The organism is Bacteroides togonis (assembly GCF_900130135.1).
GTDB lineage: Bacteria > Bacteroidota > Bacteroidia > Bacteroidales > Bacteroidaceae > Bacteroides > Bacteroides pullorum.
Genome location: NZ_LT670820.1, coordinates 3,753,508 through 3,811,178 on the forward strand (window position 1 = coordinate 3,753,508; position 57,671 = coordinate 3,811,178).

General features: G+C 49.0%; 46 protein-coding genes, 1 tRNA gene, 1 other RNA gene and 1 pseudogene (2 of these 49 only partly in view). 24 read left to right on the plus strand and 25 right to left on the minus strand.

Translation table 11 applies throughout. From position 1 onward, the window contains the following. The 4 genes and pseudogenes from BQ8005_RS15860 to BQ8005_RS15875 all read left to right on the plus strand — a co-directional run. Nucleotides 1–405, plus strand: the final stretch of a protein-coding gene (locus tag BQ8005_RS15860; RefSeq protein WP_075318705.1) for a prenyltransferase. The gene continues 489 nt to the left of window position 1, outside the view; the window shows 405 of its 894 coding nt (coding positions 490–894); its start codon lies beyond the left edge, outside the window; it ends in the stop codon at nt 403–405. Continuing rightward, the gene (locus tag BQ8005_RS15865) at nt 402–1,016 is read left to right on the plus strand and encodes a CPBP family intramembrane glutamic endopeptidase (protein WP_075318706.1); all 615 of its coding nucleotides are present in this window, start codon (nt 402–404) and stop codon (nt 1,014–1,016) included. The genes BQ8005_RS15860 and BQ8005_RS15865 overlap by 4 nt, the downstream gene beginning before the upstream one ends. A 156-nt stretch (nt 1,017–1,172) precedes the next feature. Continuing rightward, the gene (locus BQ8005_RS15870; protein ID WP_075318707.1) at nt 1,173–2,342 is read left to right on the plus strand and encodes a MalY/PatB family protein; all 1,170 of its coding nucleotides are present in this window, start codon (nt 1,173–1,175) and stop codon (nt 2,340–2,342) included. Nucleotides 2,343–2,360: 18 nt separating this feature from the next. Next, a pseudogene (locus BQ8005_RS15875) lies at nt 2,361–2,993 on the plus strand (HAD-IA family hydrolase); the annotation flags it as partial. Between the two features lie 44 nt (nt 2,994–3,037). On the opposite strand, the gene BQ8005_RS15880 reads toward BQ8005_RS15875, so the two are convergent. From BQ8005_RS15880 to sppA, 5 genes are all read right to left on the minus strand, one after another. Beyond that, nucleotides 3,038–3,110 (minus strand) — tRNA-Phe (locus BQ8005_RS15880). A 148-nt stretch (nt 3,111–3,258) separates the two neighbouring features. After that, nucleotides 3,259–4,317: a thiamine-phosphate kinase gene (thiL, locus tag BQ8005_RS15885; protein WP_075318709.1), complete on the minus strand. Its 1,059-nt coding sequence runs from the start codon at nt 4,315–4,317 to the stop codon at nt 3,259–3,261. Nucleotides 4,318–4,351: 34 nt separating this feature from the next. Next, nucleotides 4,352–5,161 carry a purine-nucleoside phosphorylase gene (locus BQ8005_RS15890; RefSeq protein ID WP_075318710.1) on the minus strand — a complete coding sequence of 270 codons (810 nt, stop codon included), beginning with the start codon at nt 5,159–5,161 and terminating at the stop codon, nt 4,352–4,354. Beyond that, nucleotides 5,118–6,230, minus strand: a complete 1,113-nt coding sequence (gene lpxK / locus BQ8005_RS15895; RefSeq protein ID WP_075318711.1) for a tetraacyldisaccharide 4'-kinase — start codon at nt 6,228–6,230, stop codon at nt 5,118–5,120. The genes BQ8005_RS15890 and lpxK overlap by 44 nt, the downstream gene beginning before the upstream one ends. 16 nt (nt 6,231–6,246) lie before the next feature. Next, a complete protein-coding gene (gene sppA / locus BQ8005_RS15900; RefSeq protein ID WP_075318712.1) occupies nt 6,247–8,019 on the minus strand; it encodes a signal peptide peptidase SppA in 1,773 nt (590 codons plus the stop codon). A 301-nt stretch (nt 8,020–8,320) separates the two neighbouring features. Between sppA and BQ8005_RS15905 the strand changes: the two genes are divergently transcribed. The 15 genes from BQ8005_RS15905 (at nt 8,321) to BQ8005_RS15975 (ending at nt 24,367) form a co-directional block, all read left to right on the plus strand. Beyond that, nucleotides 8,321–9,052, plus strand: coding sequence for a type III pantothenate kinase (locus BQ8005_RS15905; protein WP_075318713.1), 732 nt, complete (start codon nt 8,321–8,323; stop codon nt 9,050–9,052). Then, nucleotides 9,039–10,301, plus strand: a complete 1,263-nt coding sequence (locus tag BQ8005_RS15910; protein ID WP_075318714.1) for a BamG family beta-barrel-assembly machinery protein — start codon at nt 9,039–9,041, stop codon at nt 10,299–10,301. Before BQ8005_RS15905 ends, BQ8005_RS15910 begins: the two co-directional genes overlap by 14 nt. A 43-nt stretch (nt 10,302–10,344) precedes the next feature. Continuing rightward, nucleotides 10,345–11,667 (plus strand): hypothetical protein, encoded by a 1,323-nt coding sequence (locus tag BQ8005_RS15915; protein ID WP_075318715.1) that lies wholly within the window; start codon nt 10,345–10,347, stop codon nt 11,665–11,667. 6 nt (nt 11,668–11,673) lie between these two features. After that, a complete protein-coding gene (gene lptC, locus BQ8005_RS15920; RefSeq protein WP_075318716.1) occupies nt 11,674–12,306 on the plus strand; it encodes an LPS export ABC transporter periplasmic protein LptC in 633 nt (210 codons plus the stop codon). Nucleotides 12,307–12,316: 10 nt separating this feature from the next. Then, nucleotides 12,317–13,579: a hemolysin family protein gene (locus BQ8005_RS15925; protein WP_075318717.1), complete on the plus strand. Its 1,263-nt coding sequence runs from the start codon at nt 12,317–12,319 to the stop codon at nt 13,577–13,579. A 125-nt stretch (nt 13,580–13,704) separates the two neighbouring features. Then, nucleotides 13,705–15,843, plus strand: a complete 2,139-nt coding sequence (locus BQ8005_RS15930) for a SurA N-terminal domain-containing protein (RefSeq protein WP_021846636.1) — start codon at nt 13,705–13,707, stop codon at nt 15,841–15,843. 118 nt (nt 15,844–15,961) lie between these two features. Beyond that, a complete protein-coding gene (gene rlmN / locus BQ8005_RS15935) occupies nt 15,962–16,996 on the plus strand; it encodes a dual-specificity RNA methyltransferase RlmN (protein WP_075318718.1) in 1,035 nt (344 codons plus the stop codon). A 73-nt stretch (nt 16,997–17,069) separates the two neighbouring features. Then, on the plus strand, nt 17,070–18,143 hold the full coding sequence (locus tag BQ8005_RS15940) for a DUF4837 family protein (protein WP_021846634.1): 1,074 nt from the start codon (nt 17,070–17,072) through the stop codon (nt 18,141–18,143). A gap of 2 nt (nt 18,144–18,145) precedes the next feature. Beyond that, a complete protein-coding gene (gene pdxA, locus BQ8005_RS15945) occupies nt 18,146–19,246 on the plus strand; it encodes a 4-hydroxythreonine-4-phosphate dehydrogenase PdxA (protein WP_075318719.1) in 1,101 nt (366 codons plus the stop codon). Between the two features lies 1 nt (nt 19,247). Continuing rightward, a complete protein-coding gene (locus BQ8005_RS15950) occupies nt 19,248–20,519 on the plus strand; it encodes a sigma-54 interaction domain-containing protein (protein ID WP_075318720.1) in 1,272 nt (423 codons plus the stop codon). After that, entirely contained in the window at nt 20,506–21,030 is a 525-nt protein-coding gene (locus BQ8005_RS15955; protein ID WP_021846631.1) for an LptE family protein, read from the plus strand. Before BQ8005_RS15950 ends, BQ8005_RS15955 begins: the two co-directional genes overlap by 14 nt. A 3-nt stretch (nt 21,031–21,033) precedes the next feature. Further along, entirely contained in the window at nt 21,034–21,885 is an 852-nt protein-coding gene (locus tag BQ8005_RS15960) for a hypothetical protein (protein ID WP_075318721.1), read from the plus strand. A gap of 6 nt (nt 21,886–21,891) precedes the next feature. Further along, nucleotides 21,892–22,254, plus strand: a complete 363-nt coding sequence (secG, locus tag BQ8005_RS15965) for a preprotein translocase subunit SecG (protein ID WP_021846629.1) — start codon at nt 21,892–21,894, stop codon at nt 22,252–22,254. A gap of 88 nt (nt 22,255–22,342) precedes the next feature. Continuing rightward, the gene (locus tag BQ8005_RS15970) at nt 22,343–24,007 is read left to right on the plus strand and encodes an MFS transporter (RefSeq protein ID WP_075318722.1); all 1,665 of its coding nucleotides are present in this window, start codon (nt 22,343–22,345) and stop codon (nt 24,005–24,007) included. 9 nt (nt 24,008–24,016) lie between these two features. Next, nucleotides 24,017–24,367, plus strand: a complete 351-nt coding sequence (locus BQ8005_RS15975) for a PqqD family protein (RefSeq protein ID WP_075318723.1) — start codon at nt 24,017–24,019, stop codon at nt 24,365–24,367. 8 nt (nt 24,368–24,375) lie between these two features. Here BQ8005_RS15975 and BQ8005_RS15980 read toward each other — a convergent pair whose 3' ends face one another. Both BQ8005_RS15980 and BQ8005_RS15985 read right to left on the minus strand, forming a co-directional pair. Continuing rightward, entirely contained in the window at nt 24,376–25,437 is a 1,062-nt protein-coding gene (locus BQ8005_RS15980; protein ID WP_075319306.1) for a DUF4831 family protein, read from the minus strand. Nucleotides 25,438–25,618: 181 nt separating this feature from the next. Next, nucleotides 25,619–28,459 carry a beta-glucosidase gene (locus tag BQ8005_RS15985; RefSeq protein ID WP_075318724.1) on the minus strand — a complete coding sequence of 947 codons (2,841 nt, stop codon included), beginning with the start codon at nt 28,457–28,459 and terminating at the stop codon, nt 25,619–25,621. A 237-nt stretch (nt 28,460–28,696) separates the two neighbouring features. Here BQ8005_RS15985 and ssrA point away from each other — a divergent pair. Further along, nucleotides 28,697–29,094, plus strand: a transfer-messenger RNA (tmRNA) gene (ssrA, locus tag BQ8005_RS15990). Nucleotides 29,095–29,135: 41 nt separating this feature from the next. Here ssrA and BQ8005_RS15995 read toward each other — a convergent pair. Further along, the gene (locus tag BQ8005_RS15995) at nt 29,136–29,573 is read right to left on the minus strand and encodes a Fur family transcriptional regulator (protein ID WP_021846624.1); all 438 of its coding nucleotides are present in this window, start codon (nt 29,571–29,573) and stop codon (nt 29,136–29,138) included. A gap of 8 nt (nt 29,574–29,581) precedes the next feature. Further along, a complete protein-coding gene (locus tag BQ8005_RS16000; protein WP_075318725.1) occupies nt 29,582–31,522 on the minus strand; it encodes a heavy metal translocating P-type ATPase in 1,941 nt (646 codons plus the stop codon). 202 nt (nt 31,523–31,724) lie between these two features. On the opposite strand from BQ8005_RS16000, the gene BQ8005_RS16005 reads away from it, so the two are divergent. The 3 genes from BQ8005_RS16005 to BQ8005_RS16015 all read left to right on the plus strand — a co-directional run bounded on the left by BQ8005_RS16005 (nt 31,725) and on the right by BQ8005_RS16015 (nt 34,995). Then, nucleotides 31,725–32,765, plus strand: coding sequence for a L,D-transpeptidase (locus BQ8005_RS16005; protein ID WP_021846734.1), 1,041 nt, complete (start codon nt 31,725–31,727; stop codon nt 32,763–32,765). 145 nt (nt 32,766–32,910) lie between these two features. Continuing rightward, on the plus strand, nt 32,911–33,573 hold the full coding sequence (locus BQ8005_RS16010) for a murein L,D-transpeptidase catalytic domain family protein (RefSeq protein WP_234984070.1): 663 nt from the start codon (nt 32,911–32,913) through the stop codon (nt 33,571–33,573). 66 nt (nt 33,574–33,639) lie between these two features. Then, entirely contained in the window at nt 33,640–34,995 is a 1,356-nt protein-coding gene (locus tag BQ8005_RS16015; RefSeq protein WP_075318727.1) for an MATE family efflux transporter, read from the plus strand. A gap of 379 nt (nt 34,996–35,374) precedes the next feature. Here BQ8005_RS16015 and BQ8005_RS16020 read toward each other — a convergent pair whose 3' ends face one another. From BQ8005_RS16020 to dxs, 14 genes are all read right to left on the minus strand, one after another. After that, nucleotides 35,375–36,529 carry a hypothetical protein gene (locus BQ8005_RS16020; protein WP_075318728.1) on the minus strand — a complete coding sequence of 385 codons (1,155 nt, stop codon included), beginning with the start codon at nt 36,527–36,529 and terminating at the stop codon, nt 35,375–35,377. 51 nt (nt 36,530–36,580) lie between these two features. Then, a complete protein-coding gene (locus BQ8005_RS16025) occupies nt 36,581–39,280 on the minus strand; it encodes a TonB-dependent receptor (RefSeq protein WP_234984071.1) in 2,700 nt (899 codons plus the stop codon). 367 nt (nt 39,281–39,647) lie between these two features. Then, nucleotides 39,648–41,087 (minus strand): NADH-quinone oxidoreductase subunit N, encoded by a 1,440-nt coding sequence (locus tag BQ8005_RS16030; protein WP_075318729.1) that lies wholly within the window; start codon nt 41,085–41,087, stop codon nt 39,648–39,650. Between the two features lie 43 nt (nt 41,088–41,130). Then, entirely contained in the window at nt 41,131–42,615 is a 1,485-nt protein-coding gene (locus tag BQ8005_RS16035) for a complex I subunit 4 family protein (protein WP_075318730.1), read from the minus strand. Nucleotides 42,616–42,685: 70 nt separating this feature from the next. After that, on the minus strand, nt 42,686–44,572 hold the full coding sequence (nuoL, locus tag BQ8005_RS16040; RefSeq protein WP_075318731.1) for an NADH-quinone oxidoreductase subunit L: 1,887 nt from the start codon (nt 44,570–44,572) through the stop codon (nt 42,686–42,688). 62 nt (nt 44,573–44,634) lie between these two features. Further along, entirely contained in the window at nt 44,635–44,943 is a 309-nt protein-coding gene (nuoK, locus tag BQ8005_RS16045; protein WP_075318732.1) for an NADH-quinone oxidoreductase subunit NuoK, read from the minus strand. Nucleotides 44,944–44,965: 22 nt separating this feature from the next. Beyond that, nucleotides 44,966–45,478 (minus strand): NADH-quinone oxidoreductase subunit J family protein, encoded by a 513-nt coding sequence (locus tag BQ8005_RS16050; protein WP_075318733.1) that lies wholly within the window; start codon nt 45,476–45,478, stop codon nt 44,966–44,968. A gap of 6 nt (nt 45,479–45,484) precedes the next feature. Further along, entirely contained in the window at nt 45,485–45,973 is a 489-nt protein-coding gene (locus BQ8005_RS16055; protein WP_075318734.1) for a 4Fe-4S binding protein, read from the minus strand. 45 nt (nt 45,974–46,018) lie between these two features. Beyond that, nucleotides 46,019–47,095 carry an NADH-quinone oxidoreductase subunit NuoH gene (gene nuoH / locus BQ8005_RS16060; protein WP_075318735.1) on the minus strand — a complete coding sequence of 359 codons (1,077 nt, stop codon included), beginning with the start codon at nt 47,093–47,095 and terminating at the stop codon, nt 46,019–46,021. Nucleotides 47,096–47,181: 86 nt separating this feature from the next. Further along, on the minus strand, nt 47,182–48,777 hold the full coding sequence (locus BQ8005_RS16065; protein WP_075318736.1) for an NADH-quinone oxidoreductase subunit D: 1,596 nt from the start codon (nt 48,775–48,777) through the stop codon (nt 47,182–47,184). Nucleotide 48,778: 1 nt separating this feature from the next. Beyond that, complete coding sequence (locus BQ8005_RS16070) at nt 48,779–49,378, minus strand: NADH-quinone oxidoreductase subunit B (protein ID WP_075318737.1); 600 nt, start codon at nt 49,376–49,378, stop codon at nt 48,779–48,781. After that, entirely contained in the window at nt 49,369–49,719 is a 351-nt protein-coding gene (locus BQ8005_RS16075; protein ID WP_021848588.1) for an NADH-quinone oxidoreductase subunit A, read from the minus strand. The genes BQ8005_RS16070 and BQ8005_RS16075 overlap by 10 nt, the downstream gene beginning before the upstream one ends. A gap of 149 nt (nt 49,720–49,868) precedes the next feature. Then, nucleotides 49,869–51,209 carry a Trk system potassium transporter TrkA gene (gene trkA / locus BQ8005_RS16080; RefSeq protein WP_075318738.1) on the minus strand — a complete coding sequence of 447 codons (1,341 nt, stop codon included), beginning with the start codon at nt 51,207–51,209 and terminating at the stop codon, nt 49,869–49,871. A gap of 30 nt (nt 51,210–51,239) precedes the next feature. Continuing rightward, the gene (gene dxs, locus BQ8005_RS16085) at nt 51,240–53,150 is read right to left on the minus strand and encodes a 1-deoxy-D-xylulose-5-phosphate synthase (protein WP_075318739.1); all 1,911 of its coding nucleotides are present in this window, start codon (nt 53,148–53,150) and stop codon (nt 51,240–51,242) included. 389 nt (nt 53,151–53,539) lie between these two features. Here dxs and BQ8005_RS16090 point away from each other — a divergent pair, with 389 nt between their 5' ends. Then, nucleotides 53,540–54,997, plus strand: a complete 1,458-nt coding sequence (locus BQ8005_RS16090; protein WP_075318740.1) for an aminoacyl-histidine dipeptidase — start codon at nt 53,540–53,542, stop codon at nt 54,995–54,997. A 622-nt stretch (nt 54,998–55,619) separates the two neighbouring features. Here the strand turns inward: BQ8005_RS16090 and BQ8005_RS16095 are convergent. Then, the gene (locus BQ8005_RS16095) at nt 55,620–57,035 is read right to left on the minus strand and encodes a sulfatase-like hydrolase/transferase (RefSeq protein ID WP_075318741.1); all 1,416 of its coding nucleotides are present in this window, start codon (nt 57,033–57,035) and stop codon (nt 55,620–55,622) included. A 419-nt stretch (nt 57,036–57,454) separates the two neighbouring features. After that, nucleotides 57,455–57,671, minus strand: partial view of a response regulator transcription factor gene (locus tag BQ8005_RS16100; RefSeq protein WP_075318742.1) — the final stretch only. It continues 410 nt past the right edge of the window; only the last 217 of its 627 coding nucleotides appear in the window; the start codon falls outside the window, past its right edge — the gene reads right to left on this strand; the stop codon is at nt 57,455–57,457.

Consider the following 57,671-nt stretch of genomic DNA (forward strand, 5'->3'; position numbering starts at 1 on the left):
ACGATGGATTGGTCGACGATGTGGGCAGGTGTCCCTGTGGGGCTCATCACCGTAGCTATCCTGCACGCCAACAACACGCGCGACATTGAAACCGACGTGCGGGCCGATATCCGTACCCTGGCCATGACGGTGGGTGCACGGACGTCCATGCTAGTTTATTATCTGGAAGTGTTGCTCCCCTTCGTGTGGATCATCGGCTGTGCCGCCACAGGAGTCTTTCCTTGGTGGAGCCTGTTGGTGCTTCCTGCGCTGATACCTGCCGTGGGCAATGTGCGTCTGATGGCTTCTTACTCGATGTGTGGCATGGAGGGCATCTCTCGCCTCGACGAGCTGACGGCCAAGCTCCAGTTATTGTTTAGTCTGCTTTTTGCCTTGTCGTTCGTTTTAGCCCGTGTATTCTCATGAAAAGATTGGTCCTGTCCATCGTGTTGGCCGCCGTGTTGTGGTCGGTCATGTTTTCGCCTCTGACGGCGCCGCATGTCAACTTTTGGCTGATGATGTCTCTTTCGGCTCTGACGCTCTCTGTCTTGTCCCTTCGTTTCGATGCAGGTTGGCGGCGTGAGGCCGATAGTAGCTGGACGAATCTGTTGCTGGGCATAGTCATTGCCGCGGCTTTGTGGGGCATCTTCTGGACGGGCGACAAAGTGTCGACGTGGCTTTTCGACTTCGCCCGCCCGCAGGTCAATCTGATTTATGGCATGAAGGAGGGAGCATCGCCTTGGTTGCTCTCCGTCTTGATGCTGGTATTGATAGGCCCTGCCGAAGAAATCTTTTGGCGTGGATATGTGCAACGCACGCTTTCGCGGCGTTGGACTCCTAATGCCGGCTTTGTGGTGACGACGTTGGTTTACGCGTTGGTGCATGCTGCTTCGTGCAACTTCATGCTCGTGATGGCGGCACTGGTGGCAGGCGTGGTGTGGGGCGGACTTTACCGCTTGTATCCGCGACGTATGTGGGCCATCATCGTGTCGCATGCAGTGTGGGATGTGGCGGTGTTCGTCTGGTTCCCCATCTAACGGAAGATTGGCTTCGGTCAGGGCACGCTTTGGCGGGCAGAGTGGAAAGCACTGTTTTCTTCTCGATAAAACGATGCTTTCCCATCAAGAAAACATAGTTTTACGGATAAGTGATAGATGGAATAAAGAAGTGAAACCTTATAAATCAAAAAGGAAATGCAATATAATTTCGATGAAGTAATAGATCGTCGCGGCACCGATTCGGTGAAGTGGGACGGTATGAAGAACGTTTGGGGGCGCAACGACCTGACGGCTATGTGGGTGGCCGATATGGATTTTCGTACGCCGCCTTTTGTGATGGATGCCTTGCGCCATAGGCTGGAGCACGAAGTGTTGGGATATACCTCGGCTTGTGAAGGTTGGGACACCACCATTTGCCGCTGGTTGCAGAAGCGCCATCAGTGGGAAGTACGCCCCGATTGGCTGACGTTTGTGCCGGGTATCGTGCGTGCCCAGGCTTTTGCCCTGCTCTGCTTTACGCAGCCGGGCGACCGTGTGCTGGTAATGACGCCCGTCTATCATCCCTTCTTCCTTGTTACCGAACGGCTGAAGCGCGAGGTCGTGCGTTCGCCGCTCGACTTGCGCGACGGGCACTATCACATCGACTTCGACCGCCTGCGTCGCGACGTGCAGGGATGCAAGGCACTCATTCTCTGCAATCCTCACAACCCTGGCGGGCGTGTGTGGACGGTGGACGAGCTTCGCCAGATAGCCGACATTTGCAAGGAAAGCGGTACGTTGGTCATCTCCGACGAAATTCATGCTGACCTCACCTTGCCGCCCTATAAGCACCATCCTTTTGCTTCGGTAAGCGAGGCGGCTGCTTCCAATTGCGTCACCTTCATGGCGCCCAGCAAAACGTTCAACATGCCTGGCATTCAGAGTTCCTTTGCTATCGTGCCCGACGATACTTTGCGCGGACGCTTCCAAACCTTTATGGAGGCAGGCGAATTTTGTGAAGGGCACCTTTTTGCTTACATTGGTTGCAAGGCTGCTTTCGAACACGGCGAGGAATGGCTGGGGCAGATGCTTGCCTATATTCAGGGCAATATAGACTTCACCGAAGCCTATCTGAAGGAGCATATCCCCTCCATCGGCATGATACGCCCACAGGCTTCCTATCTCGTGTTTCTCGATTGTCGTGCTTTGGGGCTTAGCCAAGAGGAGCTGGAGCATTTGTTTGCCGACAAGGCCCGTCTGGCACTGAATTCGGGCACTATGTTTGGCGAGCCCGGCCGTGGTTTCATGAGGCTCAATGTCGGTTGTCCGCGCCAACAGCTTCGTAAAGCTCTCCAACAATTGGAAATGGCTGTTAATATGCAATAATCAAGCTGTTAAAACACTATGGAATACAAGGTTTATCTTTTCGACTTCGATTACACACTGGCCGACTCGTCGCGAGGCATCGTCACTTGTTTCCGCCATGTGCTCGACCGTCATGGCTACACTTCGCCTACGGATGATGACATCAAGCGCACCATTGGCAAGACGTTGGAAGAGTCTTTTTCTCTATTGACTGGCGTGACGGATGTTGCCTGCCTGGCCGAATTTCGTCGTGAGTACGTGAAGGAAGCTGATGTTTATATGACGTCCAATACAGTACTTTTCCCCGAAGTGGAAGGCGTGCTTCGTCGGCTGAAGGCGGGTGGTGTACAATTGGGTATCATCTCTACGAAGTTTCGCTATCGCATCCGTGAGTTGCTCGTGGTCAAAGGATTGGACGATGTGTTCGACCTTATTGTCGGTGGTGAAGATGTCTCGGCTGCCAAACCTTCGCCTGAAGGCGTATTGATAGCTTTGGATCGCTTGCATGTCCGTAAGGAAGATGTGCTTTATGTGGGCGATAGTGTGGTCGATGCCGAGACGGCTCAGGCGGCCGATGTTAGCTTTGGAGGTGTCACCCATGGTGTTACGACGTATGCAGAGCTTTCCGCTTATCCTCATCGGCTTATTATGGCGAGTCTTGAGGAATTGGTTTAAACCAAAAAGAAGCGGCCAATTATTTGGTCGCTTCTTTTATGTGGTGTCACCAGGAATCGAACCGGGGACACAAGGATTTTCAGTCCTTTGCTCTACCAACTGAGCTATGACACCATTGCTTTTGATTTGCGGTTGCAAAGGTAGTGAAAAAATTGGATTCTGCAAGCGGTGAGCGAATAAAAAACACTGGTTTAGGAGTAACTTCCTTATAACCAGTGCTTAATGAATGAATCTTTTTTTAATTATCTTCTTGTTGTTTCCCTTATTCGGCAGGTTCAGTCGTGTTTCCACCATTTTTTAGAGGATTCCATCCTTGGGCTTTCAATTCGAACTCCTGACCGTCACGGGTAATGAGGGCACAACCCAGCTCGGGTTTGGTGATGTGTCCTATCAGCTTGACGCCTTCCATGTCAGCCACTTTTTCGTGGTCGGCGATGGGCACAGTAAACAACAATTCGTAGTCTTCGCCTCCGTTCAGTGCACAGGTAGTTAGGTTCATATTGAACTCTTCGGCCATGACTGCCGTTTGGTAGTCGATGGGGATGTGTTCTTCGTAAACGCGGCAACCTACCTTGCTTTGCGAGCAGATGTGCATTAGTTCGGACGAGAGGCCGTCGGAGATGTCCATCATGGCTGTGGGTTGTATGCCTGCCTTGCGCAACCGCTCGATGATGTCTTTGCGGGCTTCGGGCTTGAGTTGGCGCTCCAGCAGGTATTCCTTGCCGGCGAAGTCGGGCTGTACGTCCTTGTCGGTACCTTTCAGTACGGCCTTCTCGCGCTCCAACAGCTGGAGACCCATATAGGCCGCACCCAAATCTCCGCTGACGCATATCAAGTCGGTTTCCTTGGCGCCGTTGCGATAGACGGTTTTGCCTTTTTCACCTTCGCCGATACAGGTAATACTGATGGTGAGGCCTGTGTAGGACGAGCAGGTGTCACCACCCACGATGTCCACATTGTAGGCCTCGCAAGCCAGACGGATGCCGGCATACAGTTCCTCCATATCTTCCACACAGAAACGTTTGGATAATCCCAACGAAACGGTAATCTGTTTGGGAGTGCCGTTCATGGCATAAATGTCGGAGAAGTTGACCACGGCGGCCTTGTAGCCCAGGTGCTTCAGAGGCACATAGGTCAGGTCGAAGTGTACGCCTTCGAGCAGGAGGTCGGTCGTGATCAGCACTTCCTTGTCGGCAGGATAGGAGAGTACGGCGGCATCGTCGCCGATGCCGTAGCGGGTCGATTCGTTTTTAGGTTGGATACCTTCGGTCAGATGGTCTATGAGGCCAAACTCGCCGAGGGTAGCTATTTCTGTTCTCATCTTTACTTGTTTATAATATCAAATATCGTTTGTCTCAAGCACGGTTGATGAGTTCGCGCATGATTTCGGTCATGCGGGGTTGGGCGGCGTCGGCTGCCTTCTGAACCTCTTCGTGCGACACTTCTACAATCTTGCCCTCTACACCCAGGTCGGTGATGACTGATACGCCGAAGACCTTGATGCCGCAATGGTTGGCCACGATGACTTCGGGTACGGTGGACATGCCAACGGCGTCGGCGCCCAGGATGTGGAAGAGTTTGTATTCGGCAGACGTTTCGAACGTCGGACCCTGTGTGCCCAGGTAAACGCCGTGTTGCACCTTGATGCCTTTTTCGGCGGCAATGGCGTCGGCCTTGCGGATGAGTTCCTTGTCGTAGGCTTCGCTCATGTCTGGGAAGCGGGGACCGTAGGGGATGTTCTTGCCGCGCAGAGGATGTTCGGGGAAATAGTTGATGTGGTCGGTGATAATCATCAGGTCGCCGATTTCGAAGGTTGGGTTGGTGCCACCGCTGGCATTGGATACGAACAATGTCTTGATACCCAGTTCGCGCATGACACGGACGGGGAAGGTCACTTCCTTCATCGAATAGCCTTCATAGTAGTGGAAGCGGCCCTGCATGGCCATGATGTCCTTGTTGCCCAGCTTGCCGAAGATGAGCTTTCCGCTATGCCCTTCGACGGTCGAGACGGGAAAGTTGGGGATATCCTCGTACTTTATTTCATACTTCTCGGTGATTTCGCCGGCCAGGCTTCCCAAACCGGTGCCAAGGATAATAGCTGTTTCGGGTTGCGTGTGCATCTTACTTTTGAGGTAAGCTGCTGTTTCTTGAATTTTTTCTAACATAGCCAATAATGTTTTGGTTAAAGGATTCTTGTTGGTTCAATAGGATTTCCACTTCGATGGGGATGGCGTAAATGTAAGGCTTCAGGTCTTCGCTCAATGCTGGTTGGGCCTTGAGCCGTGCCGCGTCTTTCTCGGTTGTGATGATGAGACGCTGGCATCCCTCCATTTGTGAAAATTCTTTTTCGATGAGCCTCAGGTCTTTCTCGTTGAAGTCGTGATGGTCGGAGAAGGAGAACTGTCTGAGGCTTTTGGCGTAGAGTTTTACTTCTTCGACGAGCGGTTGTGGTGATGCGATGCCGGTGACGAGGAGTACATGCTCTTCACCGCTCAGTACTTTGGACAAGGGACGGTCGGCCATGGCTTGTGGAAATACGGCTACAGGCATGCCATAACGTATGCGTGTGAAGTAAAGTTGTTGGAAGGGATACAGGCTGAGCTGCTTCCCTGTGATATTGAAGTCAATCGGCTTGATGTCTTGCGGACACTTGGTGACGATGATTATCTGTGCACGGGTCTTGCCCGAGGCGGGTTCGCGCAACCGTCCTGCGGGCAGCAGGCTGTCTTCGGTGAACAGGCGGTTGTAGTCGGTCAGCAGAATGTTCAGGCCTGCCTGCACGTAGCGGTGCTGGAAGGCATCGTCCAGCAGAATGACGTCGGGGTGGGGATTGTCCAGCTCCAGCAGTTGGCTGATGCCATGGCGGCGGTCGGCATCGACCGCTATGTGTGCCTGAGGGAATTTTTCTTTCATCTGATAGGGTTCGTCGCCTATCTGGGTGGCATTGCTATGGGTGTCTGCCAGTATATAGCCTTTACTTTTACGCTTGTAGCCGCGGCTCAGTACGGCGACGTTCAGTCCTGCCTGTTGCAACAACCGTATCAGATACTCCGTGTGGGGCGTCTTGCCCGTACCGCCTACGGTCAGGTTCCCGATGCAGATGACAGGGATGTCAAAGCTCTTCGACTGGAGAATTTTCCAGTCGAAGAGCTTGTTGCGGAGCCACACTCCCCCTCCATAGATCCATGAGAGGGGGAGAAGCCAGCGGTGTATGGGGACGGTACGTTCTGTCATCTGTACAGGAGCGGTATTATTCTACATTCAGTTCGAAGGGCAGGCGTGCCTGGATGCGGTCGCGCTTGTCGAAGTTCTCCAGAATGCTGAACTGGCGGTAAAGTTCGCCAGCCTTGCCACTGAGGAAGCGCGACTTGAGGTAAGTGCCCGGATTGGTGTTCATCAGCATCTCGAGGAACGTCTGCTTGGCCGGATAGGATACGACGGTATAGGCATCGATGCCGGCTTTCTGGCAGGCAATCTCCAGGGCACGGTCCAATCCGCCCAGCTCGTCGACGAGGCCCAGTTCCTTGGCGGTGCTGCCCGTCCATACGCGGCCTTGGGCAATCTTGTCCAGCTCCTCCTTGGCAATACCGCGCCCTTCGGAGCAGCGGGTCAGGAAGAGGTCGTAACCTTGGTTCACCATCTTCTGCATCAGGGCCTTCTCACCCTCGTTCATGGGGCGGCCGGTAGCGCCGAAGTCGGCGTATGCGTTGGTCTTCACTACATCGAAGTCAAGACCTATCTTATCGGTCAGTCCCTTCACGTTGGGGTACATGCCGAAGATGCCGATGGAGCCTGTCAGGGTAGTGGGCTCGGCCACGATGGTGTCGGCATTGCACGACATATAGTATCCGCCCGAGGCGGCATATTCGCCCATGGAGACGATGACGGGCTTCTCTTTCTTCAGTTGGCTGACGGCATACCACAGCTGCTCGGAGCCGTAGGCACTTCCGCCGGGTGAGTTTACGCGGAGCACGACGGCCTTTACATCGTCATTCTCCTGCAGGCGGCGCAGGTCGCGGATGACCTTGGAAGGGATGATGGTAGGTTGGTCGCTGAACGATGAACTTTCGTAGTCGACGATTTCGCCGCTGGCGTAGTATACGGCCACGATGTTGCCGCTCTTGTCCTTCGGCTGGTTCTTGCGCACGTTCACCATGTCCTGCAATCCCAATACGGGCAGGTCGTCGTCCTTGTCGAGGCCGGCCAGGGGCTTCAGGTAGTCGCGTACGTCGTTCTTATATATTAAGGTGTCCACCAAGCCGCATTTCACGGCTTCTTCCGAAGGCTCGAACATGATCATGTTGTCGGCATACTGGTTGAGCTTGTCTACGCTGACGTTGCGTGACTCGGATACGGCCTTGGTCACAGCGCCCCATACGGAGTTGATGTAGGCCGTCACCTGTTCGCGGTTGGCAGGGCTCATTTCGGTGGCGATGAAGGGCTCTACGGCCGACTTGTAGGTACCCACCTTGAAAATCTGCATCTCGACACCTATCTTTTCGAGCAAGTCTTTGTAGAAGATGGGAGTCGAGGCGATGCCTCGCCATTCGAGCGAACCTTTGGGATTCATCAGCACCTTGTCGGCTACGCTGGCCAGGTAGTACAGGCTCTGCTGGTAGTTGTCGGCATAGGCTACGATGAACTTGCCGCTTTCCTTGAAGTCGAGCAGCGTGTTGCGTATCTCCTCGATGGCGGCATAGCCGGCGGTCAGGTAGCTGAGCTGCAGGTAGATACCTTTGATGTTTTCATTTTCCTTGGCCTTGCGGATGGAGGAGAGAATGTCGTCTAATCCATATACTTGATAATCGTCACTGAACAATGTCTCGTAAGGCATCGCCTCGTTTCTTTCTCTCAGTTCGCCTTTCAGCTCGAGCATCATGACGGAGTTGGAGCTTACTTGTGTTTCGGCTTCGGATGAGGCCAGGGCGCTGAACAGTATCAGCATGCCTCCAAAGAACAGCACGACGCAGGACAGGATGATACCCGTGACGGTCGCGAAGGTAAATTTGAAGAAATCTTTCATATTGGTAGTCTTGTTAATTGCTAACTTTATTAAGCTAACAAAGATAAATAATAAGGTTGATATTTGCTTTATCTGTCGCCAACTTTTTTGTTTTGTCACAAGAAAGTCTGTCTTTCCTCTGAAAATATCCCTTGCGTCAGGGCGATTTGCTTGTCTTGCAGGGGCGTCTGTGACTATTTGTGCGGAAAAGGCTGTTTTGTCAGGTGGAAAACGATGCTTTCTTCCTACGAACGCAATGCTTTATGATATGCGAAATAATGGAATAAAGTCGTATCTTTGCACCCGCAAAAAAGTGATAGCAGTGAATTTGATTATTGACATAGGGAATACGGTGGCCAAAATTGCCCTTTTTGAGGGGGCAGATTTGAAGGATGTGGTCTACAACTCCAACTTCACGCTGGAGGCGCTACCTGATGTCTGCCGCCGCTATCCCATCGAAAAGGCTATTGTGGCTACGGTTATCGACCTGACAGACGAGGCAGAAGCCCGTTTGGCTGAATTGCCCTGCCCCCTGTTGAGGCTGGGTGCTGATACCCCTCTCCCTGTGGAGAACCTTTATGAAACGCCCCGCACGTTGGGCTACGACCGTATGGCGGCTGTGGTGGGCGCTGCTGAGCGATTCCCTGGTAGGGATATTCTGGTAATAGATGCCGGCACGTGTATCACGTATGAATTTGTGGATGCGGCCGGCCGATATCATGGCGGAAATATTTCGCCCGGCCTACAGATGCGTTTCAGGGCTCTGAACCACTATACAGGGCGCCTTCCTCTTGTCGAGGCCGAGGGACGCTTGCTCCCGATGGGAAAGGATACAGAGACGGCCATCCGTGCAGGAGTGTTGAAGGGTATTGAATACGAAATGGCAGGCTACATCCGTGCAATGAAAGATAAATATCCTGAACTTTTGGTTTTTTTAACGGGGGGCGACGAATTTTCTTTTGATACAAACTTAAAAAGTATCATCTTTGCAGACAGATTTTTAGTGTTGAAAGGATTAAACCGAATATTGATATACAATAATGACGAGATATAAACAGACACTCTTGGCGCTTGTGCTCAGCTTGTTTTGCGGGGAAGTAATGGCCCAAAATAATACAAACTCACCTTATACAAGGTATGGATACGGGCATCTGGCAGACCAGGGGTCGAGTAATAGCAAGGCAATGGGCGGAGTGGCCTATGGCTTGCGTGACGGTACGCAGGTGAACTTTGCCAATCCGGCTTCCTATACGGCGGTTGATTCCTTGACATTTATTTTTGATGGAGCAGTTTCGTTGCAAAACACGAACTTCAGTGACGGTACGCTGAAACAGAATGCCAAAAATTCCAGCTTCGATTATATTACCATGCAGTTCAGATTGGCTCGCTGGTGTGGTATGAGCTTGGGTTTGATCCCTTTTTCGAATGTGGGTTATAGCATGGGAGAATATAGAGAAGATACTGAGAATTCTTCTAATTCCAGCTCTGTGACCTACTCTGGCGAAGGAGGCTTGCATCAGGCTTATGTCGGATTAGGATTTAAAATATTTAAAAATCTTTCTGTTGGTGCAAATATTTCGTATCTTTGGGGAGATATAGCACGGACTTCGTACCTGACATTTCCCTCGGATGCCAATAAGTTTCCTTATCAGAAAACGTTGGACGCTGTTTGGAAAAGCTATAAGCTCGATTTTGGCGTACAGTATACGCAAACCTGGGGAAAGAAGAATGCGTTGACATTTGGAGCCGTGTTCTCTCCCAAACACGATTTGGGAGGTAAGACCTCGATTAGCGAAGCGGTAGGTAATTCTACAACCGGAGCTACTTATACTTCGCGCGACAGTGTGGCAACTTATGGTATTCCGTTGTCTATCGGTGCTGGCTTGGCTTATGTATATGACAAACGTCTGACGGTGGGAGCCGACTTCCTGTTGCAGGAATGGAACAAAGTAAGCTATATGAACAATGCCGATGCGTTTTGTTCCAGAATGCGTATCGGAATAGGAGCTGAATACATCCCTAATCTGATAGGACGTAGCTACTTCGCTCATGTCAAATATCGTTTGGGAGCCTATTATTCGCTTCCTTACTATAAGATAGAAGGTGAACGTGCCGCAAAGGAATTTGGAGTATCTGCCGGTTTTGGTCTTCCGATACCGCGTACCCGCTCCGTGTTGAGCGTGACAGCACAGTATGCGAAGACCCACGGATCGAAAGTGACCTTTGTCGATGAAAATACATTGAGGCTTGTCGTCGGTGTGACATTCAACGAACGCTGGTTCTTCAAACGGAAAGTGGATTAAGGTATTTGGACATTGAAACATAACAACTAAAAATTTGAATACAATGAAAATTAAGACGCTTGTAGCTGTATTGCTCCTTGCTGGTGGAGCGACCGGCGCTTACGCACAAAATGACTGTAAAGCCAACAGTAGTATTTCTCACGAAGCTGCTAAGGCGAAGAACTGGAAAGATGCCTATGCTCCCTGTATGGAAGTGTTGAAGGATTGTCCTACACTGAGATTTTATACCTTTACGGATGCAGAAGATATTCTGGCTGGTTTGATGAAGCCTATCAAGGATCGTAATTCTGCTGAATATCAGAAATATTTCAATGAATTGATGGAAGTGCATGACTTGAAGATGAAGTACATGCCCGAATTTGCTTCCAAGGGTACCAAGCTGACTTACTCTGTAGCCGGTGCTTTGGGACGTAAGGCTATCGATTACTTGACTTATGCACCGAAACCCGATTTAAAGCAAGCTTATGGTTGGTTGAAAGAGTCTGTTGAAACAGACAAGGCTGAAACTTGGAGTCCTATCTTCTATTATTTCATGGACGCTTCTATGCGTATCGTGAAGGCTGACATTTCTCATACAGATCAGTTCTTCCAGGACTATCTGAACGTAGGTCAATATTTGAATGACGCATTGGCTGCTGAGACTGCTGCTGCCAAGAAAACCAACATCGAAAAGATGAAGGAAACAGTTGACGCTATCTTTATTAACAGTGGTGTGGCTGATTGTGAGTCTTTGCAAAATATTTATGGTCCTCAGGTAGAAGCTAATCAGAATGACTCTACTTTCCTGAAGAAAGCTATCAGTGTGCTTAAGATGATGAAGTGTACGGAAAGCGAAGCTTACTTCCAGGCTTCTTACTACATGTATAAGATTAATCCGACTGCTGATGCTGCTGTAGGTTGCGCTGCTCAGGCTTATAAGAAGGGTGATTATGAGACTGCTGTGAAGTACTTCGAAGAAGCTTTGTCTATGGAAACTGATAATGCCAAGAAAGCAGAAATGGCTTATGCTGCTGCTGGTGCTATGTTTGGTGCTAAGAAGTGGTCGCAGGTACGTAGCTATTGTTACAAAGCTCTCAGCTTCAACGAGAATTATGGTAATGCATACATTCTGTTGGCAACAGCTTATGGCTCAAATCCTCGCTGGAGTGATGAACCTGCCTTGAATAAGTGTACTTACTATGTAGTGCTCGATAAGCTGCAGAGAGCTAAATCTGTTGATCCTTCTGTAGCTGATCAGGCTAATGAACTGATTAGAACTTACTCTGCTCACGTGCCCGAAATCAAGGATCTCTTCATGTTGGGTTACAAAGCTGGAGACCGCATTACGGTTGAAGGTTGGATTGGCGAGAGCACAACCATCAGATAAAAATATATGTCTCTGAGACCTTTACAAGTCGTAGTACATAAGAATTTAAGCATAACCATTGCCTCAATGGCAATGGTTATGCTTCTTTTATTCTCTTCCTGTTCTGGACGTAAGAAAGAATTGGGCGAGGCTATTACCGAACGCGATTCTTTACCTGTGATGGATACTCGTGGAGTTACTACATTGGTGTCCGATTCAGGAGTTATACGCTACCGTGTAAATGCAGAAGAATGGAAGGTTTACGATCGTAAATCGCCTTCATATTGGGCTTTTGAAAAGGGAGTATATGTCGAGAAGTTCGATTCGTTGTTTCAGGTCGAAGCCAGTATCGAAGCGGATACAGCCTATTACTATGACAAGCAACGGTTATGGAAGTTGATAAGCAATGTACATATTCAAAACCTGAAGGGAGAGAAGTTTGATACCGAGTTGTTGTATTGGGATCAGAATAAGAAGAAAGTGTATTCAGATAAAGAGGTGCGCATTGAACAGCCTGACCAGATCATTTATGCTGTGGGGTTCGAGTCGGATGAACAGTTGTCCAAATATGTTTTCTTTAAGACAAACGGTATTTTTTATATAGACGAAGAAAGTGGGGAGGCTCCAGCCGACTCCTTGCAAACAGACTCTGTCAATTGATTTTCTATATATGGGGATATTGATATCTTTATTGGTTACGATGGCCTTCTCCGCTTTCTTTTCAGGGATGGAGATTGCTTATGTTTCTGTAGATAAGCTCCGCTTTGAGATGGATAAGAAGCCAGGAGTGACGACATCCATATTGTCTTATTTCTTCAGAAATCCCAATAACTTTATATCTACGATGCTGGTAGGCAACAATATCGCTCTGGTCATTTATGGTATTTTGATGGCACAGATTATAGAGGGATATCTGTTGGCTGGAATCATTGACAATCATTTTCTGCAGGTATTGATTCAGACTGTCATTTCTACGCTGATTATCCTTGTGACAGGAGAGTTTTTGCCTAAGAATCTTTTTAAGATCAATCCGAACTTGATGCTGCGTGTTTGTGCAGTTCCTCTGTTTGTGTGTTATGTCGTCCTTTTCCCTGTTTCTAAGTTTGCTTCGTGTTTGTCTTTCCTATGTTTGCGCATATTTGGAATACGAGTCAATAAAGAAGCTTCTGATAAAGCTTTTGGTAAAGTCGATTTGGATTATTTCGTTCAGTCGGGTATCGAGAATGCTGAAGACGAAAAGGAACTGGATACGGAGGTGAAAATCTTTCAGAATGCACTCGATTTTTCGAATGTCAAGATACGCGATTGTATTGTACCACGCACGGAGATTGTGGCTGTCGATATGGAGGATTCTCTTTCCCTCGAAGAACTCAATAATCTGTTTGTCGAGTCAGGACTGTCGAAAATTATTGTGTACAAAGGCAATATAGATAATGTCGTGGGATATATCCATTCTTCGGAGATGTTCCGCAATCCGACAGATTGGCGCAATAATGTGAAGGAAATTCCTATTGTACCCGAGACCATGCCAGCTCATAAGCTGATGAAAATTTTTATGCAGCAAAAGAAAACGTTGGCTGTGGTTGTCGATGAGTTTGGTGGAACTTCTGGCATCGTGTCGCTCGAAGATTTGGTGGAAGAAATTTTTGGAGATATTGAAGATGAACATGACAATACGTCTTATGTATGCAGGCAAATAGCCGAACATGAATATTTGTTGTCTGCCCGCCTTGAAATAGAAAAAGTAAATGAAACTTTTACACTTGATTTGCCTGAATCAGATGATTATTTGACAATCGGAGGTCTGATTCTGAATACTTATCAAAGCTTCCCCAAGTTGAATGAAGTGGTTGTTATCGGAAAGTTTCAGTTTAAAATCATCAAGGTTACAGCTACTAAAATAGAGCTAGTAAAGCTGAAAGTGGTCGAATAATTTTTATAAAGCGTAATTTTTCTTGGAATAAATAGATGTATATTAGCATTTTTTGTATCTTCGTGCGCTAAAAACTGTTTGGAGCGAGAAAAAGAATAATAAACAAATAAATCAATTAATAAAAAATGGCAACATTACAAAACATTCGGTCTAAAGGACCATTATTGGTGATTGCTGTGGGCTTGGCATTGTTTGCCTTCATTGCAGGTGATGCATGGAGGGTTTTGCAGCCGCATCAGTCACAAGATGTGGGTGAGGTGAATGGTGAAGTACTTTCAGCCCAAGATTATCAGTCTTTAGTTGAGGAATATGCAGAAGTGGTTAAATTTTCGAGTGGCAATAACTTGACAGATGACCAGATGAATCAGCTGCGAGACGAAGTTTGGAGAACTTATGTTAATAACAAACTGATAGAAGCTGAGGCTAAGAAATTAGGCTTGACAGTATCTAAGGAAGAAATAAAGTCTATTATTAATGAGGGTACTCATCCGCTTTTGGCTCAAACTCCTTTCCGCAATCCTCAGACAGGTGCTTTCGATAAGGATATGTTGATGAAATTCTTGGCTGACTATGCTAAGATGAACAAAAGTCAGATGCCTGCACAATACGCTGAATACTATGATTCTATGTACAAGCTGTGGTCGTTCATCGAGAAAACGCTCGTACAGACTCGCTTGCAGGAAAAGTATAGTACACTTATTGCAAAATCATTGCTTTCCAATCCTGTTGAGGCTCAATCTGCTTTCGATGGCCGAGTAAATCAGATGGATTTGCAGTTGGCTGCTATTCCTTATTCTACAATTGCTGATTCAACGGTGAAGGTTACAGATGCAGAGTTGAAAGCTGCTTATGATGAGAAGAAAGAACAGTATCGCCAATATGTAGAAACTCGTAATATCAAGTATATTGATGTACAGGTAACTGCTAGCGAAGAAGATAAGGCAGAATTGCGCAAGGAAATGGATGAATATACTGCCCAGCTTGCTGCTGCAACTTCTGATTATGCTTCACTGGTTCGCTCTACTGGTTCAGAGCAGCCTTATGTGGACTTGTATTATACCACAAGAGCTTTGCCTTCTGATGTTGTCGCACGTTTGGATTCTGTATCTGTAGGCGATGTGTTTGGCCCTTATTACAATGCTGCCGACAATACATTGAACTCATTCAAGAAATTGGCAAAAGCCGCTTTGCCTGACTCTATCCAATACCGTCAGATTCAGGTTGCAGCTGAAACTCCTGAGAAGACAAAGGCTTTGGCTGACAGTATTTATGGAGCCATTAAGGGTGGAGCTGATTTTGCAGAATTGGCTAAGAAGTATGGACAAACAGGTGAATCTGTTTGGATTACTTCTGCTAACTACGAAGGCGCTCAGGTGGATGGCGATAATTTGAAGTATATTACGGCTGTTGTAGATGCAGAGACAAACGAGTTGAAGAATATTGCTCTGGGACAAGGTAATGTTATTCTTCAGGTAACTGCCAAGAAAGCTGTTAAGGATAAATATAAAGTGGCTGTGGTTAAGCGTACGATTGAATTTAGCAAGGAAACTTATAGCAAGGCTTACAATGACTTCAGCCAATTCATTGCTTCCAATGGAACGCTGGAAGAACTTGTAGCCAATGCAGAAGATGCTGGCTATAGACTGCTTGACCGTACTGATCTTTACAGCGCTGAACACAACATTGGTGGTGTTCGTGGTACAAAGGAAGCCTTGAGATGGGTGTTCTCTGCGAAGCCGGGTGAAGTTTCTGGTTTGTATGAGTGTGGCGAAAGTGATCACATGATGGTCGTTGGATTGGTTGCTGTAAATCCTGAAGGCTATCGTCCCTTGTCTGCTGTACACAATGAACTGAGAATGCAGTTGGTACGTGACAAGAAGGCTGAGAAAATTATGGCTGATATGAAAGCTGCTAATGCTTCTTCGTTTGATCAGTATAAGAATATGTCTGGTGCAGTTTCTGACTCAGTGAAGCATGTGACATTTGATGCTCCGGCTTTCGTATCTGCATTGCGTAGCAGTGAGCCTTTGGTTAGCGCATATGTACCGGTAGGCGAAGTTAATCAATTGAGCGCTCCGATAAAGGGTAATGCAGGTGTCTTTGTTCTGCAGCCTTATGCGAAAGATAAACTTAATGAAACTTTCGAGCAGCAAGCTGAAGTAGACAAGTTGCAAAACATGTATACCAACTTGGTTGTGAGACAGTTTATCAACGATCTTTATCTGAAGGCAGAAGTCAAAGATGAGCGTTATCTGTTCTTTTGATAAATAATTTAGATTATAATATTGATGCAGGAGCTGTCCAAATCGCTTGGATGGCTCCTGTTGTTTTTATGCAACTTTATTTTTACCTTTGCATAGTTGAAACTTTAAGAAATATAGTATGCAAAAACGACCTCTTTTGGGAATGACTTTGTCCGAGTTGCAATCTGTCGTGAAAAATCTGGGGATGCCTTCTTTCTCTGCCAAACAGATTGCGTCTTGGTTGTATGACAAGAAAGTAGATTCTATTGATGAAATGACCAATCTTTCCTTAAAGCATCGTGAAATGTTAAAGGAAGGATACGAGGTTGGTGCATACTCTCCTGTAGACGCAATGCGTTCTTCAGATGGTACCGTGAAATATCTTTATCAGGTTGGAGAGGGGCATTACGTGGAAGCTGTTTATATACCAGATGATGATAGGGCAACTTTGTGTGTGTCTTCACAGGTTGGCTGTAAGATGAGTTGTAAGTTTTGTATGACAGGCAAGCAGGGCTTTTCGGCTAATCTGACAGCCAATCAGATCTTAAATCAGATTCATTCGTTGCCTGAAAGAGACAAGCTTACGAATGTAGTGATGATGGGAATGGGTGAACCACTGGATAATTTGGATGAAGTACTGAAGGCTCTTGAGATAATGACCGCTACTTATGGTTACGCTTGGAGTCCGAAGCGAGTGACGCTTTCTACTGTCGGATTGCGTAAAGGCCTGAAGCGTTTCATTGAAGAAAGCGATTGCCATTTGGCTGTGAGTCTTCATTCTCCGTTACCTTTGCAACGTAGAGAATTGATGCCGGCCGAGAAAGCTTTTTCTATTACAGAGATTGTAGATTTGTTACATGACTATGATTTTAGTAAACAACGCCGTTTGTCTTTTGAATACATTGTTTTCAAGGGCGTAAATGATACAGTTCCTTATGCAAAAGAACTGTTGAAGCTTCTGCGTGGTTTGGATTGTCGTGTGAACTTGATCCGATTCCATGCCATTCCAGGTGTCGACTTGGAGGGGGCGGATATGGACACGATGATTCGTTTTCGCGATTATTTAACATCGCATGGCTTGTTTACAACCATACGTGCTTCTCGTGGAGAAGATATATTTGCAGCTTGTGGAATGTTGTCTACTGCCAAACAGGAGGCGGAAAACAAGAATTAATATAAATTATTAACTTTGGCATGGCGGATAAAGGCATTCTTTGTAGTTTTGTGAAATTTAAAAAGGTGAAGATATGAAAAGGTTCTTGTATTACTTTAGTCTGTTTGTGGTATTGGCTGTGTTCTCATCTTGTGGTGGTAAGAAGAGCGGCAAGGGATTGTTGACTCCTACATCCAGTGGTCGAGCATATGAGATTTTGGTTGTGATAGACCAACAAATGTGGGAACGTCCTGCTGGTCGTGCTCTCTACGATGTACTTGATTCAGATGTACCTGGTTTACCTCAATCTGAGCGTTCTTTTAGAATTATGTATACCGATCCTGCTCATTACGACGCAACGCTAAAGTTGATTCGCAATATTATAGTGGTCGATGTACGTGACATCTATACTCAACCCAAGATGAAGTATAGTAAAGATGTATATGCTTCTCCACAGGCTATATTGACGATACAGGCGCCTGACGAGGAATCCTTTGCCCCCTATGTGGCAGAGCATCGACAGGCTATTATCGATTTCTTCACTCGTGCCGAGATGAACCGTCAGATCACTATACTGGAGACTAAGCACAATAATTTTGTATACAACGAGGTGAAAAAAATGTTTGATTGCGAAGTGTGGGTGCCAGGTGAACTGACTTCTCATAAATTAGGGGAAAATTTCCTTTGGGCAGGAACCAATACGGCAACAGGCGATCAGAACTTCGTGATCTATTCTTTCCCTTATCGCGATAAAGATACTTTTACGAAGGAATATTTTCTGGCCAAGCGCGATTCAGTGATGAAGGTTAATATTCCTGGGGCGCGCGAAGGTATGTATATGGCAACTGATACATTATTGACGGATGTAAAGCCTATTTCCGTTCAAGATGCTTATGCGCTTGAAGCACGTGGCTTATGGCGTATTAAGGGTGACTTTATGGGAGGGCCGTTTGTTTCCCATATGCGTTTGGATGAAAAGAATCAGCGTATTATTGTTTCTGAAATCTTTGTTTATTCACCAGATAAATTGAAACGAAATTTGGTTCGCCAGATGGAAGCGTCCCTTTATACATTACGTTTGCCTGCTAAAGAACAGAAAGCGGGAAACGGAAAGGATCTTCAGAATGAAAAGGCGTCCAATGATACAATTATTAACGAGAAGAAATAAGAATGGAAGATAATAAGATAAGAATCGGCATTACACAAGGCGATATCAACGGAGTTGGTTATGAGGTAATTTTGAAAACATTTGCAGAGCCTGCAATGTTGGAATTGTGTACCCCTATCGTATATGGTTCCCCAAAAGTTGCTGCTTACCATCGCAAGTCTCTTGATTTGCCGACTAATTTCAGTATCGTAGAGTCGGCAGAAGATGCAGCTCCAGATCGTTTAAGTATTGTCAACTGCAATGATGATGAAGTGAAAGTTGAGTTTGCCAATCCTACTTTTGAAGCAGGTCATGCCGCTTTAGCTGCTTTGGAGAAGGCTGTTGAAGAGTATAAAAAAGGGCTGATTGATGTGATTGTGACGGCTCCTATCAATAAACATACAATTCAGTCAAAAGACTTTCATTTCCCTGGTCATACTGAGTATATTGAACAAACACTTGGCGAGGGTGAGAAGGCGCTTATGATTTTGATGAAGAATGATTTGCGTGTGGCACTTGTTACAGGACATATCCCTGTGAGTAAAATCGCCTCAGTGTTAAATAAGGAATTGATAAAGGAAAAATTACGTATATTCCATCGCTCATTGAAATTGGACTTTGATATTGAGATACCTCGTATTGCTGTTCTTTCGCTTAATCCACACGCTGGTGATGAAGGCCTGTTGGGTACTGAAGAACAGGATATTATTATTCCTGCGATGAAAGAAGCTGGTGAAGAAGGTATTCTTTGTTTTGGTCCTTTCCCTGTCGATGGTTTTATGGGAGCAGGTGGATTTTCACATTTTGATGGTATATTAGCCATGTACCATGATCAAGGTTTGGCACCTTTTAAGGCACTTGCGATGGATGAAGGTGTGAACTTTACGGCTGGACTTCCTGTCGTGCGTACTTCGCCTGCACATGGTACTGCCTATGATATAGCGGGGAAAGGTGTTGCATCTGAAGATTCATTCCGTCAGGCTATTTATGTAGCGATTGATGTGTACCGTAATCGTCAGCGTGATCTGCAGGCTCGTTCCAATCCGCTTCGGAAATTGTATTATGAGAAGCGTGATGACAGTGACAAATTGAAGTTGGATTCAACAACAGAAGCGGAATTATAATATGGTGAAGGCAGAGATACAGCAAGTCAAGTTGCGTTTTGGCATCATTGGAAACAATGAAGCCTTGCTGCGAGGAATCGATGTTGCTATGCAAGTGGCACCGACAGACTTGTCTGTACTGATAACTGGAGAGAGTGGTGTCGGAAAGGAAAGTTTTCCGCAGATTATACATCAATATAGCCGTCGCAAGCATGGACAATATATTGCTGTAAACTGTGGTGCTATTCCTGAAGGGACTATTGATTCGGAATTGTTTGGGCATGAGAAAGGAGCCTTTACTGGAGCTATCAGTGAGCGTAAAGGTTATTTTGGTGAAGCAAATGGTGGTACTATCTTTTTGGACGAAGTAGGTGAATTACCTTTGCCTACCCAGGCGCGCCTGCTTCGCGTGCTCGAAAGTGGGGAATTCATAAAAGTGGGTTCTTCTAAGGTAGAGAAGACAGATGTTCGCATCGTGGCTGCTACCAATGTCAATTTGGTGCAGGCCATTGCCGAAGGGCGATTCCGTGAAGACTTGTATTATCGTTTGAACACAGTACCTATTCAGATACCGCCTTTGCGTGAACGGGGAGAAGACGTTGTTTTGCTTTTCCGTAAATTTGCTTCTGATTTTGCCGAGAAGTACCATATGCCTCCTCTACAACTGACTGAGGATGCACGCCAGATGTTGATGGCCTATACTTGGCCTGGTAATGTGCGACAGTTGAAGAATATTACAGAACAAATTTCTATTATTGAGGCTAATCGGGAAATTAATGCAGATATTTTGAAAAATTATTTGCCTGAGAATAATGCACAACGTTTGCCTGCTTTATTAGGAAATAAGGAAAGTAAAGGGTTTGGTAGTGAACGCGAGATTCTTTACCAGGTCTTATTTGATATGCGCCAGGATGTGACGGAGCTGAAAAAGCTTGTTCATGAGATTATGACTGAGCGGGCGGCTACAGGTGCGGGGAGTGGCATTAAATCGTCTTATTACACTTCTCCTTCTCAACCTCAGCTTGTGACACCTGCAACGGTTGAACCGAATGTGACTACCATTATTCATTCTGCTGTGCAACCTGCAACTCCGCTTTCATCTTCTGTGAATGATGATGATATTCAAGATACAGAAGAGTATGTAGAAGAATCGTTAGCTTTAGATGATGTAGAAAAGGATATGATCCGTAAGGCTCTTGAGAAGCACCATGGAAAACGGAAAAGTGCGGCTCAAGATTTGAACATATCCGAGCGTACTTTATATAGAAAAATAAAGGAATATGGGTTGGATTAAAAAGATTGGAATTATCGCTGTTTGTGCTTGTTTGGCTTTTATTGTGTATTCATGCCGCATTTCTTTGGGATTAGCTCCGATTAGTTCCATTGATTATACGAAAGTTAAGACAATTTCTATTTCCGATTTTCCTAATCGGGCAGAGTATGTATACGCACCTTTGGCAGTGGAATTTAATACGAAGCTGAAGGATATGTTTATACAGCAGACTCGTTTGCAGATTGTAAACTCTGGAGGTGATTTGGAAATTGATGGTGAAATTACTGGGTATAATCAATATAATGAGTCTGTAGATGCCAGTGGCTTTGCTTCGAAGGTGAAAGTTACGTTGACGGTGAATGTACGATATGTCAACAATACTAATCATGAAGAAGACTTTGAACAGCAGTTCTCAGCTTTCCAAACTTATGATTCAGGTCAGTTGTTGACTGATGTACAAGATAATCTGATAACGTTGATGGTTAAAGATATTACAGAACAGATCTTTAACGCAACGGTCGCTAATTGGTAAAAGATGACGGCTGTTCAGTTACAACAATGGATTCAGCATCCAGAAACTTTAAATCAGGATTCGTTGTATGAATTGCGAACATTAGTTGCGCGTTATCCTTATTTTCAGTCCGTTCGTTTGCTGTATTTAAAGAATTTATATTTGCTCCACGATGTGAGTTTTGGTGCAGAATTAAGAAAGGCTGTACTTTATGTTGCGGACAGGCGATCTTTGTTTTACCTTATTGAAGGTGAGAACTATAAATTAAATCGTAACGAACAATCTGTTTCTATCTTGGAGAAAGATGAACCTGGAATTGATCGTACTTTGTTTCTTATAGATGCTTTTCTTTCAAAAATGCCGGATGTACAATCTCAGTCGTCAGAGCTGGATTATACAATGGATTACACAGCTTATTTGCTACATGATGATAAAGCGGATGATGTTGTCGAGAATAAAATGCGGCCTTTACGTGGGCAGGACTTGATTGATGGTTTCTTGAACAAGATGAATGCGGATGAAAAGAACCTTCCGACTGAGCAAATGAATGCTGATAAATCTCAAATGGATAAAGATGTTTTGTTGGCAGATGTGTCGGAAGAAAGTACTTCACCTTTGATTTCAATGCCGATTTCTGTTAATGATGATCAAGCAGAGGGCGAAGAGGAAGAAAAGAGTGAAGATTGTGTGGTAGGAAGGGAGGATGATAGCTATTTTACTGAAACATTGGCTAAAATTTATATAAAACAGCACCGATATGAGAAGGCACTTGAAATAATTAAAAAGTTAAGCTTGAATTATCCAAAAAAAAATGCTTACTTTGCAGACCAAATCCGATTTTTGGAAAAATTGATTATTAACGCTAAATCAAAATAAGTAGAAATGTATTTATTATTAGTTATTTTAATGTTGCTTGCATCTGTGCTGATGTGCTTCATTGTTTTAATTCAAAATTCGAAAGGAGGCGGTTTGGCTTCCGGATTTTCTTCATCCAATCAGATTATGGGTGTACGCAAAACAACAGATTTCTTGGAAAAAGCTACATGGACATTGGCTGCCGTAATGGTTGTTCTTAGTATTGCTACTGCTTATGTGTTACCGTCTGCTACTGTACGTGAAGGTGATGTAATTATGGAGCAGGCACAACAACAGGAAGCAACCAATCCTTATAATATGCCTGTAGGTACAGCTGCTCCTCAGACGGAAGCTCCTGCGGCAAATGCTCCTGCAGACTCTGTAAATTGATATAAAATTATAATTTCTGAAATAGCGGGATTGCTGCATATTATTATGGAGCAATCTCGTTTTTTGTTTCTCATAAACAGTTGATATAATGAATTCTACTTCCCAAATTCATCAGACATTACGTGATTCGGCGGGTATACGCTGGATGGTTCTGTTGTTCTTGGCTTTTGCCATGTTCTGTTCCTATATCTTTATGGATATTTTGTCCCCCATTAAAGACTTGATGCAATCTACTTGCGGTTGGGACTCTACGGCTTTTGGAACGATGCAAGGTTCTGAAACCTTTTTGAATGTATTTGTCTTTTTCCTCATCTTTGCAGGTATTATCTTGGACAAGATGGGGGTACGTTTTACGGCTGTCCTTTCTGGAGCAGTGATGCTTGTGGGAGCTGTTATAAATTGGTATGCTGTAACCGAGAGTTTTCAAGGTAGTGGACTTGAGACTTGGTTCAACAATAATCTGAACTATATTCCTGGTTTTGATGAACTGGGCATTTCTCCGTTTTATGAGGGCATGCCTGCATCTGCCAAATTTGCGGCTGTAGGTTTTATGATATTTGGCTGTGGAGTTGAAATGGCTGGTATTACAGTGTCTCGTGGTATTGTCAAATGGTTTAAAGGACGTGAAATGGCTTTGGCTATGGGATCGGAGATGGCTCTTGCCCGTTTAGGAGTGGCTACCTGCATGATCTTTTCACCAATGTTTGCCAAATTGGGGGGAGTGATTGATGTTTCTCGTTCTGTTGCTTTTGGCGTAGTGTTGCTAATGATTGCATTGATAATGTTTATCGTCTATTTCTTTATGGATAAGAAATTGGATGCACAAACAGGTGAGGCCGAGGAAAAGGATGATCCGTTTAAGATAAGTGATTTGGGAAGTATTTTGTCAAGTAGCGGTTTTTGGCTGGTTGCTTTGTTGTGCGTATTGTATTATTCTGCTATTTTCCCTTTCCAGAAATATGCAGTTAATATGCTTCAATGTAATCTAGTATTTACAGAAGTACCGGCTGACTCTTTTTGGGCAACCAATACTGTAACTGTTATTCAATACTTGATTATGTTGGTTGTAGCTGCTGCTGCTTTTGCTAGTAATTTCTCTAAGCGCGCCTCCATGAAAAATGGTCTATTGGTTGTGGCAGGTGTAGCATTGGTTATTTTCTGTTATATGGGTTATATGCGTCAGAGTGCAGAGACTGTGTTTGCGGTATTTCCTTTGCTCGCTGTTGGTATTACGCCGATTCTTGGGAACTATGTTGATCATAAAGGGAAGGCTGCCAGTATGTTGGTGATTGGCTCTTTGTTGCTGATTTTCTGCCATTTGACGTTCGCATTTGTTTTGCCTACACTTAAGGAGAGTGCTGTTGGAGGAATTGTAGTTGCTTATCTCACTATTTTGGTTCTGGGAGCAAGTTTTTCTTTAGTTCCGGCATCTTTGTGGCCAAGTGTGCCTAAGTTGGTTGATGCAAAAATTATCGGTAGCGCATATGCTCTTATTTTTTGGATTCAGAATATTGGCCTCTGGTTATTTCCGTTGTTAATTGGTAAGGTTCTTGATAAAACCAATCCTCAGCTCGTGGCAGATTTACAGAATGGAGTGATTACGCCTGAGGAAGCAGCAGTTTCTTATGATTATACAGCTCCGCTTGTTATGCTTGCTTGTCTAGGTGTAGCTGCTTTGATTTTGGGTTTTGTTTTGAAGGTTGTAGATCGTAAGAAAGGGCTAGGCTTGGAAGCTCCTAATATCAAAGAATGATATTGTCGGATGTCGGAGAAGCAAGTAAAATATAATCTTTTGGATACAGTTCCTGCATGTGCAGAGAATGTTTGTACGGAATGGGAGGGTGAGTACGTGGTACTCATCCTTCCTCGTTTTCGTAAAGCGTGGATGCAACGTTGGTTATTGCCCAAGTCTTTGTCATCGCATGTGCGTATTCAACTTGAGGAACATGGAACGGCTGTATGGAGATTGATTGACGGGCAGCGCACTGTGCAGGAAATTATTGAACTGCTTGCGTCACATTTTGGTGGAGATGAGAGCTATCCTTCCCGTGTAGCTGCTTATTTTATGCAGCTACAAAAAGATGGACTTATTCATTTGAGGGCTTTGAGATGAAGATTGATTTAGTTTTCTTCTCTATCTACTTTTAATAAAGCTCCTGTATTGGTATCAAACAACACTTTGGTTGTGGATTTCTTGTTGAATAATACGGGAGCAAGATATTCTTGTGTACCAAATTGGGTTATAGGGAGTTCATTGTCGAACAGATTTTTACCTTGATAGGTCAGTATAACTTTTGCTCTTCCTGGTACATTGTAGATGATGCCTTCTAACTTCTTTTTCCCTTCGGTGGTCGAAAGGTTTGGGACATTCATGTTTTTAATGCTGATATAAATCGGTTCACCTGCTAAATTGTCATTGTCTACGACACCCAATTTACGTGAGAAACGTAGTGCTATCTCATCTTCTTTCTCTTGTGGTACAATACGGATGTTGAATATTTTTGTTTCTTTCTTTTCTTTACCAGCAAACATTTCTGTCATGGCTTGTTCTTGTAGGTTCAGGTTATCTAGCATGATTTTCAGTTGGTTGCCATCGGTTGGCATATTGTCTGCTTCACCTCGTACTAGAGCGTTCTTACTTTCGCGTATATTATAAATTTCTTTGGCGACTAGTTCGGCCATTTTGGCATTGGAGCTCGCCATCAGGATTTCTTCGGTCAAGAAACTACGCGCATCAACATCTTTGATTGTTTTTCCTTCTTTAGACTTATCTGGTGTATTTTCTTGCTTACCACTAAAAGGTAGATTGATAGAGCGTACGATGCCATTTTCTGTCAGTTCCATTAGGGGGGCTACGGTCTTGTCTTTCATCTTTACGAAATAGACATTGTCTTTGTCGGGTACTCCGACTACGCCTGTTTCTATTTTGTCGATTGTCCAATAGACTTCGGGTTCATCCGATACACCTGAAAGGCGCAGGTAACGGTCAGCATAACGACAGAATTCGCCAGGGGTGTATGTATGTTTAGTGGTATGTACCTTTATTTCAATTTCAGTCTGCGGGAGCATATAAGTGACTCCATAATCTTTGCCTTGTGTCACTCCCACGGTAACTTCTGTTTGTGCTGATGCCAAAAGGCTCATTGTGAGTACAGATGACAGTAAGAATATATTTTTCTTCATGCTTCTTTGGGTGTTAGTTAGTGTTTTCTTTAATTTAACAAAGATAGTTAAGTTATTTTTGCCGTGAATAGATTTTGCCATAATTAACAAAAGAACTGAGCCACGAATTGTGCAAAATTTGGTATTAGAGTTGTTATTCTAATTTGCACAATTCGTGGCTAGAGAGTTAATTAGGTGCTTCTTATGGTAGCTTCAAATTAACTTCGGCAATACCCACCCGGTCGTCGTTTAGTAAAATACGTAGGTCGCTGGCTGTCGTGCCGCGGAAGGTATAGGTATGCGGCTTGTTGTACTCGCTGACGGTACCCGAATAAACGGTCAGGAACTGGCCTCCACCACCCGAGAGCTGAATCTCGAAGTTGGCGGGCAGCTGGTTGTCGCGGCTGAAGGTCAGGGTCACTTCGTCCACTTTCGGGTTACCTTTCAGGGCAACGGTCAGGTAGTCGCCTTTGTTGCCCTGCCAGTAGGTTTCGGGCTTTCCGTCGAGCACGTTCAGCACACTTTCGGGGTTGGTGCTGGCGGTGACGGGACTTTCTTTCTTCTGTGCTTTCAGACAGGCGTTGCGTGTGGCATAGTCTTCCACGCGGAGCACAGCGGTTTGGCGGATGTCTTCGGACGAGGCGGCGGCCATGACGACGAATTCACCCGGCTCTACCACCCATTTCATGTCGGCGTTGAGCAGCTCCAACTGCTTGCGGTCGAGGTGGAAAGTGACTTGCTTCGTCTCACCCGGCTGGAGATGGACGCGCTCGAAGCCGGCTAGATTCTTTTCGTAAGTCGTGACGCTGCTTACCACGTCGCGCGTGTAGAGCTGTACCACTTCGTCGCCAGCCCGACTGCCGGTATTGGTCACGTTTAGGGTGACGGTGACCGTTTCGTTCGGGGTGATGACGGCAGGACTGATCTTGAGGTTGGAGTATTCAAAGGTGGTATAGCTCAAGCCGTAGCCGAAGGGATAGAGGGCGCCGTTAACACGCGACATGTTACCGTCGGGACCGGGATTCTTGCCGCCGTCCACTTGCGATGAAGGCTTGCAGGGGAAATTGAATGGTATTTGTCCCACACTTTTGGGGAAGGTAACGGTAAGCTTGCCGCCGGGATTGTAGTCGCCAAAGAGCACGTCGGCTACTGCCGTACCACCTTTGGAGCCAGGATACCAGGCTTCGACGATGGCGGGCACGAATTTGTCGGCCCAGTTGATGGAGAGAGGACGTCCGTTGATAAGTACCAGTACGACGGGCTTGCCAGTGGCCTGTACGGCCTGGAGCAGCTTCAGCTGGCGGCCGGGCAGGTCGAGACTACTGCGCGACTTGTTCTCGCCGCAGGTGCGCTGGCCGCCTCCCAGTACCACGACGGCCACGTCGGCACGTCGGGCGTTGGCTACGGCACGGTCTATTTCGGCCTGTTCGTCATCGGTCAGCGGATATTCTATCAGTTCACTTTCGGGCCAGTGGGCATCCACCAGGTCGCAACCCTTGGTGTAGAGCACTTCGGCCTTGTCTTCCACTTTGGCTTGGATGCCTTCGAGCACCGTCGTTACATCGACGGCCAGCGGGCCATAGTGGGTCAGCGCATAGCCTTCTTCGTCGGCATTGGGGCCGCAGACGGCAATGGTCTTAATGCGGTCGATGTCGAGGGGCAAAGTTTGCTTGTCGTTTTTCAGCAGGACAATGCTTTCGCGCGAAGCCTGCAGAGCCACATCTTCGTTTGTAGGATTCTCCACCTCTTCGTCGGCTCCGGCCAGGTCGGTCTGGTAGGGAGCATCAAAGAGGCCGACGAGGAACTTCACGCGCAGGATATCGCGTACGCGGTCGTTTATCAACTCTTCGCTCAGGCCGCCCTCCTTTACCAGTTCGCGGAGCGGCTCCACGAACGATTCGGGCGAGCGGAAGGTACAGCGCACGTTCAGCCCTGCCTCCACGCTCTGGCGCACGGCTTCCTTCATGTCCTTGGCCGTGCCGTGCTTGGTGTAGAGGTATTCGACGGCGTCGCTGTCCGACACGACATATCCCTTGAAGCCCATCTCGCCGCGCAGGCGGGTGGTGAGCCAGTAGAAACTGCCCTGGATGGGGATGCCGTTGTAGTCGTTGTACGAGCTCATCACACCCAGCAATCCTGCTTCTTGAATGACGCGTCGGAAGGGATAGACGTGTATCATCTCCACTTCGCGCGGCGACATTTGCGGGTCGACGCGCGCCATGCCTTCGCGGGCGCCCTTGTTATTACTGTAAGCCACGAAGTGCTTGGCCGTGGCGGCTACCTGATGGTCCTTCTGCAAGCTATGTACCATCTCGATGCCCAGTTCGGCCACAAGGTAAGGCGACTCGCCATACACTTCTTCATAGCGTCCCCAGCGCTGGTCGCGCCCCACGTCGAGGATGGGGGCATAGACATTGGTATAGCCCAGCATGCGGGCTTCGCGCCCCGTTATCTCGCCGATGCGGCGCACGAGGCTCCGGTTCCAGGTGTGTCCGATGCCCAGCTGGGTGGGGAAGTTGGTGGCGCGGTAGCTCTCCACGCCGCGGATGCCCTCGTTGGTGAAGTCTACGGGGATGCCCAGGCGTGTCTCTTCGACGAAGAAACGCTGCACTTCGTTCAAGGCCCAGGCGTGGCGCGAGGCCGGCCATACATTCTCGTTGTCCGAGGGCGGCAGACCCCACTGGTGGAAGCCGTTCAGGTGCTCGTCGATGGCGCCGATGCCGTCTTTCCACAACGCCTGTTTCCATTCGGGTGTGGGCAGGTCGTCCTTCAGCACGCGCTGGTAGCCGTAGAGGGTCACCATCTGACAGGTTTTCTCGTCGAGTGTCATCTGGCCGAGCAGGTCCTCGATGCGTGCGTCGATGGGGGCGTTGGGGTCTTCGTAGACATCCTTCACGCCGTTCTTGTTAAAATCAATCCAGCCCTTGCGGTACATTTCCGTCTTGGTAGGCTTATAGGTTTTCGGAGTTGTCTTGGTTGTCTGGGCATAGAGGATGGACAGGCATCCGCCGGCCAGCAGGGTCGTTACAATCAGTTTCTTCATGGATACTCAGATTTTTGTTTTTTGCAAAAGTAGACATTTTCAATTAATGTTTGATGGTAATATTGTCCGTTTCGGTGGATAATATTTTCCAAAAGGTACTTACTATGTTCGTTTCCGCTCTTTTTGTGGCATTGTCGGCTACGCATACCGCAATTTTTTTGAGCGAGGAGGCGGACAAATGAAAATAAGTTTCTATCTTTGTAGCCACGATTTCTATAAACCGTGCATCAAGACTCCGGGGTTGACTGGATTTGACAGCGGGTAGAAATGGTAGGTAAGCATGCAGTGGGTCGGTAATTTCCACTCTAATCTCAGTTATCAAACTTTTATCTGGCAACGAAAATTATGCTCTCGCTGCTTAATCGAAGTACAGTAGATTAGCTTTATTTCCGCCAAAGTGGTGGAAACGGGATGTCACTCAAAAGCTCTTGTTCCGAAGCGTTTGGTAAAGTGGCACAGCAAAATCGGGAATAGCTCAGGTCTTTCTCCGCGGCCTTTGCGAAGTTTTAGGAGATAAGGTGCAGGTTGGTGGCCCTGGTCTTGCCTGCATTCGAAAATCGAAGGCAGAGATAAGCATGTAGAAAGCTTATGATTTCCTCGTTTGGACGAGGGTTCGATTCCCTCCAGCTCCACTATATCGGAATTCTGATAGCAGGGCCTTTGAACTTGTAGTTGTTCAAAGGCCCTTTTGATGTTCTTTCGCAGCACAATCCGGACAAATACCTTTCAGTACATAGTTAATGCTGTGGAGGCTGAAGCCTTCAGGTAGCTTTACCATCGGCGTGGGAATGTTGGTAAAGCAGAAGGTTCGGTTGCACTTCTCACAATGGAAATGGGTGTGCAGGTCGTTCACTTCGCATGAGCATGATGAGCTGCATACGGCATATTTGAATGAACCTGTTCCGTCGTCGATGCTGTGAATGAGGTGGTGTGATAGGAAGAGGGTAAGGGTTCGAAATATGCTTGAACGATCCACAGTGTCGAGCCTGTCTTCCAGATCGGCCAGCGAAACAGACTGACCGGCTTGCATCATGGTTTTTAGTACCAGTAAGCGTATGGCGGTTGGTTGTATTTCGCGTTTGGCTAATAACTCCAGATAAGTATTTTCCTCCATATAATCTTTTATTTTATCAATTTCTGTATCCGCATGGCGTTAAGTACAGCCAGCAGAGCAACTCCTACATCAGCAAATACGGCTTCCCATAAGGTTGCCATTCCAGCTGCTCCCAGTACCAATACGGCTATCTTAACTCCCAATGCAAGCAGGATGTTCTGCCAGACAATGCGACGTGTTTGTCGTCCAGCTCGGATGGCGGTGGCGATGCGTGAGGGCTGGTCGGTTTGTATCACGACGTCGGCGGTTTCGATGGCAGCGTCGCTTCCCCATTCTCCCATGGCAATGCCTACGTGGCTCAAGGCCAGGGCAGGTGCGTCATTGATGCCGTCGCCGACAAAAGCTATGCGGCAAGTGTTGTCCTGCTTCAAGTTTTCTATATGTTTCACCTTGGCTTCGGGCAGTAAATCTCCGTAGGCCTGTTCAATACTTAGCTGCTGTGCAAAGGTAGTGACAATGGATTGTTTGTCACCCGAAAGTATCTGAATTTTTTTAATGTTCAACTCCTTTAGTTCGTTGATGGCCTGTCGGGCATCGGCTTTCAAGGTGTCGGTTAGGGTGAGATAGCCGATGTATTGGCCATTGACGGCACATGCTACGATTGTTCCTTTTACTTCATGCAAGGCTGAAGGATAGGCGATGCTTTCACGTTCCAGCAGGTGAATGTTTCCTACCAATACTGTTTGATTGTCAAGGGTGGCTTGTATGCCGCAACCTGCCATTTCTTCGACGTTCGATATGGACAATAGGCTGATACGATGAGTTTGGGCGTAGCGTATCAAACCTCCTGCCAATGGATGCGTGCTGTCCTGTTCTGCCGAGGCGGCTAACTGGATAAGGCGTTCTTCGCTGATACCAGGCTGAGGTACGCAAGTTTGCACATCGAATTCGCCTCGGGTAAGGGTGCCGGTTTTGTCGAACACAACGGTATTGATACGGCTGATAGCATCCAGATAGTTTCCTCCTTTGAACAAGATGCCTTGTCGTGACGCAGCTCCGATACCTCCAAAATAACTCAGCGGAATACTGACCACTAGTGCGCAGGGGCACGATACAACCAGAAAGACCAATGCACGGTAGAGCCAATCGCTGAACACATAATCGAAGGTACTGCCGCGTAGCGACCAGAGCCAAGGGATAAGGACGATAAGAACTGCCAGGGCGGTGACGACAGGCGTATAGACGCGGGCAAACTTGCGGATAAACAGTTCGGCGGGTGCTTTCCGCTCCGAGGCATCCTGTACCATACGTAGAATGCGCGACAAGGCACTGTCGGCAAAGGGTCGTGTGACATGGATCTGTACTGTCCGTTCTGTAGAAATCATACCGGCCAGCACTTCTTCATTTTTCTTTATATCGCGGGGTAGACTTTCACCAGTCAGGGCTGCCGTGTTGAAGTTGGCGTTCTCATTACATAAAGTTCCGTCGAGGGGAACACGTCCGCCTGCTTTGACTTCAATCACTTCTCCTATCTGTACTTCTTGTGGGGAGACCTCTATAGCCTGTCCGTTGCGGATGACAACAGCCTTTTCTGGACGGATATCGAGTAAAGCACGGATGTCTCGACGGGCTTTGTTTACTGCCTTGTCCTGAAAGTGTTCTCCTAACGAGTAGAAAAGCATTACCGCTACGCCTTCGGGGTATTCGCCGATGGCAAAAGCACCGATGGTTGCAATAAACATCAGGGTAAATTCGTTAAAGTATTCTCCTCGAGCCAGTTCTTTCCAAGCCTCCTTTAATACAGGGAGGGCTACAGGCAGGTAGGCAGCCAGATACCAGACGAGGGATATACCTTTCTGTTGAAACAGGGTAACTTCTGTGGCTTGTAATATGATACCTCCAATCAGTAATAGTCCTGATAACATCATCCGACCATATGCTTCTATAAAACCTTTTTGCCTGCAACAGGCGGTGTGCACGTGATTGTGCGAACAACATTGGCAACTCATCTTTTTTTTTGTATTGTTTTACCTGCTACAAAGGTAAGGTTTTGAGGATGCAACTTGGTTGCAAACTTGGTAAGATACAAAATAAATTTTATATTTGTCAAAAGATTTATAGAGCTGGTTGGTATAGCTTGAAGGTCCGTCCGTATTTTTGTGAACAATGTAGTTGATAGAGTTGTTTTGATTTGACAATCAAATATTTGTTATGAAACATTTTGTCCTTTTATTGTCTGTTATTAGTTTGCTGGTTGCTTGTGGCAGGCAGCGAGAGGCACAGGTTGTTGGCGATTCGGCAACCTTGGGGGAGAGAATGGAGGAGAAACATGATACATTATCGGCAAGGGAAGAAATAATTTTGCCTGAAGTGTCTTTGTTAAAGGCTTCGGATGTGATATTGACCAAAGAACTGCTTTACGACAAATATACTCTGGACGACGTTTATCCTTATAAAGACACGGTGCGTTCTTTCAAATGGGAGGTGATGCGTAAGTGTCTGGCTTATATTGAAAACATGCAGCAGGATTCTGTCCGCTGGGTTGTGTTGCAGAATTATCGAAATTTGAATAGTGAAGCTCCGCTGGTGCGTCGCTATGTACGTAATGCCTACCGTCGTGTAGCCGATACATTGGGTGTGGAGCGTTATCAATCTGTACCTCTTTATCTTTTGACTGATACGTTGACTCCCGAACGTTACGGGCGTGATGGCACCATCGCCTATCTGCAGGGGCGTGAAGGTAGCTTTTGCCGTATCCTGCCGGCTACGTTCGAAGAAGAATGGCTTGTACCTGAACGTTATCTGAAACCCTTGGCAGACACTACAGTTTTTCACCACGTCATCTTTGTCGATCGTCGTGACCAAAACATTGCTACGTTGGAGCGGACGGGCAGAGGAGAATGGAAGATACGCAGCATGAACCCTGCCACGACAGGTCGGCATGCGCCACCTTATGCGCAGGAAACTCCTCTTGGCATGTATCTCGTTCAGCAAAAGAAGACGCGTATGGTTTTCCTGAAAGATGGTTCGGCTGAGACGGGGGGATATGCTCCCTATGCCAGCCGTTTCACCAATGGTGCCTACATCCATGGAGTGCCGGTCAATGTGCCACGTACAGCCATGATAGAGTATAGTTGGTCGCTGGGCACTACGCCTCGTTCACACATGTGTGTACGCAATGCCACGTCTCATTCAAAATTCATTTTTGATTGGGCGCCTGTGGAGCAAGCGTTAGTGGTCGTCATTGAATAGAGGAAAGAGCATTTGTCACTTTTAACTATCTGTCTGACAGACGTTCGGACGAAATTCTGTAATTTTGCGCCCGAACGTTTTAGGATTTTCCAGAATGAAGTTACGATATATCCTTTTGTGTCTGTTATGGTTACTTCCGTGTACAATGTGGCGGGAGGAAGGCGGCGTATCTCAACGTCCGACAGCTTCTCTTGTTTCGGAAGCGGATGCCTGCCGCAGTCTTTACCACGACATGGAATTGGAAGGCGTAGTCAATTGGAAAGCCTTCCGACAAGCCGTAACAGGGTATCAGCGTATTGAAGGGCGTAAGCGCGACGTATTGACGCTGATAGATTTCTCTTTGCCTTCCACGGCCGAACGCTTTTTTGTGTTCGATATGGCTCGGCGCCGTTTACTTTTCTCTTCTGTTGTAGCCCATGGGAAAAATAGTGGTGAGAACTATGCCACTTCTTTTTCCAATGAATACGGCTCCTATAAAAGTTCCCTTGGCTTCTATCTTACCGGCTCCACTTATCAGGGGAGTAACGGCTATTCTCTCCTTCTTGACGGATTGGAGAAAGGTATCAATGACCGTGCTCGCGAGCGGGCTATCGTAGTACATGGTGCTGCCTATGCCGATCCTTCAGTGGCCAGTCGGGGTGGAAGGCTGGGACGCAGCTTCGGATGCCCTGCTTTGCCGCAGAAATTGTCACGCCCCATTATTGATGCGATCAAGGACGGAAGTGTGATGTATATTTATGCTCCCACGCCTGAATATCTGGCTCAAAGTACAGTGCTGAATGCGAGTGACCTGCCTGATGCTATTTGATATAAATCAATTCGTCTGCTTTCCTTTTTTTGCTAATTTTGCACCCGATTTCAGGAGAATATATACATGGCTAAGTCGGTGGAAATGACGGAGGGACGTACCCTGCCGCAAATTTTTTATTTTGCGTTGCCCCTGCTGATGGGCAATCTGTTGCAGCAGACCTATTCGATGGTCGATGCTGCTATTGTCGGAATATTCTTGGGCATCAATCCGTTGGCCGCGGTTGGCGCCAGTACTTCGATCGTTTTCTTGATTTTGGGATTCTGTAACGGCTGTTGCGGAGGCTTTGGCATCCCTGTGGCACAGAAGTTTGGTGCACGCGACTATGTCACCATGCGTCGTTATGTGGCAGTCAGCCTTAAGCTGACAGCTGTCATGTCCTTGTCGTTGGCGGTGATTACAGCCTTGCTTTGCGGCTGGATTTTACGTCTGATACGCACGCCTGAAAATATTTTTGATGATGCCTATTATTATTTGCTGGTCACCTTTATAGGCATTCCTTGTACTTTTTATTATAATCTTCTCTCCAGTGTCATTCGTGCATTGGGCGACAGCAAGACACCTTTCTGGTTTCTGTTGTTTTCTACCGTGCTGAATATCTTGCTCGACCTTTTCTGCATTCTTGTGTTGGGGTGGGGAGTAGCCGGTGCCGCTATTGCCACGCTGATAGCCCAGGGGGTGTCGGCAATCTTGTGTTACTTTTACATGATGCGCCATTTCGACATTCTTCGCACGACACCTGCCGAGCGACGTTTTGACGGTCGTCTGGCGCGTACCATGCTTTCTATCGGTGTACCTATGGGACTTCAGTTTTCTATTACTGCCATTGGCAGCATCATGCTTCAGAGTGCCAACAATGCGTTGGGTACCGCCTGTGTAGCCGCCTATTCGGCTGCCATCCGCATCAAGATGTTCTTTATGTGTCCCTTCGAAAGTCTGGGTATTGCCATGGCTACCTTTGCCGGCCAGAACTATGGTGCCGGCAAACCTGAGCGCATTTGGCTGGGCGTGAAGTCCAGTGCACTGATGATGATGATTTATTGGGCATTTACCTTCTGCGTGCTCATGCCGGGTTCGCGCATGTTTGTACGGCTCTTTGTGGATGCTTCCGAGGTGGAAATCTTGGCCGATGCCGTGTTGTTCCTTCATGCCGCCGTTTGTTTCTTTCCTGTGTTGGGATTGCTTTGCATCCTGCGCTACACCATCCAAGGATCTGGCTTCACCAATCTGGCCATGCTTTCGGGGGTGTCCGAAATGATAGCCCGTATTTTGGTCAGTGTCATTGCCGTGCCTGCCTGGGGGTACATTGCCGTTTGCTTCGGCGATCCGACGGCTTGGGTCTTTGCCGATGCTTTCCTCATTCCCGCTTTCATCTATGTTTATCGAAGGATGAAACGGACGGCTTTCACCGTTGTTTCTTGATTCGGGGCATTTCGAGGGGTCGAAACCCATTTTTGAAACGGAAAAGTACATTTCGAGGGGTCGAAACCCATTTTTTGAAACGGAAAAGTACATTTCGAGGGGTCGAAACCCATTTTTTGAAACGGAAAAGTACATTTCGAGGGGTCGAAATCCATTTTTTGAAACGGGAAAATGCATTTCGAGGGGTCGAAACCCATTTTTTGAAACGGGAATGTGTATTTCGAGGGGGAGAACCCATTTTTTGCATCGGATAAAGCAATGCTTTCGGATGAAGAAAGATGTAAACAGCTACTTGAGCAGCTGGAAAAGATAAATTGCCCAAGAATACGATTGATATCGTAAACTTGGGCAATTCTGCAAGTTTTATTTGGTGAGGGAATTATTTTACCCAGTTGCCTGTCATCCAGTTGCAAGCGGCTTTGATGTCGTCCAATGAAGCATAGCTCAGGTTGGCGTCTACCTTGTTGCCTTCAGCTGCAGCAAAGACATCGTTGGTATAGATACCTTTTTCGCTGTCTACATCGTTGGCGATAGTGGTGTTGATGATGCTGGAAGTACCATCGGTCAGCGCCGTTTCGGTTTCAGTGCTTTCTACGGTCAGCGCCTTGCCTTTACCACAGATTTGGGCGTTGTCCATCGTAACTTGGGTGCCGCGACGCAGGCGTACGCCTTGCTTGGAACCACCGTTGCCTACGAGGATGAGATTCTTCAGTGTAGGATGGGCGATGGGAGTAGCGCTGTAGTTGTTTTCGTTGTTGTCGGCCTCGATCAGGCAGTCACAGTCGTAGCCCAGAGTAGCTTCTGCTTCCTGATAAGCCACGAGGTCGGTAGCCGTACCGTTCCATCCTTCCGTCCAGTCGAATGAGTCGTCGCTACAGCTGATGACTACCATGTTGCTGATGTTGACCGATCCGCCGAAGAATTCGAAACCGTCGTCCGATCCTTTGTAGGCTACACAGTGGTCTACTGTTGTTCCGTTGCCTACGCCATAGAAGCTGATGCCGTTGGCTTCGTGTTCTTCATCGAAAGCATAACCTGTGTACTCCAGGCGTACGTATTGCAGCGTGCCTGAGTTGTCCTTGTCGTCGTTGCCTCCATATTCGGCACCGCCGATTTCAGAGCTTCCCTTACCGCCTTCGGCATTGGTGTGGGCACGTCCGCAGATGTGGATACCGCCCCAAGCGCCTGCTTCTTCTTTTTCGGATGTCATTACGATAGGAGCGTCTGCCGTACCTTTGGCATTGATTTTAGCTCCCTGTTTAACGAGTATATAGTCTACGTTGTCGTCATAGACAGAAATGATTTTTACACCCGGTTCGATGTTCAGTGTAGCGCCTTCTTCTACGGTATAGGCGCCGCTCAGTTTATAAGTGTTGCCAGATTTCAGGGTAACGTCTTCGGTGACAGTGCCGCTCAGGGTTGTGCCGTCGGCAATACCGTTGTTGTCACCGTTGTTGGTTGTTTCGTCGTCGCTACATGCGGCAAAGAGTGTCATACCGGCCAAAAGGGCCATTGAAAACAATTTTCTGTTCATAATTTAAAGTTTTAAGTTATAGAGTAATGTATGATTTTGTCTTGAATGTGATTAGAAATTATAGCTGATGCCTACTTCGAAGGCTGTGCCTTCCTTAAAGCGTTCCACTTCCACATATTCGCCTGTCTTGGGAACTTCCTGCTTGAAGACGATGGCACGGTTCAGCAGGTCGCTGACCTGGAGGCGGGCACTGAGGTGGCGGTTGAAGCTGTAGCTGGCATTGAAGTTCAGCGTATGGACAGCCATCTGGTCGATGTCGCCCAGCTGTGACACGCCGACGGCATGGATGCGCTTGCCCTGCAGGTTGTAGAGGAGCGACAGGTTGAGCTGGCGGTCTTCATCGAAGCGGGGCGAGTAGGTGAGGTCGGCATTCAGTAGGATGGGCGAGGCGCCTTGCAGCGAACGGTCCTTGTTGGTGTAGGCACCACCTTCGGGCAGTTTCACGTTGGTATACATATAGGAGACGTTGGCACCCAGGCGCAGGTCGCGCACCAGCTGTTTGCGGAATTCGAGCTCCACGCCCGTCGCCATGCCCTGGTCGGCATTCTGGAAGGAGTGCATGGTAGCTCCGCCCTGCAGCTTCTGGATACGTTCGATGGGGTTGTCGAGGAACTTGTAGTAAACCGTTGCTGAGAGCATGTCGCCGTTCTGGCCGAAGCGTTCGTAGCGCAGGTCGAAGTTATAGTTGTAGCCGTTCTGCAGCTCCTCGTTACCGCGGATCTGTGCCGAACCGTAGGATTCCTGATAAAGGAAGGGGGCCATCTCGATGAACGAGGGGCGCGTCACGGTACGCGAGAGCGACATACGCAGGTTGTTCCGCTCGTTCATGGTGTATTTCAGATTGACGGTGGGGAAGAAGTCGTTCTTGTTCAGGTCGCGGCGACGCTGATACTTCTGGTCGCCTTCGATGGCGTATTCCACCCATTGCTTGGTCATTTCGTAGCGCAGGCCGACGTTGACGAGCAGGGAGCTGAGCGGATAGAAGTCCGTCTGGATGTAGCCTGCATAGATGTCCATACCGGCGCGGTAGGTGTCGTGGGGCTGCATCTTGCGTTCGATGACGATGCTGCCGTTCTCTACATTCTCCTGATTGAGGAAACCGTCGGTGTCGTAGATGTTGTCGATGGTGGGGTTCAGCTTGTTCACGTTGTAATAGAAACGGGTACCCATGTAGTCGCGGTCCTTGTTCTTGTAGGCCACACCCATCTTGACAAAGTTCTGTTCTGTCCAGTTGTATTTCAGGTCGAGGTTGCCCACCCATTCCTCTTCGTTCAGTTCGCCGAAGTAGCGCATGGTTTCCTGGCGGTTCAGCTTGAAGAGTTGCAGGTTGCCGTCATCGTCCTTGGTGAACATCACCTGGCGGCGGTCGGGCTCTTCGCTACCTGTTTTTCCATAGGAGCCTGCCCAGTTAAGTTCCCATTGGCTGCCCAGTTCATGGTGTCCGTTCAGCTGGTGGTTCTGGAGGGTATAGATGTGGGTGATGTCGTTGCTTCCCCACAGATTATGCCCTTCGGCGTCCACGCCTTCGCGGCTCTGATAGGAGTCGCTGGCATTGCGGGCATAGAAGAAGGTATAGCCGATGCGGTCGTGCTGGCGCAGGGTGTAGCCCACGGAGGCCAGGGCGGCCATTTTCAATATAGAGGTGTATTCGTTGTAGGTGAAGTCGTTCTGTACGTTGCCTGTGGCTTCGAGTGTCTTGTAGAAGGCGTCGTTCATGCGCTGCGTCTCGTTGCTGAGGCTGAAAGAACCCAGCACACTCAAGGTCTGTTCGCCTACGGCGAAGTTGCGTCCGAAGCCCAGGTTACCGCCGAATTCGGGCAGGGCTATACGTCGGTCCACATCAAAAGTGGTATGGAAGATGTTGTGTTGTGTTACATATTCGTCGAAGTCTAGCAGCGGCATGTCGTAGATTTTTTCGTCGAGCGAGGGCGTCTTGAAGAGCGTCCTGTCGCGGTCCATCTGGTAGAAGTCGCGTCCCAGGGTATTGAACCGTCCGCCTACGTTGAAGCTGACGTTCAGGAACTGGTCTGTCACGTTTTCCTTGGTGCTGATGTCGATGTGCGCTCCGCTATAGTCGGCAAAAGCGCTGGCATCATAGACTTTGCTGACGGTGATGTTCTGCACCGTACTCGAGGGGAAGAGATCGAGCGGGATGAGCTTGTTGTCGGGGTTGGGTGAGGCGATGGGCAGTCCGTTCAGTGTGGTGGAGCTGTAGCGGTCGCCCAGTCCGCGCACGATGAGCTGGCCCGACTCGGCGATGGAGATACCCGTAATCTGCTTCACGCCTTCCTGTACGTTGCCGATGCCTTTGAGGCTCATTTCCTTGGCGCCCAGGTTTTCGATGGCTAGCGTGGCCTTCTGTCGCTCGACCTGCAGGGCGCGTTCGCCTTCCAGGTTCTTTTTGGCCACGACAGACACCTCGCCCAAGGTCTGCGCATCGGTTTCCATCTCGAAGTTCAGCACCGTTTCGCCGCTTACCTTTACCTGGCTGGCGTTGATATCTACATAGCCCACGTAACGCACCACGAGGTCGTACACTCCGTCGGGCACTTGGAGTGTATAGCATCCGTCAATGTCTGCCACGGCGCCTTGGGTGTTTCCGGCCACCTGCACAGTGGCTCCGGTCAGCGGTTCTTTCGTCTGTTTATCCGTTATGGTTCCCTTCACGGTGCCTGCCAGGGCGGTCATGGCCGTCAGGGTGAGGAATAAAATAAGGAAGAGGATTTTTCCTAAATCTGCTTTCATACTCATCTTTTATGCGTTTCTTTTTTCCGCTGCAAAGATGAGGAGACGGAGTTACATGCTTGTTACGCGGCGGGTACATGTCTGTTTCGGAAACGTTACGCGGGTGTTACATTCCGCTTCGGGGCATTTCGCGCCCGCGAAATCCCTTCCTGGAACCGGAAAATGCGTTTCGCGTCCGTGAAATCCGTTTCTGAAACGGAAAAATGCGTTTCGCACCCGCGAAATCCGTTTTCTGAAACGGAAAAATGCGTTTCGCGCCTGCGAAATCCGTTTTCTGAAACCGGAAAATACGTTTCGCGCCCGCGACCCCCGTTTCCCGAAGCCGGAAAGTGGATTTCGCGGGCGCGAAGCCGTGTGTCGGTCGGCGCGGCCTTTACATCCCGAAGGCGTAGCGGCCGATGGACTCGTAGGATGCGCTGACGATGCTCAGCACCGTGATGCCCAGCGTACAGATAAGCAGGGCGGCGCGCGTGTAGTTGTCGCTGCGGAAGGCGGCGATAGGTTCGTCGCTGCGATTGATGTACATTGCCTTCACCACGCGCAGGTAGTAGTAGAGCGAGATGACCGTGTTGGCCAGGGCGATGAACACCAGCAGGTGGAAGCCGCTGTGGAAGGCTGCTGCGAAGATAAAGAACTTCGAGAAGAAGCCTGCAAACGGCGGAATACCTGCCAGCGAGAACAGGCAGAGCGTCATGAGGAACGCCAGGCGCGGGTTGGTCGTGTAGAGGCCGTTGTATTCCGTCAGCGTGAATTTGTGTGCGCGCAGGGCCACGATGGTGATGACGGCAAACACGCCCAGGTTGGCGAAGAGGTAGATCAGAATGTAGTAAACCAGTGCTGTCATACCCTGTGCGCTGCCGGCGATGACGCCCAGCATGATGTAGCCCGCCTGCGAGATACTCGAAAAGGCCATCAGTCGCTTCAGGTTCTCCTGACGCAGAGCGAAAAGATTGGCCAGCGTGATGGAGGCAATGATGATCCAATAGAGGAGCGTTTGCCACTGCTCAACCATCGGTGCGAACACCTTGACCAGCATGGCCATCAGCACGAAAGCGGCCGAGCCTTTGGAAATGACACTCAGATAGGCCGTCACCGTCGAAGGAGCACCTTCGTAGACATCGGCTGTCCAGAGGTGGAAGGGCACAAGTGAGATCTTGAATCCCATACCTGACAGGAAGAACACAAAGGCCATTATTTGCAGGGCACTGCCGTCCAGATGAGCAGGAATGTCTGCAAAATAAAGTGTACCCACTGTACCATAGATAAGCGAGATGCCGTAGAGCAGCAGGCCGCTGGAGAACAGTGCCATCAGGATGTATTTGGCGCCAGCCTCGGCCGAATGGTGGCGGTACTTGTCGAAAGCCACCAGCGCGGCCATCGGCACGCTGGCCGTCTCCAGGCCGATGAAGAACATCAGGAAGTGGCCGGCGGAAATCATCAGATACATGCCCAGCAACGTGGAGAGGGTGAGGAAGTAGAACTCACCTTGCTTGTGGCACGTGTCGGGGCGACGCATCCATTCGTGTGCCATCAGGAAGACAATCAAGGTGCCGATGCTCAGGATGGACTTCACGATGTGCTGGATGGGCGAATTGTAGTACATACCGCCGAAAGCTTCGGCTACGGGACCGGGCACGATGGTTACCAGCGTATGTAGGGCCATGAGAACCACGGGCAGCATAGTATTCAGCACGGGCCGTCCGTCACGCTTGTGTGCGTCGGGACTCATGAACAGGTCGGCTATGAAGAGGATGAGGATGACAGCTATCAGCGACAGCTCTTCTTTCATCACGAGAAATTGACTATAATCCATTTTGCTAATTGAGAATTGAAAATTGACAATTGATAAATTTCCATTATCCATTAATAAAGTTTACGATGGGCAGCACGCTGTCGCCTATCATTCCGCTGATCCACCACGGAGCCATACCCAAGGCAGCTACGCAGACGATGAGGATGATAACCGCCGTGCGTTCGTCCCATGTGGCGTCGGTCAGCGTCAGGTGATGCTCATTGGTACAGGTACCGTAAAGTATCTTGCCCACTAGACGCAGGATGTAGACTGCCGTGATGACAATACTGCAGCAGGCGATCACGGTCCACGTGCGGTGGAATACGTCGGCATGCTGGAAAGCACCGTTGAAGATGGTCATCTCGGCCACGAAGCCGCTCAAGCCCGGCAGACCCAGGTTGGCCAGACCGGCAATGACATAGCAGACGGAGAGGAACGGCATAATCTTCATCAGGCCCGACAGCTCGCGGATGTCGCGGGTGTGCGTCCGTCCGTAAATCATACCGATGAGGGCAAAGAAGAGGGCCGTCATCAGACCGTGGCTCAACATCTGGAGCACGGCACCCGTGCAGGCCGTCTGGTTCATCATCAGGATGGCGAAGAGCACCAGGCCGCAGTGGCTCACCGAGGAGTAGGCGTTGATGTATTTCAAGTCAGTCTGTACGCAGGCCGAGAAGGCACCATAGACAACCGAAATGCCTGTCAGTACCAGGAAGATCCAGCCCAGCTCATTGGCAGCTTCGGGCATCAGATACATGGCGATGCGGAAGCAACCGTAGCCTCCCAGCTTCATCAGCACGCCCGCGTGGAGCATGGACACCGCCGTCGGCGCCGAAGCATGACCGTCGGGGCTCCACGTATGGAAGGGGAACAGGGCGCCCAGCACACCGAAGCCCAAGAAGGTGAGTGGGAACCAGATGCGCTGTTGTTCAACAGGTATGTTGTGCAGGGCGGCTATTTCGGTGAGGTTCATCGTGGTGGCGCCGCTACCGTAGTAGATGCCCAGGATGCCTATCAGCAGGAAGGCCGAACCGCCCATCAGCATCAGCGTCAGCTTCATGGCGGAGTATTCCTTGCGGCCCGAACCCCATACGCCGATGAGCAGATACATCGGTATCAGGGCCACTTCATAGAACATGAACATGGTGAACAGGTCGATGGAAATAAAGAAGCCGAACACGCCCAAAGACAGGAACGTGAACCACAGGAAATATTCCTTGGTGAGCGGCTGCAGTCGCCATGAGGCGAAGGTGCCTGTAAAGACAATGATAGCCGAAAGCAGCAGCATGGCTACGGATATGCCGTCTACTCCTACCGAATAATGGATGTTGAGGGCAGGATACCAGGCCACGTCGGCGCAGAAAAGCATTTCGTTGGTAGCTCCTCCGGCACGGGCGTTGAGATACATCACGGTGAGCACACCTGCCAGCACGAGCAGGGCCGAAGCTCCCGTCACCATCACGGCGCGTATCTGGCCGATGCCGCGTGCCAGCCACAGGCCGAGAAGCATCAGCAGGGGAATCAGAACAAATAAGGATAAGAAGTTCATTTTATTTAATGGATAATTGAAAATTGAAAATTGAAAATGAAAAGTTGAAATCTCCCTTCTCCATTTTCCATTATATAATTAAAATAAGTATCAGGGCCAGTGTTCCCAGCAGGAAGACCAAAGCATATTGCTGGATGCGTCCGCTTTGCAGGCCGCGTATCTCGTCGCTGGTCGCTTCGGCACCCCATGCCAGGAAGTTGAAGAACCCGTCCACCACGTGGCGGTCCCACCAGGCGATGGGGCGGCTGATGCATCCGAAGATGATCTTGTGCGTGATGAACTGATAAATTTCGTCAATGTAGAAGCGGTGGTAGGCAGCTGTCCACAGGCCACGGAAGCGACGTTGCAGGGCGTCGGCCAAAGGCTGGCGCTCATACAGGTACATCGGAGTGGCAATCGCAATGGCCAAGGCAGCCACGGCGATGCTTGTGCTGGCCACGCTTTTGTCAATGTGGATGTCGTAGGCCAGTCCGTTTGACGAAACTAGGTGTCCGAAAGGAATGAAACCAGCCACAAGGGTAATGGCAGCCAGTACCATCAGCGGGAAAGTCATGCTCAACGGACTTTCGTGCGGTGTATGTTCAGCATGAAGTTCCTTGTTCTCTTTACCCCAGAAGATGCCGAAGTAAAGACGGAACATATAGAATGCCGTCATGGCGGCGATAATCGTCATAATCCATCCCATGGCAGGGCTGAACTGGAAGCAGGCTGTCAGAATCTCGTCCTTCGAGAAGAAGCCCGAGAACGGCGGGATGCCCGCAATGGCCAGACAGGCGATGAGGAATGTCCAGTGGGTGATGGGCATATACTTGCGCAGACCTCCCATGGCTGACATCTCGTTGCTGTGGACGGCATGGATGATGCTGCCCGCGCCGAGGAAGAGCAGGGCCTTGAACATGGCGTGGGTGAAGAGGTGGAACATGCTGGCCATGTAGCCCAACCCACCTTCGTGAGGGTCGGCCGACGTACATACGCCGAGGGCCACCATCATGAAGCCGATCTGCGAAATGGTGGAGAAGGCCAGCACACGCTTGATGTCGCTCTGCACGCAGGCTACCGATGCCGCATAGAAAGCGGTGAAGGCACCCACGTAGGCCACGATGTGAAGCGTCTCGGGCGCATAGGCGATGAACAGCGGGAACATGCGGGCCACCAGATAGACACCCGCTACCACCATCGTAGCGGCATGGATGAGGGCACTGACAGGCGTCGGACCCTCCATGGCGTCGGGCAGCCAGATGTGCAGGGGGAACATGGCACTCTTGCCTGCACCGCCGATGAACATCAGCCCCAAGGCCAGCGGAAGCATGGCACCACCTTTGGCCAAAGCCATCTCAGTGGGGGTGAATGTATAGGTGCCTGCATAGTAACCATACACCAGGATACCGATGAGGAAGCCCAGGTCGGCGAAGCGCGTCACGATGAACGCTTTCTTCGAAGCGGCGATGGCGGCAGGTTTGGTATAATAGAATCCGATGAGCAGATAGGACGATACACCCACCAGCTCCCAGAAGAGGTACATCTGGAAGATGTTCGTGGCTACCACCAGGCCCAGCATGGACATGGTGAAGAGCGACAGAAAGGCATAGTAGCGTTGGAAACCCCGCTCACCCTTCATGTAGCCGAAGGAGTAGATGTGTACCATCAGGCTGACGGTCGAGATGACGATGAGCATCACTACCGAGATGGGGTCGAGCAGGATACCCATGTCAATGCTCAGGTTCTCGCTGAAAGGCAGCCAGTGGAAGTTGTAGGGCATTAGCGTAGCATACGTCCCGTCGGCCAGTCGCGGCGCGCTGAAGTAGCTCCAGGCCGTCAGATAGGAGAGTACGGCCACCGCGCCCAGCACTACGGTACCGATGAGGCCCGCCGTGCGGTGTGTCATCCATTTGCCCCCAATCCCCAGCGTGAGGAAAGAGAGGAACGGAAGGAGAAGAATAAGAATTGTATATTCCATAATAATGGATAATTTAAAATTGAAAATTAAAACCTAATACCTAAAAACCTAAACCATCAGAATCACCACTTCATTTCATCCAGATTGTTCACCTGAATGCTTCGGATGTTGCGGTAGATGTTGATCATGATGGCAATGGCGATAGCTGTTTCCGCAGCCGAGATGGCGATGGAGAACAGGGCGAAGAAATAACCTTCAAGGCTTCCCGGAAAAAGAAAGCGGTTGAACACGGCAAAGTTGATGTCTGTAGCGTTCAGTATCAGCTCGATGGAAATCAATATGGCCAGTGTGTTGCGGCGGGTGAAGAATCCGTAGATACCCGCAAAGAACATGATGGCCGACACGATCAGGTAATATTCTATGTGTATCATAAGTCGTAATCTTTTTATGTTGTTATCTCTTTCGTGCAATGAGCAGCCCGCCCACGATGCAAGCCAGTAACAAGAGACTGACAGCTTCAAAAGGTAGCAGGTACCCATATTTGTCGCTGCTGAACATTTGTTGGCCGATAGTGCTGAAACTGATTTCTATTGGTTTCAGATCGGTTGTGGCCAGAAACTTGTGTTTCAGGGTGATGAAGAGCACGATGGCGGCTCCCGCAACGGTGGTGCCCAATCCGGCCAGGAACTTGCTCCGCTTCAGCTTGACGGCTTTGTCGCCCTCGCCGCTGGTGAGCAGGATGGAGAAGACGTAGAGCACGACGATGCCGCCCGCATATACCATGATCTGCACGGAACCCAGGAAGGTATATCCCAGAAGGAAATAGATGCCGGCCGTACCGAAGAGCACGAACAGCAGATAGGTGGCCGAACGCACCATGCGTGTGGTGGTCACCGTCAGCAGGGAGAAGACGGTGATGAAGGCCGCCAGAAAGTAAAATATGACTGTTTCAAGAGTTATTTCCATTTCTTCTTAATCATTAGTGGTTAGTTTTTTCTTCTCTTCCACATGGCTGCCCGGGTGGTTGAGGGTGAGGATGAGTTTCGAGCGGTCGAACACGGCATGTTCGAACTGCTGGTCGAAGGTGATGGCGCCGTGTGGGCAGGCGTTGACGCAGAGCTGGCAGAACATGCACGAACCGAGGTTGTACTCATACTTGGCAAGTATTTTTTTCTTCTTGCCGTCCTCTGTCTCGACGGTTTCGCTTGTCACGCGGATGGTGCCGTTGGGGCAGGCCATCTGGCACAGGCCGCAGGCCACGCAGCGGTGCTCGTTCTGCTCGTTGTGGGGCATGACGAGGGTGCCGCGGAAGCGGTCGAACATCTTCAGCTCCTTGCGGTTTTCGGGGTATTGCTCCGTTACCTTGGGCGTGAAGAACTCACGCATGGTGGTCTTCAGGCCGATGGACAAGCTCTTGATGCCCTTGAAGAAGCTGCTGAAATAAGTGTTGTTATTTTCCATTATTGCTGAATGATAATTTTTTTTATACCTGATACCTGGTTATCTTTAGAAGTGCAGCCCGTAAGCCACGAGTACGCTCATGAGCAGCAGGTTGAGCATGGAGAGGGGGATGAGGTATTTCCACTCCAGCGTCAGTATCTGGTCGATGCGCAGACGGGGGAAGGTCCATCGCATCCACATCATGAGGAAGACGACGAAGAAGGCCTTGGCAAAGAACCACACGAAGCCGGGGATGTAGTCCATCACTGCGTTGAAGCCGTCCAGACCCACGATGTGGAAGGGCATCCATCCGCCCAGGAAGACGGTGGCGGCCACGGCGGCTACGATGAAGAGGTTCAGATACTCGGCCAGGTAGTAGAAGCCGAAGTGCATGCCGCTATACTCCGTGTGGTAGCCGGCGGTCAGCTCGCTTTCGGCCTCGGGCAGGTCGAAGGGGCCGCGGTTACACTCGGCATTGCCGGCGATGAGGTAGATGAGGAAGGCGATGACGGCGGGGATGTGGCCCTTGAAGATGAGCCAGCCGTCGGCCTGTCCGCCCACGATTTCCGAGATCTGCAAAGTGCCCGTCAGCACGACCATGGTGAGGATGCTCATGCCCACGGACAGCTCGTAGCTCACGATCTGTGCGCCGCTTCGCATGGCGCCGATGAGCGAGAACTTGTTGTTGGAGCTCCAGCCGGCCAGCAGGATACCCACCACGCCGATGCTCGAGGCCGAGAGCAGGAAGAAGATGCCTACGTTGAAGTCGAGCACCTCCAGCCCCTTGTTCATGGGCAGGCAGGCGAAGGTGAGGAACGAGGCCAGTATCACCATGTAGGGGGCCAGGTTGTAGAGGAAGCGGTCGGCGCCCTTGGGAGTGAAGATTTCCTTGGTGAGCATCTTGAACACATCGCAGAACACCTGCAGGGAGCCATATTTGCCCACGCGGTTCGGGCCGAGGCGGCACTGGAAGAAGGCGCACACCTTGCGCTCCATGTAGATCAGGACGATGGCGAGGATGGCATACATCAGCACGATGCACACGCCTATGACGACACACTCGATGAAGACCGCCAGCCCTTCGGGCATCAGGGAGGTCAGCATTTGGTGTATCCAGCTTGTTACAATACTAAAGTCAAACATTTATTGAATTGATAATTGATAATTGATAATTGGGAATGGGCGACAGGCAAGCCATTTCCCATTCTCCATTTTCCATTCTCCATTGATTATCGGTCGATGTCGGGCACCACATAGTCCAGTGTACCTCCGATGGCGATGAGGTCGGCAATCTTCGCTCCGCGGCAGATGGTGTTGACGGTGCCCACCAGCGGCAGGCCCGTGGCACGGTAGTGCAGACGGTAGGGAGTCTTGTCGCCCCGGCTCTCGAGGTAGACGCCAAACTCGCCGCGGCTGCCTTCGACGGCGGCATACCAGCTGCCTTCGGGCACGCGGATGATGGGTTTCATCTTTTCCTGATAGGGACCTTCGGGGATGTTGTCGATGAGCTGTTCGATGATGTGGAGGCTCTCTTCGATTTCGTCCATGCGCACCATGTAGCGGGCGAAGCAGTCGCCTTCGGTGCGGACAATCTGCTTGAACTCTACCTGGTCGTAGACGCCGTAGGGCATGCGCTTGCGTACGTCGCACGCCCATCCGCTGGCACGGCCCGTACCCCCTGTCGCTCCGAAGGAGATGGCGTCTTCGCGGCTCAGCACGCCGATGCCTTTGAGGCGCTGCTGGGCGATGATGTTGCCCGTGAAGATGTCGTGGTATTCCTGCAGGTTGTGGCGCATGTAGGGGATGAACTCCTTGACGCGCTTCACGAAGTTGGGATGGAGGTCGGCCTGCACGCCGCCGATGGTGTTGTAGTTCAGGATGAGGCGTCCGCCGCAGGTCTCCTCGAAGATGTCGAGCACCTTCTCGCGGTCGCGGAAGCCATAGAGGAAGGCTGTCGTGGCGCCCAGGTCCTGGCAGAGGCAGGAGAAGAACAGGATGTGCGAGTCGATGCGCTGCAGCTCGTCCATGATGGTGCGGATGTATTGTACGCGGGGGCTCACTTCCACGCCCATGGCCTTCTCGATGCACATGCACAGGGCGTGGCGGTTCTGCATGGCGCCCAGGTAGTCCAGACGGTCGGTCAGGGCCAGTGTCTGGGGGTAGGTCAGGCTCTCGTTCATCTTCTCGATGCCGCGGTGGATGTATCCGCAGTTCACGTCAATCTTGTGGATGTTCTCGCCCTCGAGCGACACGCGGAAGCGGAGCACGCCGTGCGTGGCGGGGTGTTGGGGGCCGATGTTCACCACGTATTCGTCGTCGCCGAAGAGCACCGTTTCCTCTTCGGTCAGCTCGCCGTCCTGGGTGGTCTTGATTTCGTAGGTGGTGTCGACGGTTTCCTCATTGGTCATGCGCAGGGGGTTCTCCTTCTGCGGGTCGTTGTCCTTGCGCAGGGGGTAGCCCACCCAGTCGTTGCGCAGGAAGAGGCGTCGCATGTCGGGGTGTCCCACAAAGAGGATGCCGAAGAAGTCGTACACCTCGCGTTCGGGCAGCTCGGCGCCTTTCCACAGGTCGGTCATGGAGGGCAGTTCGGGGTGCAGGCGGTCGAGGGTCGATGTCTTCACCACCATGCGTTGGCCGTTCTCGGTCGACTCCAGGTGGTAGACTACGCCAAGGCCTCTCAGCGTGTCTTCCGCGTCTTTTTCGTCGGGTACTCCCCAGTCCATGCCTGTCAGGCTTTCCAGGAAGTCTATTTTCTGTTCGTTCTTCAGGCGCAGCATTTCGTCGTGCAGCTGCCTGGGCTCGATGTATAGTGTCTTTTCTTCCATATTATTCTTCGTTCTTCTTTTCCTCGTTTTTCATTTTTCTGTTCACTCCTCCGAAGAATTTTTCAATCTTCACCTTGCGTTGCAATTGCATCATGCCATAGAGGAAGGCTTCGGGGCGTGGAGGACAGCCGGGTACATAGACGTCGACGGGCAGTATCTGGTCCACACCCTGCACCACGTGGTAGGACTTGCGGAAGGGACCTCCGCTGACGGCGCATCCGCCTACGGCCACTACGTATTTGGGGTCGGCCATCTGGTCGTACAGGCGTCGGAGTACAGGGGCCATCTTGTGGGTGATGGTACCGCTTACGAGGATGACATCGGCTTGTCGGGGACTGTTTCGGGTTACTTCGAAACCGAAGCGAGCGATGTCGTATCGGGCGGCACATACAGCCATGAATTCGATGCCACAGCAGCTGGTAGCGAAGGTCAGAGGCCAGAGGGAATTGCTGCGGCCCCAGTCGATAAGCGTATCTAATGCTCCTACTACGACGTTCACGCCGCCGGCGTTCAGTTCTTGAATGATTTTCTCGAGTGTTTCGTTGTCCTGAAATTCTTCGTAAGGGATGGACTTGATGACGGGTTTCTTCGTTACTTCCATTCGAGTGCTCCTTTCCGCCAGGCATAAGCCAGTCCCAGCACTAATACAAAGAAAAAGAAGAGGATACCTGTTAAAGTTTGCGGTCCCAGTTGTTTCACAGTGATAGCCCATGGAAAAAGAAAGACCGTTTCTACTTCAAACATTAGAAAAAGAATAGCGAAGAGGTAATAGCCTACGCGGAACTGCATCCATGAACGGCCTCGGGTAGGAATACCGCATTCATAGGGCTCCATCTTCTGTGGATTGTACGAGCGGGGCGCTATCGCATGAGAAATGGCGATGACTACGCCCACGAAAATGACAGCCGTCAACACGACGGTAACTAAGAAGGTAAAATTCATAAATCTGACAAGATTTTAGTGTTTGTTATGGGGAGACGTTTCTCCCCTTTTCATTTTCGGTCTGCAAAATTACAAATAAGAATTTATCTATTTGTAATCTCGGAATGACAAAAAATGTTTTTTTTTACACTTCTTATCCTATGTCAAACTTAACTAAAGTAATGCTCGATTTTCTTGATCATCATACTTAGGCAGAAAACAACAACATGATCTCCTGGTTGTATTAGGGTATTACCTGTTACGACAACACCTTCGCCCTGACGGATAAGGCCGCCGATAGTAACTCCTTTGGGCATACCTAAATCCTTAACTGGATGTTTGGTGATCTTGGAGCCTGCCTTGACTGTGAATTCGGCTACATCGGCATTGGCTACAGTAAGGCACTTTACGTTGCTTACGTCGGCATCAAGCATCATTTGGTAGATATGACTGGCGGCTATCATCTTCTTATTAATTACAGTGCCGATATCTAAGCTTTCAGCCATGCCGATGTAGTCGATGTTTTCTACTTCTGCTACAGTTTTACGTACACCCATACGTTTGGCGGCCAGACAAGCCAAGATGTTTGTTTCAGAACTGCCTGTCAGTGCCACAAAAGCTTCTGTATTCTTCAATCCCTCTTCCAACAGTAAGTCCATGTCGCGACCATCTCCATTTATGATCATAATTCGATCATCTAATATTTCGCTCAAGCGATTGCATCGGCTCAGGTCGTTGTCGATGATCTTCATTTGCATGTAATCGGGGATATATTGTGCTGTTCGTGTGGCAATCCGACTTCCTCCCATGATCATAACGTTGCGTACGTCAGGATAATCTTCCTTGCCCGCTACTTTGCGTACGTAGGGGATATATTTGCGTGTAGTGGTAAAATAGACAATATCATGCAGCTTGATGACGTCGTCGCCTCGTGGAATAAGTGTCTCGTTGCCTCGTTTGATAGCTACGATGTGGTAGGGAAGGTCAGGACCTCCTAATTGGTGTAGAGGTATGTTTAGAATTTCTGCCTTTTCACGCATTTTGGTACCTATCAAGATCAGGGCTCCTCCACAGAATTCCCACCATTGACGCACCCAACTCATGCGGATAGAGGCTACGATTTCTTTGGCGGCCAACATCTCTGGATAGATCAGTGAATGGACACCTAGTTTTTGGAAAAAATCTTTGTTTTTGGGCAATAAGTATTCGTAGTTGTCTATGCGGGCAACGGTTTTTTGTGCGCCAAGATTAGCTGCTAGCAAGCAAGCCGTGACATTGCGGCTTTCATCAGGAGTGACGGCGATGAACAAGTCGGCATCTTCTACGCCTGCTTCCTTCAGGCCAGATACGGATGTCGGAGAGTCGTTGAAAGCCATCAGGTCGAAGTTCGATCCGAAGGCGTTGAGGCGTTCTTCGTTTTCGTCCATCAGGATGATGTCTTGCTTCTCGCGCGAGAGCAACTTGGCTAGGTGTGTGCCTACTGCGCCGGCACCAGCTATGATGATTTTCACTTTACAATCAGAATATTAATCGTTAATTATTCATTGTCTATTGTTCGTTGATAATTGGTGGCAGATGCCTTCTTCGTCCATGCCGCACAGGTGGTAGAGCTCGGCCACTGTACCATGTTCGATGAACTGGTCGGGCACGCCGATACGGCGCACGTCGGGCTTGTAACCATTGTCGGCCATAAACTCCAGTACGGCGCTGCCCATGCCTCCGCTGATGACGCCGTCTTCCACTGTGACGATGCGTTGGAAGCGTTGTCCTATCTCGTGGAGCATTTCCTCGTCCAGTGGCTTGAGGAAGCGCAGGTCGTAGTGGGCGATAGACAATCCTTGCTCTTTTTCGGCTCGCGCGATGGCGCGTGCTGCTATGTTGCCGATAGGACCCAGTGTGATGATGGCTATGTCCGTGCCATCCTTCAGGCGGCGTCCTTTGCCCACGGGTATCTCTTCCAGCGGGCAGCGCCAGTCGAGCAGCACGCCCCGTCCGCGCGGATAGCGGATGACGAACGGCCCCTTGTCGGACAGCTGGGCGGTGTACATCAGGCGGCGCAGTTCGTGCTCGTCCAGAGGCGAGGCAATGGTCAGGTTGGGGATGGGGCGGAAGTAAGCCAGGTCGAATACGCCGTGGTGTGTGGGGCCGTCTTCGCCCACCAGGCCGGCACGGTCCAGGCAAAGCACCACGGGCAGGCGCAGCAGGGCGATGTCGTGTATCACGTTGTCGTAGGCACGCTGCATGAAGCTCGAGTAGATGTTGCAGAAGGGTTGCAGCCCTTCCTTGGCCATGCCGCCCGAGAAGGTGGCCGCATGTCCCTCGGCGATGCCCACGTCGAAGGCGCGGTCGGGCATGGCTTCCATGAGCTTGTTCATGGAGCAGCCGGTGGGCATGGCGGGTGTCACGCCCACAATACGCGGGTTCTGCCGTGCCAGCTCCACGAGCGTCTCGCCGAATACGTCCTGGTAGAGGGGCGGCAGGTGGCTGGTGTCGGCCAGGATGCGTTCGCCCGTGTCGGGGTTGAACTTGCCGGGCGCGTGCCACACGCCGGGATCTTTTTCGGCCGGCTCGAAGCCCTTGCCCTTGGTGGTGTGCAGGTGAAGTATCTTGGGGCCCTTCAGGTCCTTGATGTCGTGGAGCACGCGTGCCAGATTCTTCACGTCGTGTCCGTCGATGGGCCCGAAGTATCGGATGTTCATGCCTTCGAAGATGTTCTGCTGCTGGGCGGCCATGGACTTCAGGCTGTTGGCAAAGCGGATGAGAGCCTTGCGCCGCTCTTCGTTGAGGATGCCCATCTTGAAGAGGATGCGCGACATCTTGAAGCGCAGCTGGTTGTAGCGGTTGCTCGTAGTGAGGTTGAAGAGGTACTGCTTCATGCCTCCCACGCTGCGGTCGATGGCCATGTCGTTGTCGTTCAGGATGATGAGCAGGTCGTTCGGCGTGGACGAGGCGTTGTTCAGCCCCTCGAAGGCCAGTCCGCCGCTCATGCTGCCGTCGCCAATGACGGCCACTATCCTGCGACTGGTTTCGCCCTTCTGCCGGGCGGCCACGCACATGCCCAGGGCAGCCGAAATGGAGTTCGACGCATGTCCGCAGGCAAAGGTGTCGTATTCGCTCTCTTCAGGCGAGGGGAAGGGCTTGATACCCTTGAAGCGGCGGTTGGTCGAGAAGGCGTCGCGACGTCCCGTCAGTATCTTGTGCCCATAGGCTTGGTGCCCCACGTCCCATACGATGCGGTCGTAAGGCGTATTATAGACGTAATGCAAGGCCACGGTGAGTTCTACAGTACCCAGGCTGGCGGCAAAGTGTCCAGGGTTGCGCGACACTTCTTCGATGATGTCCTGTCTCAATTCCTTGCAGACTTCGGGCAGCTGTTCTACCCTCAGTTTCCGTAGGTCTTCAGGGGTAGTGATGCTGTTCAGCAAGCTATATGTAGTCAGGTCCGTATCCATCTTTCTATTGCTATGGTATGTTATAATAGAATGCAAAAGTAACAAAAAGAAATCGGATGTCGGAAATAATTTGCGGAAAAACAATGGATGGCGCACGTTTCGTCGTTTGGATAAACGCATAGATTTATGTTAATAAAACTAATACATTGTTTTGTGAGGTGGAAAGCAGTGCTTTCGTGCAGGTAAAACGGTGCTTTCTGTTTATCATTACGGGCAGTAGGAACTGAATGTGCAGATTGTTCAGAAAATGGCAGGTCGCTTGTCTGTCGGGGCGTGAATGGGAAAGTTTGTATCGGCCGACATTTTCAGGTGGGCGAAAATCTTTATTGGGAAAGATGTTTTCTTGAAATATAGTCTTATCTTTGCGAAAAACTAATTCTTTTTTCATTATGAGTACAATCTTACAGCTTGCTCCGCAGAATGTGTGGAAGCATTTTTATTCACTGACTCAGATACCCCGCCCGTCAGGGCATGTAGAAAAAGTGACCGAATTTCTGGTGAACTTCGGCAAAGAACTTGGATTGGAGTCGTTTGTCGACGAGGTCGGCAATGTCATCATTCGTAAGCCGGCTACTCCAGGCATGGAGAATCGCAAAGGGGTCATCATGCAGGCCCACATGGACATGGTGCCGCAGAAGAACAATGATACAGTACATGATTTTACAAAAGACCCGATCGAAACCTATGTGGATGGCGATTGGGTGAAGGCTAAAGGTACGACTTTGGGTGCCGACAATGGCTTGGGCGTAGCGGCTGCCATGGCAGTGCTCGAGGCTCAGGACTTGAAGCACGGTCCTTTGGAAGTGCTCATTACGAAGGATGAAGAGACGGGCATGTATGGCGCTTTCGGCCTTAAGGAAGGTACCCTGAAGGGGGATATCCTGCTCAATCTCGACTCGGAGGATGAAGGTGAACTCTACATCGGTTGCGCAGGTGGTATCGACATCACTGCCATGCTGGAGTATAAGGAAGAGGCACCTGCCGAAGGTTTTGTAGCCCGCAAGCTGACGTTGAAAGGGCTTCGTGGCGGACATTCTGGTTTGGAAATCAATCAGGGACGAGGCAACGCCAATAAGTTACTGGCTCGTGTGGTACACGACCTGTTGGTCGAGTTCGATTGCCAGCTGGCTAGCTTTGAGGGTGGTAACATGCGCAATGCCATCCCACGCGAGGCACATGCCGTTTTGCTGTTCAACCCAGAAGATATGGATGGGCTGAATGAATACATTCAAGAATATGAAGCTCAGATCAACGATGAGTACACGACTATCGAGAGCAACATCAGCTTGAAGATGGAGGAAACAGACGTACCTGCTGCTGTAGTACCAGAGGAAATTCAGGACAACATGATCAATGTGCTGATGGCTTGTCAGGACGGTGTGATGCGTATGATACCGACTGTGCCCGATACAGTAGAAACTTCCTCTAATCTAGCCATCGTCATCATTGCCGGCGGAAAGGCGGAAGTGCGTATTTTGGCGCGCAGCTCGTGTGACACGATGAAAGATTTTCTGGCCGACAGCTTGGCCTCTTGTTTCTCGATGGCTGGTATGAAGGTAGAGTTCAGCGGAGCCTATTCTGGCTGGCAACCTAATGTCAATTCTCCTATTTTGCAGGCCATGAAGTTGTCTTATAAAGAACAATTTGGAGTTGAACCTGCCGTGAAGGTCATCCATGCAGGATTGGAATGTGGCATCATTGGCGCTACCTATAAGAATCTCGATATGATTTCCTTTGGCCCAACGTTGCGTTCTCCTCACTCACCTGACGAACGTGCTTATATCCCAACAGTAGCGAAGTTCTACGATTTCTTGGTTGCTACGCTGGCCAAGACTCCTGAGAAATAAGTCTTTTATATAATATAAGGTATAAGGACCGCATTCCTCCGTATAGGGATGCGGTTTTTTTCTGCCAATCTGTCTGTCTCGCATGACAAAAAATACATTTTGGCAGAGAATGGTATGTGTGAACTTTAGAAAAATTGATGCAGGTCAAGAAATATGCTATAAAACATATTTTTCGCCTTCTGAACGCTTGCGATTTTAAATAAAGGCACTAATTTTGTGTTGTAAAACATGAAATCAATGAGATTTCGGTAAGTTTTCAATAGGATAACAAAATTGTTTTAGGAGGATAACAAAATGAAAATGTTAAAGAAAATCTTTAAGAATGTCGGAAAGGCCGACAAGAACATTTGGGGTTATGTAATGCTCTAAGCATTTACATTCCCCAATTGAAAAAGAGAATTGAAAACCAGTTTCAACTATTAGTAAAGAAAGGGTTTTGATTATGAAAAAATTATTGGTTTATTTGATAAATGCTTTGTCCATTATGGGCGAAAGCGAAATGCTCTCCATGGGATATGGAAGCGAGAGATAAAGCACATTTAGTTGAAAAGCAAATTAATAATAAGCGGAGACGTACGTTGAGTATATCTCCGCTTTTTTATTAGTCGTCTGGGATAGATGTTCAGAATGTTTCGCCAGGTTGAGGCCAATAAGGTGAAGGTACATGCATCTTTTGCATGGCTTGGTCAAACTCTTGTACCATTTCAGGGTATTTGTTGGCCAAATTGGTTGTTTCGGATGGATCTTCCTTTAAATTGTATAACTCTAAAGGCTGGTCGGGTTTGATGGTTACGCATTTCCAGTCGCCTTTGCGTGCTGCACGTTGCTTGCCTGGGAATTCCCAATAAAGCATTCGGTCGTTTGTGTTTATCTGCTGACCATAGAAAAGAGGGAGAATATTCATACCATTGAGGTCCTTGGGCAGATAGGCAGTAGCTTCAGTCAAAGCGGCAAGTGTTGGCATCATGTCTGGGAAATAGATCATGTTTTCGAGTTTCTGTACAGGGACCTTGCCGGGCTGGTTAACGATGAAGGGGACGCGTATTCCGCCTTCATAGAGCATTCCTTTCCGTCCTTTGAAACCGGCATTGCAATTCAACACTTCGAGAGGGGCCTGAATAGCAGCTCCATTATCTGATGCAAAGATAATCAGTGTGTTTTCTCGTAGATTGAGTTGCTCCAGCTCGTTTAGCAACCGGCCGATGGCAGCATCCATGTGTGTGATGAGGGAAGCGTACCGTTTGGTGTCTGGTGTCCATGTTTCTTGCCCTTCATACCAAGCTGTTTGGTCTATGTTATAGGGCTCATGAGGTGCATCGTAGGCAAGGTATAGGAAGAAGGGATTGTTTTTATTTCTGCGAATGAAGGCAATGGCATCATTGGTGCTCAAGTCGTTATTGTGTATACCATGTTTCCCGTTTGCATTTTCAGGGATATTGATAAGTGAGTCGCCATGGAAACGATAGTAGGGATAATAGTAGGGCGAATTGCTATGGACGGTAGAAATGGTCCATCCGTAGAATTCGTCAAAGCCTCGATGGTTGGGAGACGCACCTTTGTCGTAGCCGTCCAAGTGCCATTTATTAACCAGGCATGTACGATAACCTGCTGCGCTGAGCACGGTGGCGATTGTCGTGTCTTGGGGTAGCAGATTGGCTCGTCGTACGATCGTGGAGTCTCCGCCAGGATTCACTTTGATGCCGGCAATGCCTCCAGCAGTACACATATTATCGCGTATACGGGTATTTCCTGTATTTTTTCCTGTCATCAATGCGCATCTTGATGGTGAACTAATGCCACTTCCTGCATAACACTGTTCAAAGCGTGTACCAGTTTCAGCTAACTTGTCGATGTTGGGCGTCTGTACGTATTTGTTGCCATAGCAGGATAGATCTCCGTATCCCATGTCGTCGGCCAAGATGAAGATGATGTTTGGCCTGTCGGGTGTTGCCTGTTTATCCTTCTCATGCGTGGAAAGGCAGGATGTGAGAGCAATGCCGGCTGTGCACAAGCTGCCGGCAAGAATAAGGTTTTTCATGTCAAAAAGTGGATTATAGTTGGTTTTCGATGCTAAATATATAATAAAGAAAAGTAAGATAGGGCAGCCTGAGTCGATAAATAACGCTTTGAAGGTGCGAAAAGAACAAAAGCAAAAGTGCCTCAGTCAAAATAGACAGTTTGTGTGATACCTAATTCATTGTTTCCTTTCTGGTAATATACCTAATTTTAGTGATTGTACTATCCATGCCGATGCGCTATCTTTGCAACATCAGATTTGAATGAATTAGTTAGTCATAATTACGTAACCACTTTTATTAAGGTAAATAAATCCCCGCTTCCCGATGTGATATCGTGGAGCGGGATTTTTTTTTAGAGCTATTACAAATTAACGCAGATTGATGCAGGCAATTATAGATATCTGTATCAATCTGCGTAATTTATGATGAAGGAATACTTTTAAAGTTTCTCCTTGATGTCGCTCAACTCCACTAGCTTGTTGACGATGGCATAGATGGTGAGGCCGGCGGGCGAGTGTATCTGCAGCTTGCGCGCGATGTTGCGGCGGTGGGTGATGACGGTGTGGATGCTCAGGAAGAGCTTGTCGGCAATAGCTTTGTTCGTCATGCCCTTCACAACGCAGGTCACGATTTCCTTTTCGCGCTGGCTCAGCGTG

Coding starts and splice junctions, on each gene's coding strand:
- BQ8005_RS16035 (WP_075318730.1), bottom strand. CDS start 42,615: ATGAACTTCTTATCCTTATTTGTTCTGATTCCCCTGCTGATGCTTCTC.
- BQ8005_RS15890 (WP_075318710.1), bottom strand. CDS start 5,161: ATGTTAGAAAAAATTCAAGAAACAGCAGCTTACCTCAAAAGTAAGATG.
- BQ8005_RS15930 (WP_021846636.1), top strand. CDS start 13,705: ATGGCAACATTACAAAACATTCGGTCTAAAGGACCATTATTGGTGATT.
- BQ8005_RS16090 (WP_075318740.1), top strand. CDS start 53,540: ATGAGTACAATCTTACAGCTTGCTCCGCAGAATGTGTGGAAGCATTTT.
- secG (WP_021846629.1), top strand. CDS start 21,892: ATGTATTTATTATTAGTTATTTTAATGTTGCTTGCATCTGTGCTGATG.
- BQ8005_RS15970 (WP_075318722.1), top strand. CDS start 22,343: ATGAATTCTACTTCCCAAATTCATCAGACATTACGTGATTCGGCGGGT.
- BQ8005_RS16020 (WP_075318728.1), bottom strand. CDS start 36,529: ATGAACAGAAAATTGTTTTCAATGGCCCTTTTGGCCGGTATGACACTC.
- BQ8005_RS16000 (WP_075318725.1), bottom strand. CDS start 31,522: ATGAGTTGCCAATGTTGTTCGCACAATCACGTGCACACCGCCTGTTGC.
- BQ8005_RS15940 (WP_021846634.1), top strand. CDS start 17,070: ATGAAAAGGTTCTTGTATTACTTTAGTCTGTTTGTGGTATTGGCTGTG.
- BQ8005_RS15955 (WP_021846631.1), top strand. CDS start 20,506: ATGGGTTGGATTAAAAAGATTGGAATTATCGCTGTTTGTGCTTGTTTG.
- BQ8005_RS15915 (WP_075318715.1), top strand. CDS start 10,345: ATGAAAATTAAGACGCTTGTAGCTGTATTGCTCCTTGCTGGTGGAGCG.
- nuoH (WP_075318735.1), bottom strand. CDS start 47,095: ATGTTTGACTTTAGTATTGTAACAAGCTGGATACACCAAATGCTGACC.
- BQ8005_RS16015 (WP_075318727.1), top strand. CDS start 33,640: ATGGCTAAGTCGGTGGAAATGACGGAGGGACGTACCCTGCCGCAAATT.
- BQ8005_RS15995 (WP_021846624.1), bottom strand. CDS start 29,573: ATGGAGGAAAATACTTATCTGGAGTTATTAGCCAAACGCGAAATACAA.
- BQ8005_RS15865 (WP_075318706.1), top strand. CDS start 402: ATGAAAAGATTGGTCCTGTCCATCGTGTTGGCCGCCGTGTTGTGGTCG.
- BQ8005_RS15950 (WP_075318720.1), top strand. CDS start 19,248: ATGGTGAAGGCAGAGATACAGCAAGTCAAGTTGCGTTTTGGCATCATT.
- thiL (WP_075318709.1), bottom strand. CDS start 4,317: ATGAGAACAGAAATAGCTACCCTCGGCGAGTTTGGCCTCATAGACCAT.
- BQ8005_RS16070 (WP_075318737.1), bottom strand. CDS start 49,378: ATGGAAGTAACGAAGAAACCCGTCATCAAGTCCATCCCTTACGAAGAA.
- BQ8005_RS16095 (WP_075318741.1), bottom strand. CDS start 57,035: ATGAAAAACCTTATTCTTGCCGGCAGCTTGTGCACAGCCGGCATTGCT.
- BQ8005_RS16055 (WP_075318734.1), bottom strand. CDS start 45,973: ATGGAAAATAACAACACTTATTTCAGCAGCTTCTTCAAGGGCATCAAG.
- rlmN (WP_075318718.1), top strand. CDS start 15,962: ATGCAAAAACGACCTCTTTTGGGAATGACTTTGTCCGAGTTGCAATCT.
- BQ8005_RS16050 (WP_075318733.1), bottom strand. CDS start 45,478: ATGGAAATAACTCTTGAAACAGTCATATTTTACTTTCTGGCGGCCTTC.
- BQ8005_RS15870 (WP_075318707.1), top strand. CDS start 1,173: ATGCAATATAATTTCGATGAAGTAATAGATCGTCGCGGCACCGATTCG.
- pdxA (WP_075318719.1), top strand. CDS start 18,146: ATGGAAGATAATAAGATAAGAATCGGCATTACACAAGGCGATATCAAC.
- BQ8005_RS15975 (WP_075318723.1), top strand. CDS start 24,017: ATGTCGGAGAAGCAAGTAAAATATAATCTTTTGGATACAGTTCCTGCA.
- BQ8005_RS15925 (WP_075318717.1), top strand. CDS start 12,317: ATGGGGATATTGATATCTTTATTGGTTACGATGGCCTTCTCCGCTTTC.
- BQ8005_RS16005 (WP_021846734.1), top strand. CDS start 31,725: ATGAAACATTTTGTCCTTTTATTGTCTGTTATTAGTTTGCTGGTTGCT.
- BQ8005_RS16010 (WP_234984070.1), top strand. CDS start 32,911: ATGTGGCGGGAGGAAGGCGGCGTATCTCAACGTCCGACAGCTTCTCTT.
- BQ8005_RS16030 (WP_075318729.1), bottom strand. CDS start 41,087: ATGGATTATAGTCAATTTCTCGTGATGAAAGAAGAGCTGTCGCTGATA.
- BQ8005_RS15960 (WP_075318721.1), top strand. CDS start 21,034: ATGACGGCTGTTCAGTTACAACAATGGATTCAGCATCCAGAAACTTTA.
- lpxK (WP_075318711.1), bottom strand. CDS start 6,230: ATGACAGAACGTACCGTCCCCATACACCGCTGGCTTCTCCCCCTCTCA.
- BQ8005_RS15985 (WP_075318724.1), bottom strand. CDS start 28,459: ATGAAGAAACTGATTGTAACGACCCTGCTGGCCGGCGGATGCCTGTCC.
- BQ8005_RS16075 (WP_021848588.1), bottom strand. CDS start 49,719: ATGAATTTTACCTTCTTAGTTACCGTCGTGTTGACGGCTGTCATTTTC.
- BQ8005_RS16025 (WP_234984071.1), bottom strand. CDS start 39,280: ATGAGTATGAAAGCAGATTTAGGAAAAATCCTCTTCCTTATTTTATTC.
- BQ8005_RS15980 (WP_075319306.1), bottom strand. CDS start 25,437: ATGAAGAAAAATATATTCTTACTGTCATCTGTACTCACAATGAGCCTT.
- BQ8005_RS16065 (WP_075318736.1), bottom strand. CDS start 48,777: ATGGAAGAAAAGACACTATACATCGAGCCCAGGCAGCTGCACGACGAA.
- nuoL (WP_075318731.1), bottom strand. CDS start 44,572: ATGGAATATACAATTCTTATTCTTCTCCTTCCGTTCCTCTCTTTCCTC.
- nuoK (WP_075318732.1), bottom strand. CDS start 44,943: ATGATACACATAGAATATTACCTGATCGTGTCGGCCATCATGTTCTTT.
- BQ8005_RS15910 (WP_075318714.1), top strand. CDS start 9,039: ATGACGAGATATAAACAGACACTCTTGGCGCTTGTGCTCAGCTTGTTT.
- lptC (WP_075318716.1), top strand. CDS start 11,674: ATGTCTCTGAGACCTTTACAAGTCGTAGTACATAAGAATTTAAGCATA.
- dxs (WP_075318739.1), bottom strand. CDS start 53,150: ATGGATACGGACCTGACTACATATAGCTTGCTGAACAGCATCACTACC.
- sppA (WP_075318712.1), bottom strand. CDS start 8,019: ATGAAAGATTTCTTCAAATTTACCTTCGCGACCGTCACGGGTATCATC.